This window comes from Sphaerisporangium sp. NPDC088356 (assembly GCF_040685555.1).
Classification (GTDB): domain Bacteria; phylum Actinomycetota; class Actinomycetes; order Streptosporangiales; family Streptosporangiaceae; genus Sphaerisporangium.
This window is the reverse complement of record NZ_JBFBIK010000039.1, coordinates 1-56,747: the sequence shown is the minus strand read 5'-3', so window position 1 is coordinate 56,747 and position 56,747 is coordinate 1. Positions and strand designations below refer to the sequence as shown.

The 56,747-nt window shown below is 71.6% G+C and carries 51 protein-coding genes and 1 pseudogene (1 of these 52 running past the window's edge); 19 read left to right on the top strand and 33 right to left on the bottom strand.

What is annotated here, in order from left to right; translation table 11 throughout:
• From AB0O34_RS17045 to prcB, 11 genes are all read right to left on the bottom strand, one after another.
• Nucleotides 1–2,074: the 5' portion of a hydantoinase/oxoprolinase family protein gene (locus AB0O34_RS17045; protein WP_363916354.1), read on the bottom strand. 89 nt of this gene lie to the left of the window's left edge; only the first 2,074 of its 2,163 coding nucleotides appear in the window; the start codon lies at nt 2,072–2,074; its stop codon lies off the left edge, out of view.
• 124 nt (nt 2,075–2,198) lie between these two features.
• The gene (locus AB0O34_RS17040) at nt 2,199–3,569 is read right to left on the bottom strand and encodes a helix-turn-helix domain-containing protein (protein ID WP_363916353.1); all 1,371 of its coding nucleotides are present in this window, start codon (nt 3,567–3,569) and stop codon (nt 2,199–2,201) included.
• Entirely contained in the window at nt 3,553–4,488 is a 936-nt protein-coding gene (locus AB0O34_RS17035; RefSeq protein ID WP_363916352.1) for an ABC transporter ATP-binding protein, read from the bottom strand. Before AB0O34_RS17035 ends, AB0O34_RS17040 begins: the two co-directional genes overlap by 17 nt.
• Nucleotides 4,485–5,255, bottom strand: a complete 771-nt coding sequence (locus AB0O34_RS17030) for an ABC transporter ATP-binding protein (RefSeq protein ID WP_363916351.1) — start codon at nt 5,253–5,255, stop codon at nt 4,485–4,487. The genes AB0O34_RS17035 and AB0O34_RS17030 overlap by 4 nt, the downstream gene beginning before the upstream one ends.
• A 91-nt stretch (nt 5,256–5,346) precedes the next feature.
• Complete coding sequence (locus AB0O34_RS17025; protein ID WP_363916350.1) at nt 5,347–6,219, bottom strand: ABC transporter permease; 873 nt, start codon at nt 6,217–6,219, stop codon at nt 5,347–5,349.
• A 73-nt stretch (nt 6,220–6,292) separates the two neighbouring features.
• On the bottom strand, nt 6,293–7,309 hold the full coding sequence (locus AB0O34_RS17020) for an ABC transporter permease (protein ID WP_363916349.1): 1,017 nt from the start codon (nt 7,307–7,309) through the stop codon (nt 6,293–6,295).
• 3 nt (nt 7,310–7,312) lie between these two features.
• Nucleotides 7,313–8,926 (bottom strand): ABC transporter substrate-binding protein, encoded by a 1,614-nt coding sequence (locus AB0O34_RS17015; RefSeq protein ID WP_363916348.1) that lies wholly within the window; start codon nt 8,924–8,926, stop codon nt 7,313–7,315.
• A 16-nt stretch (nt 8,927–8,942) separates the two neighbouring features.
• Nucleotides 8,943–10,472 carry a hydantoinase/oxoprolinase family protein gene (locus tag AB0O34_RS17010; protein WP_363916347.1) on the bottom strand — a complete coding sequence of 510 codons (1,530 nt, stop codon included), beginning with the start codon at nt 10,470–10,472 and terminating at the stop codon, nt 8,943–8,945.
• 28 nt (nt 10,473–10,500) lie between these two features.
• Nucleotides 10,501–11,571, bottom strand: coding sequence for a DUF917 domain-containing protein (locus tag AB0O34_RS17005; RefSeq protein WP_363916345.1), 1,071 nt, complete (start codon nt 11,569–11,571; stop codon nt 10,501–10,503).
• A gap of 183 nt (nt 11,572–11,754) precedes the next feature.
• Nucleotides 11,755–12,564, bottom strand: a complete 810-nt coding sequence (prcA, locus tag AB0O34_RS17000) for a proteasome subunit alpha (RefSeq protein WP_363916357.1) — start codon at nt 12,562–12,564, stop codon at nt 11,755–11,757.
• A 39-nt stretch (nt 12,565–12,603) separates the two neighbouring features.
• Nucleotides 12,604–13,440 (bottom strand): proteasome subunit beta, encoded by an 837-nt coding sequence (gene prcB, locus AB0O34_RS16995; protein WP_363916344.1) that lies wholly within the window; start codon nt 13,438–13,440, stop codon nt 12,604–12,606.
• Between the two features lie 56 nt (nt 13,441–13,496).
• On the opposite strand from prcB, the gene AB0O34_RS16990 reads away from it, so the two are divergent.
• From AB0O34_RS16990 to AB0O34_RS16965, 6 genes and pseudogenes are all read left to right on the top strand, one after another.
• Complete coding sequence (locus AB0O34_RS16990) at nt 13,497–13,727, top strand: hypothetical protein (RefSeq protein ID WP_363916343.1); 231 nt, start codon at nt 13,497–13,499, stop codon at nt 13,725–13,727.
• The gene (locus AB0O34_RS16985) at nt 13,724–13,852 is read left to right on the top strand and encodes a hypothetical protein (RefSeq protein WP_363916342.1); all 129 of its coding nucleotides are present in this window, start codon (nt 13,724–13,726) and stop codon (nt 13,850–13,852) included. Before AB0O34_RS16990 ends, AB0O34_RS16985 begins: the two co-directional genes overlap by 4 nt.
• A gap of 100 nt (nt 13,853–13,952) precedes the next feature.
• A pseudogene (locus tag AB0O34_RS16980) lies at nt 13,953–14,872 on the top strand (RNA-guided endonuclease TnpB family protein); the annotation flags it as partial.
• Nucleotides 14,873–15,058: 186 nt separating this feature from the next.
• A complete protein-coding gene (locus tag AB0O34_RS16975; protein ID WP_363916341.1) occupies nt 15,059–15,802 on the top strand; it encodes an ABC transporter ATP-binding protein in 744 nt (247 codons plus the stop codon).
• Nucleotides 15,799–17,049: a CehA/McbA family metallohydrolase gene (locus AB0O34_RS16970; protein WP_363916340.1), complete on the top strand. Its 1,251-nt coding sequence runs from the start codon at nt 15,799–15,801 to the stop codon at nt 17,047–17,049. Before AB0O34_RS16975 ends, AB0O34_RS16970 begins: the two co-directional genes overlap by 4 nt.
• A gap of 27 nt (nt 17,050–17,076) precedes the next feature.
• Nucleotides 17,077–19,923, top strand: coding sequence for an alpha-mannosidase (locus tag AB0O34_RS16965; protein ID WP_363916339.1), 2,847 nt, complete (start codon nt 17,077–17,079; stop codon nt 19,921–19,923).
• A 44-nt stretch (nt 19,924–19,967) separates the two neighbouring features.
• Here AB0O34_RS16965 and AB0O34_RS16960 read toward each other — a convergent pair whose 3' ends face one another.
• Nucleotides 19,968–20,177, bottom strand: a complete 210-nt coding sequence (locus AB0O34_RS16960) for a ubiquitin-like protein Pup (protein ID WP_363916338.1) — start codon at nt 20,175–20,177, stop codon at nt 19,968–19,970.
• A gap of 243 nt (nt 20,178–20,420) precedes the next feature.
• On the opposite strand from AB0O34_RS16960, the gene AB0O34_RS16955 reads away from it, so the two are divergent.
• Both AB0O34_RS16955 and AB0O34_RS16950 read left to right on the top strand, forming a co-directional pair.
• A complete protein-coding gene (locus AB0O34_RS16955; RefSeq protein ID WP_363916337.1) occupies nt 20,421–20,552 on the top strand; it encodes a hypothetical protein in 132 nt (43 codons plus the stop codon).
• Between the two features lie 120 nt (nt 20,553–20,672).
• A complete protein-coding gene (locus AB0O34_RS16950; protein WP_363916336.1) occupies nt 20,673–21,551 on the top strand; it encodes a serine/threonine-protein kinase in 879 nt (292 codons plus the stop codon).
• Nucleotides 21,552–21,660: 109 nt separating this feature from the next.
• Here AB0O34_RS16950 and dop read toward each other — a convergent pair whose 3' ends face one another.
• From dop to AB0O34_RS16935, 3 genes are all read right to left on the bottom strand, one after another.
• Nucleotides 21,661–23,178 (bottom strand): depupylase/deamidase Dop, encoded by a 1,518-nt coding sequence (dop, locus tag AB0O34_RS16945; protein WP_363916335.1) that lies wholly within the window; start codon nt 23,176–23,178, stop codon nt 21,661–21,663.
• 178 nt (nt 23,179–23,356) lie between these two features.
• On the bottom strand, nt 23,357–25,120 hold the full coding sequence (gene arc, locus AB0O34_RS16940; protein WP_363916334.1) for a proteasome ATPase: 1,764 nt from the start codon (nt 25,118–25,120) through the stop codon (nt 23,357–23,359).
• 221 nt (nt 25,121–25,341) lie between these two features.
• Nucleotides 25,342–26,202, bottom strand: a complete 861-nt coding sequence (locus AB0O34_RS16935) for a tRNA (adenine-N1)-methyltransferase (RefSeq protein ID WP_363916333.1) — start codon at nt 26,200–26,202, stop codon at nt 25,342–25,344.
• 118 nt (nt 26,203–26,320) lie between these two features.
• Between AB0O34_RS16935 and AB0O34_RS16930 the strand changes: the two genes are divergently transcribed.
• Nucleotides 26,321–27,421, top strand: coding sequence for a GNAT family N-acetyltransferase (locus AB0O34_RS16930; protein WP_363916332.1), 1,101 nt, complete (start codon nt 26,321–26,323; stop codon nt 27,419–27,421).
• 9 nt (nt 27,422–27,430) lie between these two features.
• On the opposite strand, the gene AB0O34_RS16925 is transcribed toward AB0O34_RS16930, so the two are convergent.
• Nucleotides 27,431–28,432 (bottom strand): DUF4145 domain-containing protein, encoded by a 1,002-nt coding sequence (locus tag AB0O34_RS16925; RefSeq protein WP_363916331.1) that lies wholly within the window; start codon nt 28,430–28,432, stop codon nt 27,431–27,433.
• Between the two features lie 199 nt (nt 28,433–28,631).
• Here AB0O34_RS16925 and AB0O34_RS16920 point away from each other — a divergent pair, with 199 nt between their 5' ends.
• A complete protein-coding gene (locus AB0O34_RS16920; RefSeq protein ID WP_363916330.1) occupies nt 28,632–31,367 on the top strand; it encodes an AAA family ATPase in 2,736 nt (911 codons plus the stop codon).
• 160 nt (nt 31,368–31,527) lie between these two features.
• Here the strand turns inward: AB0O34_RS16920 and AB0O34_RS16915 are convergent, their stop codons facing one another.
• The 3 genes from AB0O34_RS16915 to AB0O34_RS16905 all read right to left on the bottom strand — a co-directional run bounded on the left by AB0O34_RS16915 (nt 31,528) and on the right by AB0O34_RS16905 (nt 34,086).
• The gene (locus AB0O34_RS16915; RefSeq protein WP_363916329.1) at nt 31,528–31,812 is read right to left on the bottom strand and encodes a hypothetical protein; all 285 of its coding nucleotides are present in this window, start codon (nt 31,810–31,812) and stop codon (nt 31,528–31,530) included.
• Nucleotides 31,813–31,922: 110 nt separating this feature from the next.
• The gene (locus AB0O34_RS16910; RefSeq protein WP_363916328.1) at nt 31,923–33,143 is read right to left on the bottom strand and encodes an aminotransferase class III-fold pyridoxal phosphate-dependent enzyme; all 1,221 of its coding nucleotides are present in this window, start codon (nt 33,141–33,143) and stop codon (nt 31,923–31,925) included.
• A 4-nt stretch (nt 33,144–33,147) separates the two neighbouring features.
• Nucleotides 33,148–34,086 carry a sugar kinase gene (locus AB0O34_RS16905; RefSeq protein WP_363916327.1) on the bottom strand — a complete coding sequence of 313 codons (939 nt, stop codon included), beginning with the start codon at nt 34,084–34,086 and terminating at the stop codon, nt 33,148–33,150.
• A gap of 83 nt (nt 34,087–34,169) precedes the next feature.
• Here AB0O34_RS16905 and AB0O34_RS16900 point away from each other — a divergent pair, with 83 nt between their 5' ends.
• Together AB0O34_RS16900 and AB0O34_RS16895 are read left to right on the top strand one after the other, a co-directional pair.
• On the top strand, nt 34,170–34,760 hold the full coding sequence (locus AB0O34_RS16900) for a TetR/AcrR family transcriptional regulator (RefSeq protein WP_363916326.1): 591 nt from the start codon (nt 34,170–34,172) through the stop codon (nt 34,758–34,760).
• A gap of 61 nt (nt 34,761–34,821) precedes the next feature.
• Nucleotides 34,822–35,445, top strand: a complete 624-nt coding sequence (locus tag AB0O34_RS16895) for a class II aldolase/adducin family protein (RefSeq protein ID WP_363916325.1) — start codon at nt 34,822–34,824, stop codon at nt 35,443–35,445.
• Nucleotides 35,446–35,472: 27 nt separating this feature from the next.
• Here the strand turns inward: AB0O34_RS16895 and AB0O34_RS16890 are convergent, their stop codons facing one another.
• Nucleotides 35,473–36,261, bottom strand: a complete 789-nt coding sequence (locus AB0O34_RS16890; protein ID WP_363916323.1) for a serine/threonine-protein kinase — start codon at nt 36,259–36,261, stop codon at nt 35,473–35,475.
• 144 nt (nt 36,262–36,405) lie between these two features.
• Between AB0O34_RS16890 and AB0O34_RS16885 the strand changes: the two genes are divergently transcribed.
• Entirely contained in the window at nt 36,406–38,415 is a 2,010-nt protein-coding gene (locus AB0O34_RS16885; protein WP_363916322.1) for a cation:proton antiporter, read from the top strand.
• Nucleotides 38,416–38,556: 141 nt separating this feature from the next.
• Here the strand turns inward: AB0O34_RS16885 and AB0O34_RS16880 are convergent, their stop codons facing one another.
• From AB0O34_RS16880 to AB0O34_RS16865, 4 genes are all read right to left on the bottom strand, one after another.
• Entirely contained in the window at nt 38,557–40,011 is a 1,455-nt protein-coding gene (locus AB0O34_RS16880; RefSeq protein ID WP_363916321.1) for an FHA domain-containing protein, read from the bottom strand.
• The gene (locus AB0O34_RS16875; RefSeq protein WP_363916320.1) at nt 40,008–40,451 is read right to left on the bottom strand and encodes a hypothetical protein; all 444 of its coding nucleotides are present in this window, start codon (nt 40,449–40,451) and stop codon (nt 40,008–40,010) included. Before AB0O34_RS16875 ends, AB0O34_RS16880 begins: the two co-directional genes overlap by 4 nt.
• A gap of 14 nt (nt 40,452–40,465) precedes the next feature.
• Entirely contained in the window at nt 40,466–42,001 is a 1,536-nt protein-coding gene (locus AB0O34_RS16870; RefSeq protein WP_363916319.1) for a hypothetical protein, read from the bottom strand.
• A gap of 265 nt (nt 42,002–42,266) precedes the next feature.
• Nucleotides 42,267–43,415, bottom strand: a complete 1,149-nt coding sequence (locus AB0O34_RS16865) for a site-2 protease family protein (protein ID WP_363916318.1) — start codon at nt 43,413–43,415, stop codon at nt 42,267–42,269.
• Nucleotides 43,416–43,516: 101 nt separating this feature from the next.
• On the opposite strand from AB0O34_RS16865, the gene AB0O34_RS16860 reads away from it, so the two are divergent.
• Nucleotides 43,517–44,377, top strand: a complete 861-nt coding sequence (locus tag AB0O34_RS16860) for a PD-(D/E)XK nuclease family protein (protein WP_363916317.1) — start codon at nt 43,517–43,519, stop codon at nt 44,375–44,377.
• A 124-nt stretch (nt 44,378–44,501) separates the two neighbouring features.
• Here the strand turns inward: AB0O34_RS16860 and AB0O34_RS16855 are convergent, their stop codons facing one another.
• A complete protein-coding gene (locus AB0O34_RS16855) occupies nt 44,502–44,747 on the bottom strand; it encodes a hypothetical protein (protein ID WP_363916315.1) in 246 nt (81 codons plus the stop codon).
• Between the two features lie 287 nt (nt 44,748–45,034).
• Between AB0O34_RS16855 and AB0O34_RS16850 the strand changes: the two genes are divergently transcribed.
• From AB0O34_RS16850 to AB0O34_RS16835, 4 genes are all read left to right on the top strand, one after another.
• Entirely contained in the window at nt 45,035–45,874 is an 840-nt protein-coding gene (locus AB0O34_RS16850) for a helix-turn-helix transcriptional regulator (RefSeq protein WP_363916314.1), read from the top strand.
• Entirely contained in the window at nt 45,862–46,077 is a 216-nt protein-coding gene (locus tag AB0O34_RS16845; protein ID WP_363916312.1) for a DUF397 domain-containing protein, read from the top strand. The genes AB0O34_RS16850 and AB0O34_RS16845 overlap by 13 nt, the downstream gene beginning before the upstream one ends.
• Before the next feature lie 299 nt (nt 46,078–46,376).
• Nucleotides 46,377–47,582 carry a sensor histidine kinase gene (locus AB0O34_RS16840; RefSeq protein WP_363916311.1) on the top strand — a complete coding sequence of 402 codons (1,206 nt, stop codon included), beginning with the start codon at nt 46,377–46,379 and terminating at the stop codon, nt 47,580–47,582.
• Between the two features lie 3 nt (nt 47,583–47,585).
• On the top strand, nt 47,586–48,269 hold the full coding sequence (locus AB0O34_RS16835; protein WP_363916310.1) for a response regulator transcription factor: 684 nt from the start codon (nt 47,586–47,588) through the stop codon (nt 48,267–48,269).
• A 55-nt stretch (nt 48,270–48,324) separates the two neighbouring features.
• On the opposite strand, the gene AB0O34_RS16830 is transcribed toward AB0O34_RS16835, so the two are convergent.
• The 5 genes from AB0O34_RS16830 to AB0O34_RS16810 form a co-directional block, all read right to left on the bottom strand.
• A complete protein-coding gene (locus AB0O34_RS16830; RefSeq protein WP_363916309.1) occupies nt 48,325–49,359 on the bottom strand; it encodes a dipeptide ABC transporter ATP-binding protein in 1,035 nt (344 codons plus the stop codon).
• The gene (locus AB0O34_RS16825) at nt 49,356–50,411 is read right to left on the bottom strand and encodes an ABC transporter ATP-binding protein (RefSeq protein ID WP_363916308.1); all 1,056 of its coding nucleotides are present in this window, start codon (nt 50,409–50,411) and stop codon (nt 49,356–49,358) included. Before AB0O34_RS16825 ends, AB0O34_RS16830 begins: the two co-directional genes overlap by 4 nt.
• Nucleotides 50,408–51,427, bottom strand: coding sequence for an ABC transporter permease (locus AB0O34_RS16820; RefSeq protein WP_363916307.1), 1,020 nt, complete (start codon nt 51,425–51,427; stop codon nt 50,408–50,410). Before AB0O34_RS16820 ends, AB0O34_RS16825 begins: the two co-directional genes overlap by 4 nt.
• Nucleotides 51,428–51,513: 86 nt before the next feature.
• On the bottom strand, nt 51,514–53,292 hold the full coding sequence (locus AB0O34_RS16815) for an ABC transporter substrate-binding protein (RefSeq protein WP_363916306.1): 1,779 nt from the start codon (nt 53,290–53,292) through the stop codon (nt 51,514–51,516).
• 54 nt (nt 53,293–53,346) lie between these two features.
• Entirely contained in the window at nt 53,347–54,339 is a 993-nt protein-coding gene (locus AB0O34_RS16810; protein WP_363916305.1) for an ABC transporter permease, read from the bottom strand.
• A gap of 481 nt (nt 54,340–54,820) precedes the next feature.
• On the opposite strand from AB0O34_RS16810, the gene AB0O34_RS16805 reads away from it, so the two are divergent.
• Nucleotides 54,821–55,243 (top strand): ATP-binding protein, encoded by a 423-nt coding sequence (locus AB0O34_RS16805; RefSeq protein ID WP_363916304.1) that lies wholly within the window; start codon nt 54,821–54,823, stop codon nt 55,241–55,243.
• Here the strand turns inward: AB0O34_RS16805 and AB0O34_RS16800 are convergent.
• The 3 genes from AB0O34_RS16800 to AB0O34_RS16790 form a co-directional block, all read right to left on the bottom strand.
• Nucleotides 55,236–55,727, bottom strand: a complete 492-nt coding sequence (locus tag AB0O34_RS16800) for a cellulose synthase (protein ID WP_363916303.1) — start codon at nt 55,725–55,727, stop codon at nt 55,236–55,238. The genes AB0O34_RS16805 and AB0O34_RS16800 overlap by 8 nt on opposite strands.
• Nucleotides 55,728–55,857: 130 nt before the next feature.
• A complete protein-coding gene (locus AB0O34_RS16795) occupies nt 55,858–56,517 on the bottom strand; it encodes an HAD family phosphatase (RefSeq protein WP_363916302.1) in 660 nt (219 codons plus the stop codon).
• A gap of 58 nt (nt 56,518–56,575) precedes the next feature.
• Nucleotides 56,576–56,747, bottom strand: a 172-nt coding sequence (locus tag AB0O34_RS16790; protein ID WP_363916356.1) for a vitamin B12 dependent-methionine synthase activation domain-containing protein, incomplete at its 5' end; no start/stop codon positions are given.

Below are 56,747 nucleotides of genomic sequence, written 5' to 3'. Positions count from 1 at the left end.
CGCTGGGGTGGGCCTCGATGGTGAACCCCTCGTCCACGTAGGTGGTCGCGGTGGGCTCGACGACCACGAGCGGACCCTCGGCCGGCTCGCCCAGCGCCGCACGCGGCACAGCCCGGGTGGCGGCGAACGCGCGGCGCCGGAACGACCACAGCCGGATCTCGCGGCCCGGCTCCTCCTCGGAGGGCGGCGCGGGGACCAGCTCGTGCTCGGCCCGCATCGGGACGCGGAGGGTCGAGCGGACCGTCACGACCTCCAGCGGGTCGGTCAGCTCGTGACCGTAGGAACGGTGGTAGGCGGTGGCGAACCGCTCCCGGATCGCCGCCGCGTCGTCGCCGGGCTCGGCCCGGACGGTCAGCGTGTGCTCCTGGCCCCGATAGCGCAGGTCCAGGTCCAGCTCCCGCAGCGCCACGGCCTGCTCCGCGTCTTCCCGTACGACCGCGGCGTCCTCCGCGTCAGGGTGCACGGCCGCGGCGTGCTCGGCGTCTTCCCGTACGCCGCCCGCCGCCTCGCCGGCCGCGTCCCGCTCGGCCAGCCGGGCGAACAGCGTGGAGGCCGTCCCGGCGATCTCCTCCAGGGTGGCGTCGTCGAGGGTGCGCACGAGAGTCCTGGCGGCGCTGCGGACGATGTCGGCCTGCATGAGCCCCACCGCCGAGAAGTTTCCGGCGTTGGGCGGCACGACGACCTGGTCCACGCCGAGCTCGTCGGCGAGCAGGCATCCGAACAGCGGCCCGGCTCCGCCGAAGGCGACGATCGCCGAGCTCCGGGGGTCGGCGCCGCGCTCGACGCTGACCCCGCGCACCGCCTGCGCCATGTGCGCGGCGGCGATCCTGACGACTCCTTCGGCCACGGCGTCGGTGCCCGGCAGCCCCGAGGGACCGGCGAGCGGCTTCAGCGCCTCGGACGCCCGCTCCGACGACAGCACGACGCCTCCGGACATCGGCCCGGGGATGATCATGCCGAGGTGGAGCGCGGCGTCGGTGACGGTCGGCTCGGTGCCCCCGCGCTGGTAGCAGGCCGGTCCCGGCACCGCGCCCGCGCTGCGCGGCCCCACGCGCAGGAGCCCTCCGGCGTCGACGTAGGCGACCGATCCGCCGCCCGCGCCGACCGACCGCACGTCCGCCCAGGGGCTCTGCAGCGGAAGGCCCTGCACCTCGCCCTGGAAGAGCAGCGGGAGCCGAGCGTCCTCGATCAGGGCGGTGTCGAAGCTGGTGCCGCCCACGTCGGCGACGACGGCGGAGCGGATGCCGAGCACCCGGGCGACGCGGGCGGTGGCGGCCGCCCCCGCGACCGGCCCGGACAGGATGGTCTCGAACGGCCGCGCGGCGGCCTCGGCCAGGGTGAACGCCCCGCCGCCCGAGCGCGTGACCAGCAGTCGGCCGGAGAACCCCCTGCGGTGCAGCTCGCGGTCGAGGTTGTGCAGGTAGGGGCCCATCCGGCGCCGGACGAACGCGTCGACCACGGTGGTGGTGGTGCGCTCGTACTCGCGGTACTCCCCCGACACCTCGTGGGACATCGACACCTCGCCGGTGAACCCGGCCTCGCGCAGCAGGTCGCGCGCCCGCAGCTCGTGCCGCGGGTTGGCGTAGGCGTTGATCAGCACGATGGCGACGGCGTCCACTCCCTCGGCGCGGAAGGCCTCGGCGGCGCTGAGGACGTCCGCGGGCTCCAGGTCCCGCACCGTCGTGCCGTCGTACGCGACGCGCTCGCGCGCCTGCCTGCGAAGCCTGCGCGGCACGAGCGGAGGCGGCGGGGTCCAGAACAGGTCGTACGGATCGTCCCGGTCGCCCCGCCGGATCTCGAGGACGTCCCTGAACCCCTCGGTGGTGATCAGGCCGACCGTCGCCCCGCGCCGCTCCAGCAGCGCGTTGAGCCCGACGGTGGTGCCGTGGACGAGGTAGGAGCAGCGCTCGAGCAGGCCGGCGCCGGCCGCGGCGTCGAGGGCGGCGAGCACCCCGATCTCCGGGGCCTCCGGCGTCGTCGGCTGCTTGGCCACCGTGATCTCGCCGGTCTCGGCGTCGTACGAGACCAGGTCGGTGAAGGTACCGCCGACGTCGATCCCTATGACTGTGGACATGTCACGGAAGGTAGGGCCGTGTCAGGCCGGTGTCGATGTGTCCTCACAACGATCCCCCTTGGGTTGTTGTCTCCCCGGCACACCCCGGCACACCCCGGCACGCGCGGCCTCGGCGACGTCCCGGTCATGTGCCGGCCTCGGTGACGACGTGGCAGGCGAGCTGGAGTGCGAAGCGCGTCTCGGTGTCCGACAGGTCGAGGTCGAGGACCTCGGCGATGCGGCGCACGCGGTGGGCGACGGCGTTCGGGTGCAGGTTGAGCAGGGCTGCCGCCTTGGTGCGTGAGCCCCACGTGTCGAGATAGGCCTTGAGCGTGGGCACGGCGTGCGGCGCGAGCGCGCCCAGCCGGTCGAGGGGGGCGAGCATGTCCCGGGCGGCCATGAGCGCGCTGTCGCTGCCGGCCAGCTCGGCGAGGACCGCGTGGACGCCGAGCCGGTCGAAGGCCGCGGTTTCGCCGGGGCGCGCGTGCGCGGCGGCCGTCCTGGCCTGCGCGGCCGTACGCCGGAGTCCTTCGGCGCCCTGCTGGCAGGTGCCGATCCCGGCCACGACGTCGGCGGGCGGCGACTTGGCGGCCCGCGCCGCGTCGAGGAGGTCCTCCGCCCGCGCCGGACGCTCCTCCGAGGTGCGTACGAGCAGCAGGCCGTCCTGCCAGGGGGTCGAGAGCAGCGTGCCGCCCAGGTCCTCGTCCGCCCAGGGCGCCGGGGGCACGCCGGACTCGGCGCGGACGAACACCGCGACGTGCCAGCCGTCCACCGGCACGCCGGCGTGCCTGGCCCGCCGTAGCGCGGCGGGCAGTTCCTTGGCGGGGGCGCGCACCAGCGCGAGCAGCGCCACGGCGCGCGCGGCCTCGGCGGCCCGGGCGGCGGCGCGCACCCGGCCGAGCATGGCGGCGACCACTCCTGCCACGATCGCCGCGGCCGGGTCGTCGTCCGCCCAGCGGATGTAGCCGTCGGCCCGGCCGTCCACGCGGATCACGGCCGAGGTGGCCGCCGAATCGGCCACTCCCCCCACCCCGTAGGCCACGCCGACCGCCTCGGAGGCGGCCCGCAGGATGACGTCCTCCCCCGCGCCGTCGACCGCGCCGAGCCGCTCCACCGCCTCCCGGGTACGGCTCAGCAGGAGCCCCGGGTCGGACCGCACGACCTCTCTCAGGCCGAAGACCGTGTCGGACAGCGACTGGTCGAAGGAGCCCGCCAGCACGGCCACGCGCACCTTGCGGGCCAGTTCCACGATTGCGGGAGAGGTGCCGGAGTGGCCGGGCAGCACCAGCGCTGCCAGGCCCCGGTCACCGGCGGTCCCCAGCATCGCGGCCACCCCCGAACCGGCCTGCGTGGCGTTGCGCGACAGCACCGCGACGGCGCCCGCCGGGGCGCGCTCCAGCTCGCCGGGCTCGTCGACGAGCACGACGCTCTCGACCCCGCGCGCGTCCCAGGGCCCGGCGACCAGCGTCAGCCGCCGCCCGGCCGGGGCCCGCAGCAGATCATTGACGTGGAGCAAGCGTGAGGACCTCCTCCGCCCGGTGGCACGCCACGCGGCGCCCGTCGAGCGCTCGCGCCGCCGGGGCCTCGGTCACACATCTGTCCACGGCCAGCGGGCAGCGCAGCCGGAAGGCGCACCCCTCCTCGGCCGGCGCGGCCTCGGTACGCCCGGTCGCCTTCGGTGGCGGGCCGCCGATGCGGGGCACGGCGTCGCGCAGGGCGAGCGTGTACGGGTGGGCGGGGCGCGTGAGCAGGTCCCTCGTCGGCCCAGACTCCACCACGCGGCCGGCGAACAGCACGTGCGAGGTGCGGCAGAGCCGGTCGACCACCGCCAGGTTGTGGGTGATCAGCAGGTAGGTGAGGCCCCGGCCGGTGCGCAGGGCCCGCAGCAGGTCGAGGACGCGGGCCTGCACGGTCACGTCCAGCGCGCTGGTCGGCTCGTCGAGCACCAGGAGCCGGGGCTCCACCGCGAGGGCGCGGGCGATGGCGGCGCGCTGCCGCTGCCCTCCGGAGATCTCGTGCGGCCTGCGCGCGGCCAGGCCGGGTTCCAGCCCGACGTCTTCGAGCAGCGCGGCCACCCTCAGACGGCGGGCGTCCCGATCGAGCCGGTGGTGGGTGGTCAGCGCCTCGGCGATCGAGGAGCCGACGCGCATCCGGGGGTTGAGCGCCTCGCTGCCGTCCTGGAACACCGGCTGCACCGCGCCGCGGAACTCCGCCAGCTCGCCACGCCTCATCGCGGCCAGTTCGCGCGAGCCGTACAGGATCCTGCCCGAGCGCGGCGGGAGCAGGCCGAGCAGCGCACGGGCCAGGGTGGTCTTGCCCGAGCCGCTCTCGCCGACCAGCCCGACACCGCCCTCCTCGACGGCCAGGCTGACCTCGTGCACCACGCGCGTCCGCCCGTAGGCGAGCGTGACCTCTTCGGCGCTCAGCAGGCTCATCGCCCCACCTCCGGCAGCTCGGGGACCGCGGCGATCAGCTCGCGGGTGTAGGGGGCGCGGGGGCGGGCGAACACCTCGGCGGCGGGACCGCTCTCGACCACCGCGCCCTCGCGCATGACAAGGACGTGGTCGGCGATGGTCGACACCAGGGCCAGGTCGTGCGAGACCAGCAGCACGGCGAGGCCGCGCTCGTCGCGCAGGCGGCGCAGCACCCCGACCACCTCGGCCTGGACGGTGACGTCCAGCGCGCTGGTCGGCTCGTCGGCCACGATGACGTCGGCCCCGAGGGCGATGGCCAGCGCGATGGCGAACCGCTGGGCCTGCCCGCCGGAGACCTCGTGCGGGTAGCGGCGCAGGATCACCCGGTCCAGCAGGACGGCGGCGACGGCGTCCTGCGCCCGCCGCGCGGCCTGCTCTCCCTTGACCCCGTGCCGGGCGAGGGCGCGGCGCATGAGGGTGCCGAGGCGCATCGTCGGGGTGAGCGCGGCGCGGGGGGACTGCATGACCAGGGCCGCCCGCGCCCCCCGGATCTCCCGCAGCCGCCTCTCGGGGGCGCCGATCACGCCGGTGCCGCACACGTCGATCTCGCCGGTGACCTCCGCGCCGTCCAGCAGGCCGAGGGTGGCCATCAGTGCGGTCGTCTTGCCGGAACCGCTCTCGCCGACGATCGCGACGCACTGGCCGGGCGCGACGTCCAGGGCGGGGACGCTGGAGATCACCCGGTCGCCGATGCGCACGACCAGGTCGCGCACCCTGATGAGCGTCATAGGGGCCACCTGCGGGGGTTCGGGAGAAGGGGGACCGGGGGCGCTCATCGTGGCCACCCGCCGGGCCGGGGGAAGATCGGGACGGAAGCGGTCACCGGGGCCGCCTGTGGGGGTCGAGTGCGGCGCGCAGGCCCTCGCCGAGCACGTTGAAGGCGAACGCGGTCACCAGGATCGCCAGGCCGGGGAAGGTGACCACCCACCAGTCGGTGGTGAACAGGGTCTGCCCCTGCTCGACCATCAGCCCCCACTCGGCGGTGGGCTCGTGGGCGCCGAGCCCGAGGTAGGACAGGGCGGCGGCGGTGAGGATCACCCCGCCCCCGTCCAGGGAGAGCTGCACCAGCACGGGGGTGAGCGAGTTGGGCAGCACGTGCCGGAACACGATCACCGGGGCGGGCACGCCGAGGCAGCGGGCGGAGTCCACGAAGCCGCGGTTGGCCACCGAGGCGGCGACCGAGGAGGTGAGCCGCGCGTACCAGGGCCACCAGGTGACCGCGATGGCCACGATCACGGTGGTCACCGAGGGCTGGAGCACCACCGCCAGGGCCAGCGACAGCAGCAGCGCGGGGAAGGCGAGGAACACGTCGGTGACCCGCATGATCACGTCGCGCGCCCAGCCGCCCGCGTACCCGGCGACGACGCCGAGCGCGACCCCGGCGACGGCGGAGACGACGAGCACGGCTGCCGCGATGAACAGCGAGGTCCTGGCGCCGTAGAGCACCCGGCTCAGCACGTCTCGCCCGACCTGGTCGGTGCCGAACCAGTGGCCGGCGCCCGGTGGGAGCAGCGCCTCGGCGGGATGCGTCGCCGCTCCGCCGTCGTCGGGAAAGGGCGCGAGCCAGGGCGCCAGCAGCGCGGCGAGCACGATCAGGACCAGGATCACCAGCCCGGCCGCCGCGAGGACGTCGGCCCTGGCGAGGTCCCCCAGCCTGCGGAGAGGGGTACGGCGAAGCACGACCGCGGTCATCGGGTCCTCCCTCTCGGGCCGGCCGGACCCCGGAGCGGCGCGGTGATGGTCGTCGCGCGCGGGGGTGGCGCGGTCATCGGGTTCTCGCTCTCGGGTCGATGACGCCGTGGAGGAGGTCGACCACGAGGTTGGCCAGCACGTAGAGCAGGGCCACGAGCAGGGTGACGCCCGCGATCGCGGGGGTGTCCAGCGACCTGATCGAGTCGGCGGCGTACCGTCCGAGGCCCGGCCAGTTGAACACCGCCTCTACCAGGAAGCCGTTGACGACGGCGTAGGCGAACACCAGCGCGATCAGGGACAGCACCGGGTTGAGCGCGGGCCGCAGCGCGAAGCGGGTCAGCACGGACGTCTCGCCGAAGCCGAGGGCGCGTGCCAGGCGGGTGTGGTCCTGGCCCGCCTCCTCGATGAGCGCGGCGCGGGTCATCTGGGCGATCAGCCCGGCGGGGTAGGCGGCCACCACCAGAGCCGGAAGCACCAGGTGGCCGAGCGTGCTGGCCAGGATCGGCCAGTTGCCGGTGATGGCGGCGTCCACGACCGTGATGTTGGTGTACACGTGGAGCGGGCTGGTGGTGTCGAGCGCGTTGTCGTACTCCCCGGCGACGGGGAACCACGCGAGGTTGCTGGCGAAGACGGTCTGCACCGCGAGGGCCAGCCAGAAGACCGGCACCGACACCGCAAGCACCGAGGACACCCGCACCGTCAGGTCCGGCCCCCTGCCCCGGTACCGCGCGGCCAGCCCGCCGAGCGGGATGCCCACCACGACCGCCATGATCAGGGCGGTGCCCACGAGCTCGAGCGAGGCGGGGAAGGCCGTGGCCAGGTCATGGGCGACCGGCTGCCGGGTGTGCAGGCTGGTGCCCCAGTCGCCGGAGAACAGGTCGCGGACGTAGTTCAGCAGCTGGACCGGGGGCGCGTCGTCCAGGCCGAACCGCGCGCGGGCCGCGGCGAGCTCGGCGGCGCTCGCCTTGGGCCCGGCGTAGGCCACCGCCGGGTCACCGGGCACCAGCCGGGTGACGACGAAGGTGAGCGCGATCACCCCGGCCACGACGAGCGCGGCCTGGCCGAGGCGGTGGGCGAGGTAGCGGATCACCCGCTACGCGCCGGCCGTCAGGTCGTGGACGAAGACGACGTTCGGGTAGGCCGGGTTGTCGGTGTACCCCTGTACCCCCTTGGCGTACGCGCGCTGGTAGTTCTGCGTGAACAGCACGGCGACGGCGGCCCGCTCGTCGATGATCCTGTTCTGCAGGTCGGCGTAGGCCTTCTCCGCGGCGCCCGTGTCGGTGGCGGTCAGCGAGGGCAGGCTGTCGATCTCGCTGTCCACCTCGGCGTCCTTGAGGTACGACAGGTTGAACGAGGGCTTGTCCGAGCCGCGGAACACGTTGACGAACCAGGAGTAGGCGTCGGCGTAGTCCGGGTACCAGTACATGACGAAGATGTCCTGGCGCTTGGACGCGTCGGGCGACTTGCCCTGGTCCCACTGGGTGTTCCACTGCAGCGGCTTGGCCTCCAGCTTGACGTTCAGCTTGTCGAGGGCCGAGCCGAGCAGGGTGGCGAGCAACTGCTGGTCGCCGTCGCCCTGGGCGTAGGTCATCGTGAGCGTCAGCCGCTTGCCGCCCGGGCCGTACCCGGCCTCCTTCAGCAGCGACTCGGCCCCCGCGAGGTCCTGTACGGGATCGCGCCCCGGCGTGTGCCCGAGCAGTCCCTCGGGCACCAGGCCGCTCGCCTTGACCCCCGAGCCCTTGAGCGCGGCGACCAGGCCGTCGTAGTCGATGGCCTTCTGCACCGCCTTGCGAAGCCGCACGTCCTTCAGCGGGCCGCTCTCGGTGTTGAACAGCGCGAGCAGGTTCTGGAACGAGGGCGTCTGCGAGGTCTGCGCGCCCTGGCCGCCGGCCTGTGCGAACAGCTGCGGGTTCAGCCGCTGGACGAAGTTGACCTCGCCGCGCTGCAGGAGCTGCCAGGCGGTGGTCAGCTCGGGTGTGACGCGGAACTCCACCCGCTTGTAGCGCGAGCCCGACCAGCCGCCCCAGTAGCCGTCGAAGGCCTTGAGGGTCAGCTCGGTCTCCCGGCCCTTCTGCCAGGTGTCGACCGTGTAGGGCCCCGATCCGGCGTCGTGTCCCTCGCCGAACCACTTCTTCAGGTCGGCGGCGGCGGTGGTGTCGTAGACGTAGGCCCCGTAGTCGGAGGAGGCGACCAGGTCGAGCGGGGTGGCGTACTTCAGCTTGAACTCGACCGTCGTGGGGTTCACGGCCTTGACGGACTGGACGGAGTCCCAGATGTAGGCGGGGCCGCCCGCCTCCTTCTTGGTGCGCTCGACCGACGCCTTCACGGCTGCGGCGTCGACGGGCTTGCCGGTGTGGAAGGTCGCACCGGGCCGCAGGGTGAAGGTCCAGGTCTTGCCGTCGCCGGAGGAGGTCCACGAGGTGGCGAGCCTCGGTTCGGCCTTCTTCGCCTGGGGGTCGTAGCGGGTCAGCGACTCGTAGATGTTCTCCATCGCGATGATCTCGTTGGAGTACGAGGTCGCGGGGTCCCAGTCGGTCACCACGTCCAGGTTGGGGACGTAGACGAAGGTCGCGTTCGCCGCTCCGCCCGCCGAGCCCGCCTGCGGGGTGCTCTGCGTACCCCGTACCTGCCCGCCTCCGCAGGCCGCGGCGGTGAGTGCCACCGAGCCCGCGGCCGTGAGGGCGGCCAGGCCCTTGTGCCAGCGCATCATGGGGTCCTTTCGTTCAGATCAGGGGTCCGGCGGCCTTGACGTGGACGCGCACGGCCGGCTCGGGCAGGTAGCTGAGGGGGACCTCGGTGAGCTCGACGATCTCGACCCGTCCCGAGTCGGCTCCGGCCGCCACCGCCCGCGCGGCGACCTCCTCCTTGGCCCGCTCGACGGCGGCGGCCCGTCCGGCGCCCGCCGGGGCGATGGTCTCGAACCGGCCGCTGGCCAGGGCGATGGCCGCGCCGACGGCGTTGGCGACCGCGGCGTCGGCGGGGCGGATGACCTCGCTGACGCCGGGGACGGAGGCGGGCAGGATGAACGATCCGCCGCCCACGGCGATGAGCGGCCGGTCGGCCTTGCCCAGGGCGATCCGGTCCACCGCGTCGAACACCATCTCGTCGGCGAGCCGTACGGCGCGGCTCAGCCGCTCGGAGGCCGCCACCGAGTGCGTGCCGACCGTGCCGCGACCGGCGGCGATGGCGGCGTCGGTCATGGTCGGGGTCGGCCCGCCGAAGGCGAGCGCCTCCTCGGTGATGCGGTAGCCCACCGAGCGGGGGCCGAGACCCTCGCCGACCACGGTGCCGCCGCCGAGGGCGACGGACAGGATGTCGGGCATCCGGAAGTTGGTGGTGACCCCGCCGATCTCCACGGCCGCCGCCGACTCGCGGGGGAAGCCGCCGGCCAGCACGCCGAGGTCGGTGGAGGTGCCGCCGACGTCGGCGACGATCGCGTCGCTCACGCCCGACAGGAACGCGGCGCCGCGCAGCGAGTTGGCGGGACCCGAGCCGATGGTGAGCACCGGGTAGCGGGCGGCGTAGTCGACGGCCATGAGCGTGCCGTCGTTCTGGGCGAAGAACGTCTCCACGGCCAGGCCCCGCTCGTCCAGGGCCTGCCGCAGTCCTCCGGTGACGTCGCGGGCGACGCCGTACAGGGCGGCGTTGAGCACGGTGGCGTTCTCGCGCTCCAGCAGGCCGAGCGAGCCGATCTCGTGGCTGAGGCTGATCGCGATGTCCTGGCCGAGCTCGGCGAGGACGATCTCGGCGACCCGCTTCTCCTGGTCGGCGCTCGCCGGGCTGAAGACGCCCGTGACGGCCACCGCCTCGACCGGGACGCCGTCGCGGGGCTCGTTCAGGAAGCGCCTGACGGCGTCGGTGTCGAGCGGGGCGATGGGACGGCCGTCCACGAAGTAGCCGCCCCGCACGATGACGGCGCCCGCCGCGACGGCCCGGCGCAGGTCGGCCGGCCAGTCGGACAGCGGCGGGATGGAGGTGGTGGCGGGGGCGCCGAGGCGGATGACCGCGACCCTGCCGAGGGAGCGCCGCTCCAGGATGGCGTTGGTGGCGTGGGTGGTGCCGAGCATCACCCGGGAGACCTCGCCCGAGCGGTCGCCCAGCTCGTCGAGGACGGCGGCCAGGGCGGCGCGCAGGCCGCCGGTGATGTCGGCGCTGGTGGGCCGCTTGGCCCTGGCGACGATCCGGTCGGCCTCGTCCAGGACGGCGGCGTCGGTGTTGGTCCCGCCGACGTCGATTCCGATGCGGAGGGTCATCGGGCGGCCCTGCCGCCGGTGCCGGTGGTCATACGGCTGTCTCCTCCACGGGGACGTAGTCCAGGTCGTAACCGAAGGCCCTCGGGCCGGCGGTGCGCAGGCCCATCGGGGTGCGCCACAGCGGGTCGCAGGCCCAGGCGAGGACGCTGACGCGCTGGCCGTACCGCAGGGCCTCGGTCTGCACGGCGGTGGCGGTCTGGCTGTCGACCACGCTGATCAGGTCGGGGACCATGGCGAGCGCCCTGCCGTCCTCGAAGGCGACGAGGTTCTCGTTCTGGATCTCCAGGGTGAGCGTGCGGCCACGGTCGTCGCCGACGCCCTCGACGGTGACCGTGCCGCGCACGAACCCGCCCGAGGTGTGCCGGGCGACGTCGGTGACCTTGCCGCCGATCAGCCTCCTGGCGTCCAGCGCCTCGCGGAGGGCGGCGAGGGGGTCGGCGGCGTTCTCGGTGGCGCGCCCCACCGCGATGGCGTGGGTCACGGTGTTCTCGATGACCGCTCCGCGCGCCTCCCGCGCCGTGAGCACGTAGTCGGCCATGAGCGCGCTGGATCCGGCGGCGACGCAGACGGCGCGGGCGATCTGCTCGGCCCACAGCCCGTCGACCGGTCTGATGGTGACCACGTTCCCGACGACGTCCGTCATGATCACCACGTTGGCGGGCAGCCCCGCGACGTACATCGAGACCATCTGGACCTCCGGGAAGGCCCGGCCCATGCCGTCGGCGTCCAGCAGCGGCACCCCGAGGCGGGCGGCCCAGGCGACGGGGGCGACGCCGTTGCCTCCCCCGATCTCCGAGGACATCACGGCGGCGGGCGGGCGGCCGAAGATGCGCTCGATCTCGTCGCGGATGCGGTCGGGCTCGGCTTCGGCGTGGATCATCTCGTGGCTCACCGTGGGCGCGCCGATGCCGGACAGGGGGACCACGAGGTCATTATCGGCGAGGTCCGCGAGCGTGACCAGGGGCACCTCTCCGTGCTCCTGGATCGCCCTGCGGGCGGCGAGCGCCCCAGCACGGACGTCACCGCCGCCTCCGGTACCGAGGACGGCACAGCCCCGCGCGAGCGGTGCGACGTCGTCCGGCGTTATGGCTGCCTGCATGGCGAGAGCATGGAGCAATTAGGACATTCCCCTCAATGGTGCCGCATAATATGACAGAAGACTTTGTTGTCACCAGACGACAACGAGGGGCCGCCCACTCGGCAGGAAAAGGCTCGTCCCGGCCCCCTGACTGACGTGGGGACCGGGACGGAACCGGTGGGACTCGATGGGGACCTCGGCGGCTCAGCCGCCGGAACCGTCGTCGATGTCGCCTTCGGGGGCGGTGGCCGCCGAGTCGCCGGGTGACCCGTTCAGCGCGCCGCTGACGTCGGGCGGAGACGTGGAGCCCTCCGGCGGCGTCTCGGCCGGCGAACCGGTGGCGATCAGCCGCTCCAGCCGGGGGCCGGTGAGCCGCTGGAACTTGCGGTGCTCCCTGGTGCGGTCGAGCACCGCGACCTCGAGCTGGGAGACGGGCGGGCGCTCGCCGCCGGGCTCGGTCAGGGCCCCGAGCGCGGCGTCCAGGGCCTCGGTCAGCGTCATACCCTCGGAGAAACGCTCCTTCAGGCGGCCCGCGACCGCGTCGGCCACACCGCCCATGGCCACGAAACCGTGCTCGTCGGCGACCGAGCCGTCGAAGGTGAGCCGGTAGATCTGGTCGTCCTCGGGCGCGTCGCCGACCTCCGCGACGACGATCTCCACCTCGTACGGCTTGCGCGACTCGGTGAAGACCATGCCGAGCGACTGCGCGTACAGGTTGGCCAGCCCGCGGGCGGTGACGTCGCTGCGGTCGTAGGTGTAGCCGTTGATGTCGGCGTAGCGGATGCCGCCCAGCCGCAGCGCCTCGAACTCGTTGTACTTGCCGACGGCGGCGAAGCCGATGCGGTCGTAGATCTCACTGATCTTGTGCAACGCCCGCGAGGCGTTGGGGGCGACGAACAGAATGCCGTTCTCGTACTGCAGCACCACGACGCTGCGGCCGCGCGCGATGCCCTTCCGCGCGAAATCGGCCTTGTCCCGCATCTCCTGTTCGGGGGACACATATCCAAAGGGCATGGACACCGGTGGTGATCCTCTCGTGGCCGTGGGTGGTGACTAGCGCAGCGGGGCGGTGGGCCCGTCGGGGTTGGTCATGCGGGCATCGAGCACCTGCCGCACATACCCCTCGACCTCCTCGTCGGGCAGGCGGCGGAAGCCCTCGTCGGTGATCACCGTCACCAGCGGCCAGATCTTGCGGGTGACGTCGGGGCCGCCGGTCGCCGAGTCGTCGTCCGCGGCGTCGTAGAGCGACTGGATGCACGCGAGCACGGTCTCCTCGGCGGTGGCGCCCTCGCGGTAAAGCTTCTTCAGCGCACCGCGCGCGAACAGCGAGCCCGAGCCGATCGAGGCGTATTTGCTCTGCTCGTACGGACCGCCGCCGACGTCGTAGGAGAAGATGCGGCCGGCGTCGCGGGTCTCGTCGTAGGCGGCGAACAGCGGCACCACGACCATGCCCTGCATCGCCATCGGCAGGTTGCCCCGGACCATGGTGGCGAGCCGGTTGGCCTTGCCCTCGACCGAGAGCTCGCGGCCCTCGCGCTTCTCGTAGTGCTCCAGCTCGACCTGGTAGAGCCGCGCCATCTCGATGCCCGTGCTGGCCGTTCCCGCGATGCCCATGCAGGAATAGTCGTCGGTGCGGAAGACCTTCTCCATGTCCTTCTGGGAGATGTAGTTGCCCGAGGTGGCCCGCCGGTCGCCGGCCATGACCACCCCGCCGGCGAAGGTCACGGCGACGATGGTGGTCGCGTGCGGGATCAGGTCACCGACGGAGGCCGCCAACGAGTCGAATCTCCCCGGGAGGAGCCCTGGAGCGTAGGACCCCACGAACTCGGTGAACGACGTCGATCCGGTGTCCAGGAACAGGTTGTTCGTCCAGCCCCGCTCTGCTGTCACGCGACTCCCTCCCAAGTGCTTTCGGCTTCTACGCCGACCCTACTCGTGGTGCCGTCGTGGTTAGCACTTCCCACGATCAGCTCAGCGCGAACCGCTTTCGCCCATCCAGCCTCATCTTCCACAAAAATAATCTTTACGGATCAGACCAGGCATTCCAGGAGGCGACCGCCGACGTCGTGTCCGGCAAGAGCGTCGAGGAGGCCGCCGCCTACGAGAAGAGGCTCGAAGCGCTCGTCGGCGGCCCCCTCCAACGTCGCCCGATGACCCCGGCGAACGGGCGGCCATGAGCACGGACGCGGCCGGGCTCGGCAGGTCGAGGGCGGTCGGGTTCGTGCTGCCCGCCCTGGTCCTGGTCGTGCTCACGCGGTCCGGAGGGCTGCTCCCGGCCGCGATCTTCATCAAATCTCCTTGAGCGTGAATACCCCCGCCTTCAGGCGGGGCAGGAAGCGCGGGACAGCTCCGCGCCGTGGATACGAACATACGAGCGATTTTTGGGCTGATCATTCGGTACGATGTGCGGCGTGGCGCAGATGGTGAAGCGGGCCTACAAGTACCGCTTCTATCCGACCCCGGGGCAGGCTGAGGAGCTTGCACGGACGTTTGGTTGCGTGCGCCTGGTCTACAACCGGGCCCTGGAGGAGCGGACCCGCGCCTACACGCTGGAGGGCCGAAGCGTCTCCTACGCGCAGTCGTCGGCCGCGCTGACCGGGTGGAAACGCGCTGGACATCGTGTGGTCGTGGCCTTTGCCGGAGGGGGCGCGGCCGTCGACTGTGACCGTGTCGCGTGACGCGGCGGGGCGCTGGTTCGTGTCGATCCTGGTCCAGGAGAGCATCCGCCCGCTTGCCCCGGCGCTGGGGCGGGTCGGGATCGACGCGGGGGTCACGACCTTGCTCACCCTGTCGCGCCCGATCCGGGGTGTGAGCGACGAGCAGGGCAAGGTGGCCAATCCCAGGCATGAGCGGGCTGATCGGCGCGCTGGCCAAGGCGCAGCGTGGGCTGGCGCGCAAGGTCAAGGGCAGCGCGAACCGGGCCAAGGCCCGGCTTGGGGTGGCTCGCATCTACGCGCGGATCGCCGATCGGCGGCGTGATCATCTGCACAAGCTGACCACCTCGATCGTCTGTGAGAACCAAACGGTCGTGATCGAGGACCTCACCGTGCGCAACATGGTGAAAAACCACTCGCTGGCCCGCGCCATCTCCGATGCGTCCTGGCGGCAGATGCGCTCGATGCTGGAGTACAAGGCGGCCTGGTACGGGCGGGAGCTAGTCGTGATCGACCGCTGGTTCCCCTCCTCCAAGCTGTGCTCGGCGTGCGGCACCCTGCGAGAGGCGATACCGCTGAACGTCCGGGAATGGGTGTGCCCCTGCGGCGCTGACCATGACCGGGACGTGAACGCGGCGAAGAACATCCTCGCGGCCGGGCTGGCCGAGAGGTAAAACGCCTGTGGAGCTGGTGTAAGACCTCAAGGAGACTCTCCTCTCTGGCAGGCGACCGGCAGCGAAGCAGGAACCCTCACGGGCGACCGCGGGAATCCCCTCCCTTCAGGGAGGGGAGGAGGTCAAGTACGTCTTCGTCAGCCGCAGGTACGGCTTCCGCTTCCACGGGGGGATCAAACGGTGATCTCGCTGCACGGCCTGACCAAGGAGTTCCCCGGCGGGGTCCGGGCGGTCGACGCCCTCGACCTGGAGATCGCCGACGGCGAGTTCTTCGCGCTGCTCGGCCCGTCTGGGTGCGGCAAGACGACCCTGCTGCGGACGATCGCCGGCCTGGAGACCCCGACGTCGGGGAACATCGTGATCGGCGGGACGGACGTGACCGCGCTGCCCCCGGGGAGACGCGACGTGGCCATGGTCTTCCAGGACTACGCCCTGTCCCCGCACATGGACGTCATGGCCGACCGGATCGCGGTCATGTCCGCCGGGCGGATCACGCAGGTCGGCACCCCCTCCCAGGTGTTCCAGCGGCCGGCCAACACCTTCGTGGCCTCCTTCATCGGCTCCACGCCGATGAACCTGCTGCCGGGCGTGGCCAAGGACGGCGCGCTGCGCGTGGCCGGGGCCGTGCTGCCCATGGCACCGGGCGTCGCCGAGGGCGAGGAGATCGTGTACGGGCTGCGCCCCGAGTACATGGACCTGTCGGCGTCCCCCCGGCAGGACGCCTTCGCCGGGCACGTCTCGGTCGTGGAGAACCTGGGAACCTCCTATCTCGTGACCCTCGAAGTGGCATCGGACGCAGGTGACCTGCTGGTCCAGGCCGTCGTCCCCGAGGACGCCGAGCCCACGCGGGGCGGCCCCGCCTGGGCCGTCCCGCGCCACGACCGCGCCCTGGTCTACCGCGACGGCGAGCTGGTGGTCCCGTGAGCCCCGTTCCCGGACCGATCAGGATGAGCGGGCACTGGACCCTCGACGACCGGCTCGCCGCGCAGGTCCACCCGGTGCCCGTCGAGCTCCCACCGGGCACCCGCGCGTTCACCGTGGAGCTGTCGTACGACCGCTCCTCGGGCGTGCTGGACCTCGGGTGCGAGGGCCCGGGAGGCTTCCGCGGCTGGTCGGGCGGCGCCCGCTCCCGCTACACGGTCGCGCCCGCGTGGGCCACGCCCGGCTACCTGCCCGGAGAGCCCGAGCCTGGCGTGTGGCGGGTGCTGCTGGGGCTCTACCGGATCCCGCTTGACGGCCTGCCCTACGAGCTCACCGTGACGCCCCACACCACTCCCCCGCCCGCCCCCGGCTCCCCTGACCTGCCCGGCCCCCGCCCGTCCCCCGCCGCGCCCGCCTCGGAACGGCGCGGCCTTCCTGAGCTCGACGGCCTGCGCTGGCGGGCCGGGGAGCTGCACGCCCACACCGTGCACTCCGACGGCTCCCTGACCGTGACCGAGCTGGCCCTGCTGGCCCGTTCCGAGGGCCTGGACTTCCTGGCCGTCACCGACCACAACACCGTCAGCCACCACGCCGAGCTGCCCGGGGTGGCCTCGGCCGCCGGGATCACGCTGATCCCCGGCCAGGAGGTCACCACCGACCTCGGCCACGCGAACGCGTTCGGCGACGTCGGCTGGATCGACTTCCGCGAGCCCCCGGACGCCTGGGCGCGAGCCGTACAGGATGGGGGCGGGCTGCTGTCGGTCAACCATCCCCTGGCCGCCGACTGCGCGTGGCGCCATCCGTTCACCGAGCGCCCCCGCACGGCCGAGGTGTGGCACTCCGGGTGGTGGGACCGCACCTGGGGGGCGCCGCTGTCCTGGGCCCAGGCCTGGCGCGACGACCTGGTCTTCGTCGGCGGGGGCGACTTCCACCGGCCGGAAGAGAACCACCCGCCCGGCGTCCCCTGCACCTGGGTGCTCGCGGACGGCCACGGCGATCCGGACGGCGACGGGGGCCCGGCGATCGTGGAGGGCATCCGCGCCGGGCGCACCGCCGTCTCGGCCGGCCCCTCCGGGCCGCTGCTGCTGCGGCACGGAGACGAGTTCCTGGTGCTCGGCGGCGACGGGCTCATCCTGTGGGGCCCCGAGCACCGGTCGGTGATCCGCGGTGACCGCCTGACCCTGCCCGCCCGCCCCGGCCCGCACCGGCTGGAGACCACACGCAACGAAATCATGGCCCTGTGCACCTGACCAGGGTCGTCTCCTGGAGGAAGCGCGTTGAGTGAGATCGTCGTCGTCCCCCACACCCACTGGGACCGCGAGTGGTACCTGCCCTTCCAGCGCTTCCGCATGGGACTGGTGCGGATGCTCGACGAGGTGCTCGACACCATGGCGGCCGACCCCGCCTACCGGTTCACCATGGACGGCCAGCTCGCCGCCGTCGAGGACTACCTGGAGATCCGGCCCGAGCGCCGCGCCGACCTGACCCGGTTCGTCACCGAGGGGCGCTTCGCCGCCGGGCCGTGGACCATCCTGGCAGATGAGTTCCTGTGCTCTGGCGAGACCCTCATCCGCAACCTGGAGTACGGCCTGCGGGGGGCGCGGGAGCTGGGCGGGGCCATGGAGGTGGGATACCTGCCCGACCAGTTCGGGCACTGCGCCCAGATGCCGCAGATCCTCGCCCTGGCCGGGCTGCCGGTCGCCTGCCTGTGGCGCGGGGTGCCCATGTCGGTCGAGCGCGACGCGTTCGCCTGGAAGGGGGCGGACGGCACGGTGATCCACACCCAGTACCTGCCCGGGGGTTACGGCAACGCGGTCGCCCTGTTCACCGGCCCGCCGGAGGGGCTTCCCGACCGGCTGGACGCGTTCACCTCCACCATGCGGCCCTGGCGTCCCGACGGGCCTCTGCTGGCGATGTACGGGGCGGATCACTCCGCGCCGTCGGGGGACATCACCGCCGCGGGTCTGCGCCTGGCCACGCTCGGCGAGTACCTCGGCTCGGTGGCCGGCCACGCGGAGACGGGCGGCCTCCCGGTGGTGGAGGGCGAGCTGCGCTCCCACGCCCGGGCCAACATCCTGCCGGGCGTCATCTCGGCCCGGATCCGGCTCAAGCAGGTCATGGGACGGGCCGAGCGCATCGTCGTCCGGTACGCCGAGCCCCTGTCGGCGCTGTGGCTCGGCGACGGCGCCCCCGGCGAGCGCACCGCGAGCGAGCGGCTGATCGAGCTGGCCTGGCGGGGCCTCGTCGCGTGCAGCGGCCACGACTCCATCACCGGGTGCGGCGCGGACGAGACGGCCCAGCAGGTCGAGGCGCGCATAGCCGAGGCCGAGCAGATCGGGCAGGCCGTCGTCGACCTGGTGAGCGCCTCGCTCGCCGCGAGGGCCGGGCGTGACCAGCTCGTCGTCGTCAACCCCTCGCCGTTCGCGCGCACCGCGCTCGTACTGGCCGACCTGCCTGAGGACCGGTCGCGCCTGACCGCGCCCGACGGGTCGGCGGTGCGGGTGCAGCGGCTCGGCCGGGGGCCGCACCTGCTGGACGAGTCGTCCATGGAGGACCTCGCCCAGCTCCTCGGTCGCGTCCACGAGCGCGAGCTGTTCGGCCACGAGATCGTGTCCTGGTCGGCCGAGCGGTCGGGCGAGGCGCCGGCGGACAGGTCGGGCGGGGGGTCGGCGGACAGGTCGGGCGGGGGGTCGGCGGACAGGTCGGGCGGGGGGAACGTCTTCACGGTGGTCGTGAGCCGCCACGCGACCACGGGGTACCAGTACGCCGACCTGAAGGCCGCCATCCTTTCGGCCTCGGCGTCCGCCCCCGGCCCGTGGCGGGTGCGCACGGTCGCCGAGCCGGTGGTCACCGTCGCGGCGCGGGTGGAGGTGCCCGCGCTCGGGCGCACGGTCCTGACGTCCGTGCCCGCCCGCGCCGGCGAGGAGCCCTCCCCGGACGCCCAGAGGCACCCTGGGAGGCTCCAGGACGGCGCTGGGGAGCCCGCGGGCAGCGCCTCGGAGATCATCACCGAGGGGGTCCTGGACAACGGCCTGCTGAGGGTGTCCGCCGCGGCCGACGGCACGCTGTCGCTGCTGACCGCCTCGGGCCTGCGCGCCGGCGGCGTGGGCCGGATCGTCGACGGCGGCGACGCCGGCGACACCTACAACCACGCGCCGCCCGAGGCCGACCGGCTGGTCGGCGCCCCCGCCTGGGTGAAGGTCGCGGCGATCTGCTCCGGGCCGCTCGTCTCGGTCATGGAGGTGTCCCGGGGATACCGCTGGCCGCACCACACCACGCCCGAGGCGCGCTCGGAGGAGGACGCCGAGGTCACCGTCACCACGCGCGTGGAGCTGAGGGCGGGTGAGCCCTACGTCCGTCTGGCGACCACGTTCCACAACCCGTGCCGCGACCACCGGGTGCGGTGGCACGCGTCCTTGCCCAGGGAGACCGGGGAGTCGTACGCCGGCGGCCAGTACGCGGTCGTGCGGCGGGGGCTGACCGGCGAGGGCGGCTGCGGCGAGGTGCCGCTGCCGACCTTCCCCGCCTCCGGCTTCGCCGCCGCGGGCGGCCTCGCCGTGCTGCTCGACCACGTCAGCGAGTACGAGCTGGTGTGCCCGCCCGGCGGCGGGACGAGCGGGGAACTGGCCGTGACGCTGCTCCGGGCCGTCGGCCACCTGTCGCGCAACCACAACGCCTACCGGGACGAGCCCGCCGGGCCGCAGATCGCCACGCCGGACGCCCAGTGCCCGGGAACCGTGACGACGCGGTTCGCGGTGCACCTGTACGACGGGACGTGGGACGAGGCGGGGCTCGTGCGCCTCGCCGAGGAGTACCACCATGACCTGCTGGCCGTGCCCGGGTCGGGGAGCGGCGGGCCTGCGCCCGCCACCGTGGCGGGCTCGCCCCTGGAGGTGAGCGGCGACGGCGTGACGCTGGGCGCCCTGCGCAGGCGGGACGGATGGCTGGAAGTGCGCTTGGTGGCCCAGCGTCCGTCGGCCACCGAGGCGGTCGTACGGGGCCCGTTCACCGCCGCCCGGCTCGCGGACACGCTGGGCCGCCCGATCCGCCCGCTCGACGCCGCGGGCGGGGTCGTGCGACTACCGCTCCGCCCCTTCGAGATCGCGACGCTTCACGTCACCTGACCGGCGCATGTAAGCGGGGGCGGAGCGGGCTGACCCTCCGGCCCTTACTGGCCGCCCTTCTGGACGTAGCTGCGGACGAACTCCTCCGCGTTCTCCTCAAGAACCTCGTCGATCTCGTCGAGGATCGCGTCGACGTCGTCGGTCAGCTTCTCCTGACGCTCCTGGACGTCCGGAGACGCCTGTGCCTCGGTCTCTTGGACCTCGGTCTCCTGCCGACTGGTCTGCTTCTGTCCGCCGGTGTCCTTCGTCGCCATGTGGTACCTCCGCTTGGGGGACGCATCTGATTCATATCTTCCCCGAACCGGACGACATTTCGCGCGGATCGTTCGGTGATCTACGCGAGACCGTCTGGAGGAGGGCCGTCCTGTCAGACAACCTCCCCGCAAGGGACTATGGCAAATCAGGCGAATTGATGTGATTTATCCAACTGGACAGTGCCCCTATCCAATGATTGGATAGGGGCACTGTCCAACTATGGAGGTCCGGCGCCGATCCTCATGCCCCTGGGGTTCTTCCTGTCGGTCGTGCGGCCCGGCGACACGCGGCCCAGCAAGCTCATCTGGCTGACCGGCCTCGGCGGCGCCTGCCTGGCCGCGGGCACTCTCATCCTGGGGATCGGGCTGGTGTAAATCAGATCGTTATCCCATACGTATGGCATTCTGTGGTGATCCACCCATTGGCATCCCGCTCCAGACGGAAAATGGAACGGCCGTGGGGGCAGGGCACGATGCCAACTGTGAACGGGTGAAATGAGAGCGGATCACGCACAGCTGCTAGGAGATCGGTACCGGCTGATCTCGCCGCTGGGCCAAGGGGGCATGGGCATCGTCTGGCGCGCGCACGACAGGCGCCTGGCACGCGACGTCGCGATCAAGGAGCTGCGGCCGACGCGCGACGACGAGCTGGACGTGCACACGGCCAGGCGCCACGCGCTGCGCGAGGCGCGGTCGGCCGCCAGGCTCAGCCACCCGGCCATCGTCACCGTGCACGACCTGCTTGAGGAGGACGGCCGGCTCTGGATCGTCATGGAGCTGGTGGAGGCCCTCACCCTGCAGGCGACGGCGTGGCACCTCGGGCGCCTTCCCGTCCACTGGACCGCGTGGATCGGCTTCCACCTGCTCAGCGGCCTGCGGCACGCCCACGCGGCCGGGGTCCTGCACCGGGACATCAAGCCGGGCAACGTACTGCTGACCGGGGAACGGGTCGTGCTGAGCGACTTCGGGATCGCGGTGCTCCAGGGCGAGTCCTCGCACACGAACACCATGCCCATCGTGGGCTCCCCCGGCTACATCGCGCCGGAGCGGCTGCGCGGGCATCCGGCGACCCAGGCGGCCGACCTGTGGTCGTTCGGCGCCACGCTGTACTTCTCGGTGGAGGGCAGGCCCCCGGACTCCGGGGGCGGGGACATCCTCGCGGCCCGGTCCCCCGAAGAGCCCCGCCGGTCCAAGAGGACGGGAGCGCTAGGGGTGCTCCTTCAGGGGCTGCTCGAACCCGATCCGGCTGAGCGGCTCACCAGCGAGCAGGCCGCGCTGCTGCTGTCGGACATCCTGCGCAAGGAGGGCATCGCGGTGCCTCCGATGCGGCTGACGGGGAGCGGGCTGTTCCCGCCTGGCGCCTTTACAATGTAGATCAGCGCCCGCGTCACGGCCGTACGATCGCCCGCTCGGCTGATGGCCGGGCTCGGCGAGTACCAGTGAGCGCCGGTCGCTCGGCGCTCACTGGTGAAGGTCGGCCCGCTCAGCGCTCCCCGGTGAGGGCGCTGACGAGGTCGGCGGCGGTGCGGCAGCGGTCGAGCAGCTCCCCCACGTGGGCCTTGGTTCCGCGCAGCGGCTCCAAGGTCGGCACGCGCTGCAGCGACTCGCGGCCCGGGATGTCGAAGATGACCGAGTCCCACGAGGCGGCGGCGACCGACTCGCTGTACTGCCGCAGGCACCGGCCGCGGAAGTAGGCCCGGGTGTCGTTCGGCGGCAGCTCGATCGCCCGCTGCACGTCCTCCTCGGTCACCAGGCGCTGCATGCGGTCGCGCGCCACGAGGCGGTTGTACAGGCCCCGGTCGGGGCGGATGTCGGAGTACTGAAGGTCGACGAGCTGGAGCCGGGGATGCGACCAGTCGAGACCGTCACGCGAACGGTAGCCCTCCAGGATCTCCAGCTTGGCCACCCAGTCGAGCTCCCTGGACAGCTGCATGGGATCCTCGGCGAGGCGCGTGAGCACCGACTCCCAGCGGTTGAGCACGTCCTTGGTGAGATCGTCCACGGCGGAGCCGAAGCGGTCCTCGACGTACTTGCGCGCCTGCTCCAGATACTCCATCTGGAGCTGGACGGCGGTCATCCTGCGGCCGTCCCGCAGGGTGATCTCGTACTTGCACGTCGGGTCGTGGGAGACCGCCCGCAGCGAGGCCACGGGGCTCTCCACCGACAGGTCGCCGGTGAGGAACCCGTCCTCGATCATGGCGAGGACCAGCGCCGTGGAGCCCAGCTTGAGGTAGGTGGAGATCTCGGACATGTTGGCGTCGCCGATGATGACGTGCAGGCGGCGGTACTTCTCGGGGTCGGCGTGCGGCTCGTCACGGGTGTTGATGATCGGACGTTTGAGCGTGGTCTCGAGCCCGACCTCCACCTCGAAGAAGTCGGCACGCTGGCTGATCTGGAAGCCCTCGCCGCGCGAGTCCTGCCCGATGCCGACACGGCCGGCCCCGCAGACGACCTGGCGGGAGACGAAGAACGGCGTCAGGTGCCTCACGATGTCGGCGAAGGGCGTCGCCCGGCGCATGAGGTAGTTCTCGTGGCAGCCGTACGACGCGCCCTTGTTGTCGGTGTTGTTCTTGTAGAGCTGGATGGGAGCGTTCCCCGGCATGGCGGAGGCGCGGACCGCAGCGTCGTGCATCACCCGCTCGCCGGCCTTGTCCCAGATCACGGCGGCCCGGGGGTTGGTGCACTCGGGCGTGGAGTACTCCGGATGGGCGTGGTCGACGTACAACCTCGCGCCGTTGGTCAGGATGACGTTGGCCAGCCCGAGATCCTCGTCGGTGAGCTGCGTGGGGTCGGCGATCTCGCGGGCCAGGTCGAAGCCGCGGGCGTCGCGAAGTGGATTCTCCTCCTCGAAGTCCCATCTGGCGCGCCGCGCCCGGGCGGCTGAGGCCGCCAAGTAGGCGTTGACCACCTGTGAGGAGGTCACCATCGCGTTGGCGCCCGGCTGCCCGGGTACGGAAATGCCGTACTCGGTCTCGATGCCCATCACCCGCCGTACCGTCACGCTCTCAGCCCTTCATCTGTGCTTCGCACCCGGACCATCGCCGTCGCGTCGCCCGTCACCACGAGCCTAGACCGTCGCACGGCCACCGAGACCGTCCGGTCCGCTGCCCGGAGACCGGGCTCGGAAACAGCGACGGCGCGGCTCCGGGAGGAACCACGCCGTCGCATGCCGGTTTCAATCAGAGGTACTGGCCGGTGTTGGCGACCGTGTCGATGGACCGCCCGGCCTCTGTGCCCTGCTTGCCGGACACAAGGGTGCGGATGTAGACGATCCGCTCGCCCTTCTTTCCGGAGATGCGGGCCCAGTCGTCGGGGTTGGTGGTGTTGGGCAGATCCTCGTTCTCGCTGAACTCGTCCACGCAGGCGGCTAGCAGATGCGAGATCCGCAGGCCCTTCTGCTTGGTCTCGAGGAACGCCTTGATGGCCATCTTCTTGCCCCGGTCCACGATGTTCTGGATCATGGCTCCGGAGTTGAAGTCCTTGAAGTACAGAACTTCCTTGTCGCCGTTGGCGTAGGTCACCTCGAGGAAGCGGTTCTCCTCGCTCTCGGTGTACATGCGCTCGACGACTCGCTGGATCATGCCGGCGACGGTGGCCTCGCGAGAGTCGCTGTGCTCGCCGAGGTCCTCCTCGTGCAGCGGTAGTTCGGTGGTGATGTACTTCGAGAAGATGTCCTTCGCCGCTTCGGCGTCCGGCCGCTCGATCTTGATCTTGACGTCCAGGCGGCCGGGCCGCAGGATCGCCGGGTCGATCATGTCCTCGCGGTTGGAGGCGCCGATGACGATGACGTTCTCCAGGCCCTCGACACCGTCGATCTCCGAAAGGAGCTGGGGAACGATGGTGTTCTCGACGTCGGAGGAGACGCCCGAGCCGCGGGTGCGGAAGATCGAGTCCATCTCGTCGAAGAACACGATCACCGGTGTGCCCTCGGAGGCCTTCTCGCGGGCCCTCTGGAACACCAGGCGGATGTGCCGCTCGGTCTCGCCGACGTACTTGTTCAGGAGCTCAGGGCCCTTGATGTTGAGGAAGAAACTCTTGCCGGACTGACCGGTCTTCTCCGCGACCTGCTTGGCCAGGGAGTTGGCGACGGCCTTGGCGATGAGCGTCTTGCCGCAACCGGGCGGGCCGTACAGCAGCACGCCCTTGGGCGGGCGCAGCTTGTGCTCGCGGAACAGGTCGGCGTGCAGGTAGGGAAGCTCGATCGCGTCCCTGATCTGCTCGATCTGCCGCATGAGCCCGCCGATCTCCTCGTAGGAGATGTCGGGGACCTCCTCGAGCACGAGCTCCTCGACCTCGGACTTCGGGATGCGCTCGTAGACGTAGCCGGAGCGCGGCTCGAGAAGCAGCGAGTCGCCCGCGCGGATCGGCTGGTCGAACAGCGACTCCGCGAGACGGACCACGCGCTCCTCGTCGGCGTGGGAGATGACCAGCGCGCGCTGGCCGTCCTCCAGGAGCTCCTTGAGCATCACGATCTCGCCGACGGTCTCGTAGCCGAGTGCCTCGACCACGTTGAGCGCCTCGTTGAGCATGACTTCCTGGCCGCGCCTGAGCGAGTCGACGTCGACCGCGGGGCTGACGTTCACCCGGAGCTTGCGCCCGCCGGTGAACACCTCCACGGTGCCGTCGTCACGGGTTTCGAGGAACACGCCGAAACCGGATGGCGGCTGGGCCAGCCGGTCGACCTCCTCCTTGAGCGCGACGATCTGATCTCTCGCCTCCTTGAGGGTGGCCACCAGTCGTTCGTTCTGACCGGTGACGGCGGCCAAACTGGCCTGCACCTCATGGAGACGTTCCTCCAGGACTCTGGCTTGCCGGGGAGACTCGGCCAGCTTCCGACGCAACGCGGTGATCTCCTCCTGGAGGAAGGAGACCTGAGTTGTGAGGTCGGCGACCTCTCGTTCGCGCTGGGCGGCTCTAGCCTCAGCGTCTTCGCGAGCTGCCACAGTCACCTCCTTCCCAGTCGAGGGCGACTACTCAAGACCCTACCTATCTCGGGGGCATCCGTAACCTGGCCAGGGAGTGTTCGTGTCATTACATCCAGTGTTCAGTGTTTAATGCCTTATTGGTGGCTCAATGCTTGTAAGCAGCTACGCACGCGTTTCTGTTCCCCAGGTGCGCACGAAAGCATGATTGTTTACCGGAAGGCCATACCAGGCTTCGGAGCTCATGTGCCCGACTCCTCCCCATAGGCGCCCTTGGCAGGGCGTCGCCGCCTGGGCGGGGGCGTGACGCCGTCCGCCATGCGACGGGACACGACGAGGAAACCCGTGTGCCCGATCATCCGGTGACCCGGACGGACGGCGAGCCCTTCGACATGCCAGTCGCGGACCAAGGTTTCCCACGAATGCGGCTCCGTGAAACTTCCGTGATCGCGCAGGGTTTCCACCGTACGGGACAACTGTGTTGTTGTCGCTACATAACAACAGATAACACCCCCCGGCGTAAGGGCCTTGGCCACCGCGTCCACGCATTCCCACGGGGCGAGCATGTCGAGGATCACCCGGTCGACGTCCGGCTCGTCGAGGGAGGCGACGAGGTCGCCCACCACCAGCCGCCACTGCTCCATGGGCCCGCCGTAGAACTTCTCGACGTTCTTGCGCGCCACGTCGGCGAACTCCTGGCGGCGCTCATAGGAGATGACACGGCCGCTCTCGCCCACCGCCCGCAGCAGGAAGCAGGTGAGCGCGCCGGAGCCGACCCCCGCCTCGACGACCCGCGCCCCGGGGAAGATGTCGGCCATCGCGACGATCTGGGCGGCGTCCTTGGGGTAGATGACCGCCGCGCCTCGCGGCATCGACACCGCGTAGTCCTCCAGCAGGTGGCGGAAGGCCAGGTAGGACGTGCCGCCCGATGAGCGCACGACCGAGCCCTCGGGCTGTCCGATCAGGTCGTCATGGGGGATGGAGCCCTTGTGCGTATGGAAGACCGCGCCCTCACGCAACGTCACGGTGTGACGCTTGTCCTTGGGGTCGGTGAGCTGAACCTGATCACCGGGCTGGAAAGGCCCGTGCCTGCGAAAACCCATGCGCGCAAGGCTATATGCGAGCGCCGCCCACTCGTGGCGGACCGCATGGCCTGTGGGGGCCATGAGACGGGTGCGAAAAACGTTCGCCCTCAGCGTCCGTACCTGGTAGCTATTGGGCATGTTCCCCCGTGACGTGATCCCCGCGGGCCCGATCGTCCTGCGCGAGCATCTGAAGACGGACGCCGAGGCGATCGCCCGCGGGTGCGCCGATCCAGAAATCGTCAAGTTCATCCCGACCGTGCCCGTGCCCTACACCCTCGACGACGCGCTCACCTTCCTCACCGAGGTGGCCCCCGCCGACTGGGGCCAGGGCGGGGCCTCCTTCGCCGTCGCCGACGCGGCCACCGGCGAGTGGCTGGGCAACATCGGGCTGAAGCCGCTCAACGTGCGCGGCGCGGGCGAGATCGGCTACCTGATGGCCCCGTGGGCGCGCGGCCGTGGCCTCGCGTCCATGGCCGCCAGGGCGCTGGCCGAGTGGGCGTTCGCCCAGGGGGTGCACCGCGTCGAGCTCGTCGCCGACGTGAGCAACGTGCCCAGCCAGCGCGTGGCGATGGCCGCCGGGTTCCGTCGCGAGGGCATCCAGCGCGGCGCCGTCCCGGTGCGGGAGGGCGGCCACGGCGACGCGGTCGGCTTCGCCCGTCTCGCCCACGACTCCGGGGAACCCCAGCGCTCCTTCCTGCCCGACCTGCCCGGCGGGTCGCTGTCCGACGGCGTCGTGCGGCTCGCACCGCTCACGCCCGCCGACGCGGACCCCTACCAGGAGATGATGAGCGACCCCGAGGTCCTGATGTACAGCGTGCCGCCCGAGGTCCCCGACCCGGAGGAGACCCTGCGGCGCTGCCGGTACACCGGGATGTGGTGGTCGTCCGGGGAGCGCGCCGAGCTCAGCGTCACGGACGCCGCGACGGGCGAGTTCGCGGGCCACATCCAGCTCATGAACATCGTGCCGCCGCTCGGCCAGGCCATGGTGGGCTACAGCCTGCTGCACAGGTTCCGTGGCCGGGGGTTCATGACCAGGGCGGTGAACCTCCTGGCGCAGTGGGCGTTCGCGAACACGCCCCTGCACCGGCTGGTGGCCGGCACCGATCCGGCCAACACCCTGTCGCACCGCGTGCTGGAGCGCGCGGGGTTCGCGCGGGAGGCGCTGATCAAGTCGCTGCTTCCCGGCGCCGGGGGCACCCGCAGCGACGACCTGCAGTGGGTCCGCTTCCGCGGCTGAGGGCCGCGCTCAGACGAGGGGCACGGCGGGCGGGGTCGTGATCGGGGCCACCTGGGCGCCGAGCACCCTGACGAGATCGGCCGGGGCCAGCTCCAGCTCAAGGCCGTGCCGGCCGCTCGCGACGTACACGGTGGGGTGGCGCAGCGCGCCCGGGTCGACGACCGCGGGCACCTTCAGCGGCACACCGAGAGGGCTGACCACGTCGGTGCCGAGCATGCTGACCTCCGGCGCCGGCGCGACCCGCGCGTGGAGGCCGCCGGCGGCCAGCGCCAGGCCCACCAGGTCCACCGCCAGGCCGACCGGCGCGACCGCGAGCACGACGTGCCCGTCGACGTAGGTGACGACGCCCTTGAGCAGCCGGTCGTGGCTCACTCCGAGCTCCGCGGCGATCGACTTGCGGGATCTCGCCTTGGCCGGATCGTGCGAATAGGAATGGGCCGAGAAGCTCACCCGTGACCGCCGCAGCCTCCTGACCGCCAGCGTGTCGGGAAGGCGCTCGCGTGCCGGAGCGGGAAAGCGCGCCCCCGCCGCCTCACGCCTCTTTCTAAAGTCACGATATTTCGGAGTAAATACGTACAAATAATCAAGTAGCGCCTCGGCGAGCACCACCGCGTCCCTGGCGTCCTCGGCGGGGATCCGCCCGGCGCGGATGTGGGCCGCCTCGTTGCCGATGAGCCGCAGATCCTCCGCCCACACCAGGAGCCTGCCCTCGATCAGACCCCGCCTGCGCAGCTCCCTCAGCGCCTGCGAGAGCGGGGAGACCCTCACCCCGTGATCTGCGCAGACGCCCTCCAGGAGCCGCCGCACCATCACGACGGCGGACGAGTGGGCTCCCGCCCGCAGGCACGCCTTCGCCTCGGCCAGCTCCACCCGCAGGTGCTCGGGAAGCTCCTCCCCCTCCGGCCGCCCCGCCCCCGGCCACAGCACGCGCGCCGGGCGCGGGGGCCGTTCGGCCCAGTCTTCATCGATTTGGCCGCCGGATTCCTCCGGTGCCAGTAAAAGGACGTGCATGCACACCTGGCATACCGATAATGAATAAGGGGCGAGCAAAGGAGACAGAAAGGACCGGTGCGGGCCGTCGGGCTCACGCGCCAGGGTGCCCCGTTCACACCTCGGGCACTCGACCAGATATTTGGCTCCCCAGCGCTCCACAAGCGGACGATAGACGATCAGAAACAGGCCGGACAAGAACATGGGCGGGAGGCGGCCGATGGCGATGTGGCCGTTCGCGGGCCGCCGGGACGACCTCGCCCGGCTCGTACGGCTGGCGCACGACGGCACGGCGCACGGTGTCGTCATCGCCGGTCCCGCCGGGGTGGGCAAGAGCAGGCTGGCCACCGAGGTGCTGCGCACGTTCGGCTCCTCGGCCTACGCCGTCATCCCGATCAGGGCCACCAGGGCGGCCGGCGGCATCCCCTACGGCGCGCTGGCCAGGCTGCTGCCGCCCGAGGCACCTCCTGGACTGGTCAACCCGCTGCGGTGGGCGGCCGAGGCCGTGCGGGCGCACGCGGGGGGCCGCAGGCCCGTGCTGGCCGTCGACGACGCCCACCTGCTCGACGGCCCCTCGGCCGCCGCGGTGCACCATCTCGTGACGGTGGAACGTGCCCTGATCGTCGCGACCCTGCGCACGGGCGAGCCCGCGCCCGACAGCGTCACCGCCCTCTGGCGCGACGGGCTGGCCACCCGGGCGGACATCGGGCCGCTCACCCTCGGCGACAGCGCGGCCATCCTCACCGCCGCCCTGGGCGGCCGGCCCGACGACGCCACCGTGCGGCGGCTCGGCACGGCGACGGAAGGCAACGCCCTGCTCCTGCACGAGCTCGTCGGCGCCGCGCGCGACGCGGGCACGCTGCGGCAGGTCAGGGGCATGTGGCAGCTCACCGGCGAGCCTCCGCTTGCCCCGCGGCTCACCGAGCTCGTCGGCGAGCGCATCGGGGCACTGTCCCCCGAGGCCGGAGCCGTGCTGGAGCTGACCGCCTTCGCCGAGCCGATCAGCCTGGCCACGCTGCTGGAGCTGACCTCCGCCGAGGCCGTCGAGCAGGCCGAGGGGCGCGGCCTGATCCGCATGACCGGCGACGGGCGCCGCGTGGTGGTCCGCCTCGGGCACCCGCTCTACGGTGAGGTCGCCCGTGCCGGGTGCCCTCCGCTGCGGCGCCGCAACCGGTACGCCACGCTGGCCGGCGCGCTGGAGCGCAGCGGCGCCCGGCGGCGGGACGACCTGCTGCGACTCACCGTGTGGCAGCTCGAGAGCGGCAGGCAGGCGCCGGCCGGCCCCCTGCTGTCGGCGTGCCGGCTCGCCTGGGCGACCCACGACTACACCCTCGCCATCCGGCTGGGCCGGGCGGCGCTGGCGGCGGGCGGCGGAGTGGAGGCGGCCATCCTGCTGGCCACGGTCCTCGACTACGCCCAGTTCCCCGACGAGGCGTACGCCGTCCTGACCTCCCCGCAGACCTGGGTCCGCGCCGGCTCCCCGTACGAGGCCCGGGTCGAGGGCCCCGCCTCGTACGCCGCGGGCCCGGCCGGGGCGGGGGACGGGGGCTCCGCCGGCGTCGCGGAAGCGACCGGGGCGGGAGGCGGGGACCGGCTCGACGAGGTGACCGGCACCCGCCTGGCGCTGGCGCGAGCGAGCAACCTGGCCTGGGGGATGAACCGCCTGGACGAGGCGCTCGACCTGCTCGACCGTACCGAGGCCTCCCTCACCGACCCCGCGTCGCGCCAGCAGGTCGCGATGCGCCGCCTGGACCTGGCCTCCAGCGCGGCCAAGCCGCGCACCGCCCTCGACCTCGGCGCCGCGCTGCTCCGCGCGCTGCCCGCCGGGCCCGAGCGCATCCAGACGCTCAAGGCGCAGGCCCTCGCCCTGTGCTACGCGGGGCGGACGGGCGAGGCCGTCGCCGTCGCCCGCCAGGCGCTGACCGACGCGGGATCCTGGCAGGACGCGATCCCGGCCATGGTGTCGCCGCTGCACTCGGCGTGGTCCATGGCGGCGCTGTTCGCCGGCGACCTTACGGCGATGGAGGAGGCGGTCGGCTCGATGGAGGCGGCCGTCGCCGCCCAGCGCGGCTGGTCGCTGGGCGAGGGCAGCCTCGCGCTGGCCAAGGGGCACCTCGCCACGGCGCGGGGGCAGGTCGAGACGGCACTCGGCGTGCTGCACGACGCCGCCCACCATCCGACGGCCCTCACCGTCGGCGGCTGCATGGGAGCCTACGCCGCCGCCCAGGCGTTCCTCGGGGACGCCGAGGGCGCCCAGAGCACGCTGAACGAGGCGCTCGCCCGCAACCGGGCCACCTGGACCGGGTTCACGCGCTGGGTGTCGCTGACCCGCGTGTGGGTCGCCGCCGCGTACGGCGACACCGGCGCGGCCGTCGAACTCGCGCTCGTGTTCGCCGAGGAGTGCCGTGCCGCCGAGCTGCCGGGGTTCGAGTTCGTCGCCCTGCACGACGCCGTGCGGCTCGGCGGGGCCGCCCACGCGCTCGCCCGGCTGGAGGAGCTCCCCGCGCTCCACGACGGGCGCCGGGTGCTGCTGGCCCGCGACCACGCGCGCGCGGCCGTGGCGGGCGACGGCGCGGCCCTGCTCGCGGTGGCCGACGGCTTCGAGGAGCTGGGCCTGATCCTGCACGCGGCCGAGGCGGCGGCGCAGGCGGCGGCCCGCCTGCGCAGGGTCGGCAACGAGAGGGCCGGGCTCGCGGCCACGACCCGCGCGTGGACCCTTGCCCGGAGGTGCGAGGGCGCCCGCACCCCGGCGCTCCGCGGCCTGGCCGCGCCGGAGCTGACCGCGCGCCAGCTGGAGGTGGCCCAGCTCGCCGTGCACGGGCTGAGCAACCGTGACATCGCCGACCGGCTCGTGCTGTCGATCCGCACGGTCGGCAACCACCTCCGGGCGGTCTACGAGCGCACGGGCCTCAGCGACCGCGTCGAGCTACGCCGCCTCTTCGACGGCAGCGATTGACCCCCGAGGCTGACCGGCTCCACCCCCGTCTCCGGGACGCCCCAAGGGTGGCAGGTACCGCCCCCCGTCTCCGCGACGCCCCAAGGATGGCCGGTTCCACCCCCTCGCACCGTGCCGCCCCTCCCCCGGAGGGCGGCCGCCCCGGCCCCGTCGCGGCCTTCTAGCCGCCGGCCGCGCGCCAGGCGTCGGCCAGCATGGCGACGACGTCCACGTCGCCCGTGCCGTTGCGCTCGGTCACCCGCCCACCGATGCGTACCATCGCGGTGACCTCGTCACCCCGGCCGCGCAACCACATCTCCCATGACGCCGCTCCCGTCCCGCCGGCCCGCCCCCGGCCCATCGGCCCGAGCCTGGACACCGCGCCGCACCCGGGGCAGGCGAACTCCCCCGATGCCGCCGGCCTGTCCACGCGCGTGTACGGTCGCGTCTCCGCCTGCACATCCATGGCTCCCGCTCTCCGAGACGCCGCCCCGGCCACGGTGCCGCTGGGCCGTCTCGCGTATCAAGAGGGGGAAGGCGCCGCCCTGATACCTCTCCTCGGGAGGGGCCGCGGGATCAGTCGGAGCCGAACTTGGCCCTCAGCTCGCCGAACGCGACGTCGGTGCCCGCGAGCGCCCTGTCGATGTCCGCGTCGGTGTGCGCGGCCGACAGGAACCAGTTGTGCCACGGGTGGAGGTAGACCCCCTGCGCCAGGCAGGCGCTCGACCAGAACATGCCCTTCTCCAGGGTCTCGTCCCCCTCGAAGGACAGCCACGGGATCTGCACGGGCCCGGTCTGGTTGATCACGAACCCGTGGGAGGCCGCCTGGGCCGCGAGGCCCTCGCGCAGCCGGTAGCCGGCCCGCTCCATCAGCGCCACGCCGCCGGTGTCGCGCAGCGTCTCGATGGTCGCCTTGGCCGCGGCCATCGCGATCGCCGAGAACCAGAACGACCCGGTGGAGTACAGCGTCTGGGCGGGGCCGCGAAGGGCGTCGGTGCCGGTGACGGCGGCGATCGCGTACCCGTTGGCCATGGCCTTGCTCCACGCCGTCAGGTCAGGACGCACACCGAGCGGCTCCCAGGAGCCGCGCAGGTCGAGCCGGAAGCCGGCGCGGACGTCGTCGATGACCAGCGCCGCGCCGATGCGGTCGGCGAGCGCGCGCAGGCCGCGGGCGAACACGGCGTGAACCAGCTCCTGGTCCTCGAACGAGTCGTGCTTGAACGGGGTGACGATGATCGCGGCCACGTCCCCCTCGGCCTGGGCGGCGGCGGCCTCGGCGCCCGCCAGGTCGTTGTAGGGGTACTCGATCAGGTCGGCGCGCTCGCTGGGCGTCGTGCCGGCGAGGCTCGGGGTGCACCACGGGTCGGCGCCGTGGTAGGCGCCGTGGGCCACCAGCACCTTCTTGCGCCCGGTGGCGGCGCGCGCCACCATCAGGGCCTGTGTCGTGGCGTCGGTGCCGTTCTTGGAGAACATCACCCAGTCGGCCGAGGGGATGGTGTCGACCATCAGCTCGGCCAGCTCCACCATGACCGGGCCCGGCCCGTTCAGGCAGTCTCCGGCTGCCTGCTGCACGGCCACCGCCTCCTCGACGGCCGGGTGCCGGTGGCCGAGGATGACCGGCCCCCAGCTGCACATGAGGTCGACGTACTCGCGCCCGTCTGCGTCCCACTGGCGGCAGCCCTCGCCCCGGACGAAGAACTGCGGGAAGCCGGGGGCGAAGATGGCCGCGTTGAGATGGCCGTACATGCCCCCCGGGATGACCTTGGCCGCCCTGTCTCGGAGATGTGCGTCGGACATGTGCTCAGATCCCTTCGGTGCCTTCGAAGTCCGCTTCGATGAGTGCGACGGACAGGCCGTCGAGTCCCGCGTCGGAGCCCAGCCCTCCGGCGACCCTGGCCGCCACGGCCGTGCCGAGCCTGGCCGCCGCGACGACGTCACGGCCGTCGAGCAGCCCCGCGATGAACCCGGCGCAGTAGGCGTCGCCGCATCCCGTGGTGTCCACGACCGGCGCCCGCAGGGCGGGCACGCGGGCGAGGCCGGACGCCGTGGCGACCAGGCTTCCCTCGCCGCCGAGGGTGACGAGCACCCCGGACGGGCCCTCGGCCAGGAGCTTGGCCGCGGCCTCCTCCACGTCGGAGGCGCCCGTGATCATCAGGGCCTGCTCCTCGTTGGGCAGGAAGTAGTCGACGTGGGGCAGGAAGGCGCGGGCCCCGGGCATGAGGTCGGGCATGTTGGACAACAGGTCCATGGTGATCCGCGTCCCGCCGTGCCGCGCGGTCCCGAGCAGCTCGAAGAAGGCCGGGTCGCGCAGGCCCCAGGTCACGTCCATACCGCCGAGGTGGACGATCTCGGCCCCGGTGAGCAGGCCAGGGTCCAGGTCGGCGAGCGAGAACCCGAGGTTGGCACCGGGCACGTGGAACGAGGGACGGCCGCCGTCGGGGCGGATGGGCAGGATCGACGCGGCCGTCTGCTCGCCCGCCTTGCGCACGACGCCGCGGACGTCCACCCCGTGCCGTCCCATGATCATGACGAGGAAGTCGCCGAGCTCGTCGTCGCCGACGGCCCCGGCCGAGGCGACCGGCACTCCGAGCTTGGCGAGGTCGACTGCGGTTCCGGCGGCGGCGCCCGCGGCCGTGATGCGGATCTGCTCGAGCAGGTGGGTGTCCTGGCCCTCCGGGATGAACTCCACCGGCCTGGCCAGCACGTCGACGATGTGCACCCCGAGCGTGACGACGGTCATGTCTGGTCCTTTTGAACGTATGGGATTGCCGGATAATAGACGGGCGCCCGACTAAAATGTCAAGGCCTCGGGAAGGGACACGGATGCCGAAGATCGTCAACCACCAGGAGCGCCGCGAGGAAGTCGTGGACGCCGCGCGCAGGGTCATCTTGCGCGAGGGCATCGACGCGGCGACGACCAGGGCGATCGCCAAGGAGGCCGGCTACTCCAACGGCGTCCTCACCCACTACTTCGCCGACAAGGACGACATCCTGCTGTCGGCCCTCAGGTCGTCCCACCGCCGCATCGTGCACCGGCTGAAGGGCAAGCTCGCCGGTCACACCGGGCTGTCGGCGCTGCGCGAGGTGCTCGCCGACAACCTCCCCCTGGACGAGGAGCGCGCCCAGGAGACCGCACTGGAGGTGGGGTTCTGGGGCAGGAGCCTCGCGGGCGGCACGCTGCTGGAGGTGCAGCGCGAGGAGGCCGCCGAGCTGCGCTACCTCGTGCGCACCCTTCTCGACGCCGCCACGGAGGCCGGCGAGATCACCACCGGCGACGATCTGGACGATGTCACCGAGCGCCTCCTGGCGCTGGTGGACGGGCTCAGCGTGCACCGGCTGCTGTATCCCGACCGGCTCTCCCCCGAGGTACTCCACCGCCTCATGACGGCCGAGCTGGAGCGCCTGACCACATGAGCGCGTCCGCCACTGCGCCACCAACGACAAGACCCGGGACCGCGAGAACGATGAGGACGACATGAAGCTGGCCGAGGAGCGGGAGCGGCTGTGCGAGACCGGCCGCCGCATGGTGCACACCGGGCTCGTGCTCGGGACCTCCGGCAACATCAGCATCCGCCGGGGCGACCTGGTGGCGGTGTCACCCGGAGGGGTGGCGCTCGACCGCCTCACCCCCGCCGACTGCCCCGTTCTCGACATGTCGGGAAACGTGGTGGAGGGCGACCGCAAGCCGTCCTCCGAGGTGCCCATGCACCTCGCGATCTACGAGAGCACCGGCACCTCCGCGGTCGTGCACACCCATTCGACGTACGCCGTGGTCGTCTCCGCCACCATGACCGAGCTGCCGCCCATCCACTACAACACGCTGCTGCTCGGCGGCGTCATCCGCGTGGCGCCCTACGCGACCTACGGCACCCCTGAGCTGGCCGGGCACGTCCGTGCGGCCATGGAGGGCAAGCAGGCCGCCCTGATGCAGAGCCACGGGGCCGTGGCCGTCGGCGGCGACCTCGACCAGGCCTTCGAAGGCGCGCGGCTGCTGGAGTGGCTGTGCTCGGTCTACGTGAAGGCCAAGATGATCGGCGAGCCGCGCGTGCTCACCGAGCGGGAGCTCACCGCCGTCGTCGAGCGGGCCGCGAGAGGCTAGCGCGGCACCCCGCCGGCCCGTCCGGGCTCAGGAGGACAGCTGGTACAGCCGATCGGCGAGGCCGAAGGCGGTGGGGCGCTTGGCCACGTCGCCGATGCACGAGCCGACCAGCTCGGCGAGCTCCGGCTCCAGCTCGGGCCTGATGGACGGCGGAGTGCTGTACACCTTCCTGAGCGTCATGAGCGGGTCGTGGGTCGGCAGCTCACCGTACAGGCCGTGGCCGGTGGTCGCCCAGTGCAGGGTCGCGCCGAGCGCCCACACGTCGCCGCCCGGCGACGGCTGCTCCCCCTGGAGCAGCGCGGGGTCGGTGAACTCCACCGAGTTGAGCCCGCCCATGCCGGTGATCGTCGCGCCCGGCATCAGCACCTGGGACAGGCCGAGATCGGACAGCTTGCCGCCGTCGGGGGTCAGTAGAACGTTCCCGGGGTTGATGTCCCTGTGCACGATGCCCTCCTCGTGCAGGGCCTGCGCGGCCCGCGCCGCGCACGCGACCGCGCGCAGCGTCCCCTCGCGTGACGGCCGCTCGGCCGGACCGGCGAGCGACCCCCCGGCTATGTACTCCATGGAGTAGTAGAACACCCCGCCCTGCTGCCCGGCGTCGTACAGCGTCACCAGGAAGGGCGAGCGCACGGCGGCGAACGCCTTCAGCTCGCGCGCGGCCCGCCTGAACGCGTCCTGGCCCGTGCCCCCCACGACCTTGACCGTGACGTACTCCGTGTCGACGGGCAGCCGCCGCGGCTTCCTCGCCAGATAGAACTCGCCATGGTTGCCCGCTCCGAGGGGCCGGACGAACTCGTAGTCGGCGATGCCCTCCACCTTGCGTTCCTCTCGTCAGCACGCACAGATCGGCCCGGCCCGCGACGCCGGGCCTCGCGGCGCCCGCCCTACTCACGGTAACGTCGCGTTGACCATTATCGGGGGCTTTGATCAGAGTGTCTTTACTCGCGGGGACGATGTTCCATGCTGCACGTGGATGTGCTGCTCCTTGACCTTGTGATCGTGCTCGCCGCCGCACGGCTCCTCGGCTGGCTGGCGAGACGCCTCGGCCAGCCCCCGGTGATCGGCGAGATCGTGGCCGGCATCCTGCTGGGTCCGACGCTGCTCGGCCCGTGGATCGGCGATGACCTGTTCGGGCCCGACATACGCCCCGCGCTGACCGCCCTCGCCGACGTCGGGCTGATCCTTTTCATGTTCGTGGTCGGGCTGGAGCTCGACCAGAAGCTGGTGCGGGGCAAGGGGAAGGTGACGGCGAGCATCGCCCTCGGCTCCACCGCCGTGCCGTTCGTGCTCGGGTCGCTGCTCGCGCTCGCCCTGGCCGGGGGGCACGCCCATGGCAACACGCCGGCGTTCGTGCTGTTCCTCGGGGCGGCGATGTCGGCGACCGCGTTCCCCGTGCTCGCGCGCATCCTGACCGACCGCGAGATGCACCGCACCACGATCGGAGGGCTCGCTCTCGCCTCCGCGGCGGTCATCGACGTCCTCGCCTGGACCGTCCTCGCCATCGTGGTCGGCATCGCGAGCGCCGAGGCGGCGAGCGGCCAGTGGCAGGTGCTGCTGGCCGTGCCGTACGCCGCGGTGATGTTCTTCGTGGTACGGCCCCTGCTGGCGCGGCTCGTGCCCGCCTTCGAGCGGGCGGGACGGCTGACGCCGGGCCTGCTCTCGGTCGTGCTGATCGGCCTCGTCGCCTCGGCCTGGGCGACCGAGTGGATGCAGGTCCACTTCATCTTCGGCGCGTTCCTGTTCGGCGTGGTGATGCCACGCGAGGGCGCCGAGCGCCTCAACCACCAGATCCTGGAGCGCCTGGAGCAGCTCACCGTGCTCCTGCTGCTGCCGATGTTCTTCGTGGTGTCCGGGCTCAACGTGAACCTGCGGACCCTGACGTTCTCCAGCCTGGGCGTGCTCGCCGCGATCCTGGTGGTGGCGGTCGGCGGCAAGATGGGCGGCTCCTACCTCGGCGCGCGGCTGCGACGGGTGCCGGTGCGCCAGGCGTCCGCGCTGGCCACCCTGCTGAACACCCGGGGCCTCACCGAGATCGTCATCCTGACGGTCGGCCTGCAGAAGGGCGTGCTCGACGGGGAGCTGTACTCCCTCATGGTGCTCATGGCGCTGCTCACCACCGCGATGACCGGCCCGCTGCTGCGGCGCGTCTACCCCGACCGCCGCATCGCCAGGGACATCGCCGAGGCCGAGCGCGCCGCGCTCGGCGTGACCGCCTCCTACCGCGTGCTCGCCGTGGTCCCCGGGCGTCCCGTGGACGCCGAGCCGCTCGCCGGGCTGGCCGCGACCCTGGCGACGGCACGCACGCCCTCGGAAGTGGTCCTCGGCCACCTGGAGCCATACCCCCACGGCCGCCTGGAGGTCGGCACCGGGCTGTCGTCGGAGCTGGCGGAGATGGCCGAGACGCTGGGCGCCCTCGAAGGCCTTGCCGCCACAGTGCGCGAGCGCGGCCCGGAGGCGCGCGTGGTGACCCGCTTCTCGGCCGACCCGGCCGCCGACCTGCCCGGGCTCGTCGCAGGCGCTCGGCCCGACCTGGTAGTGGTCCCGCACGACGCCCCCGGGTACGAGCGGATCCTCGCCGAGTCGGCCGGCAGGACCGTCACCGTCCTGCCGGGGGCCTACGACGCCGCCGGGCCGGTGGCGGTGCGCCATGTCTCCGGGGGCTCCGGGGGCTCTGGGGGCTTCGCGGGCTCCGGGGACGCCGCCGCGCACGTCGCGCTCCAGCTCGCCCTCGCCACCGGCCGCCCGCTGGTCGTGCTCTGCCATGGCCGCGGCGCCTCCCTGGCCCAGCGCCTCGCCGGGCTCGGCGTGGACGCGACCTCGGCGGCCGAGGCGCCCGCCGACGCGCTGGTGGTGGCCCCGCAGGGCGCGGCCCCGGCGTCCGGCGCGCACCTGCTCGTACGCGCCGAGCAGGACGCCGACCCCGTCGAGTGGGAGGCCGTCACACCGGCGGGCGCCCGCGGCCGGCGATAACGCGCGAGGGCTGAGCACCCCCGCTGATCGGGGACCGCCGAGCCCTCGCGTGGCCCAGCGGCTCTCACCGTCGGGCCACGGCCTGCCAGCTCGGCTACCGGGTTGCCGGCCGATGCTCCGGCCTTCATTCCGGGGAGCGCGTCAAGCCTTGCGGTGCGACTCGTACCGCATCGTGCGCGACACCCCGATGCGCACGGTCGTGCCGGGCAGCACGGGCACCGGCTCGTTCGGGGGGATGTCGTAGAAGTTCGGGTCGCCGGGCGGCTGAACCTGGGTGCCGTTGACCGAGCCCAGGTCGATCAGGTTGACGTCCCACCCCTCGAGCCGGACCCGCAGGTGGCGGCGGGAGACCGACCCGTCGGGGCTGGTGACCCTGGCCGGCCGCGCCTCCCCCGAGGTGACCTCGGGCGCGCGCTCAGGGTCACGCCCGAGCAGGTAGTCGCTGTCGAGGCGCAACGTCAGGCCGTCGTCGAGCAGCAGCACCCCGAGCGGCGGCCTCTCCCCCTTGTACGGCACGAGCGTTCGCTGCACCAGGGCGATGCCGCAGACCGCGCAGTAGGGGACGCGGGGATCGTTGAAGTGGTCGTTCTTGCAGTCGACGCCGTAGACCATCGGGCGGCTCAGCGGCTCGGGGGCCGGACCGGACTCGGTGGGCTCCAGCACAGAACCGGGCGTCTCCTGCTGCCCCTCGGGCCCGTTGACCAGCAGGAACGACTCGAAGTCGGGCGCCTCCTCCTGCGGGGGCGGCCCGCCGGCCGACCCGTTGGCACCCAAGGCGGCCATCTCGGGGTCGGTCGCGAGGGCGGGTGACCGCTCGAAGTCGCGCCCGGGCGGCGGGGAAAGGTCCGGGCGCGGCGGGGCCTCGACGTGGGGCGGCGCGGTCATGGCGGGCCCCTGGTCCATCGCGAGGGCGGAGGAGACGGCTCCCGCCGCGAGATGGGGGGACTCGGGCGCGACCGGCTCCGGCACGCGGAACGGCTCGGATGCCACCGGCTCGGGCGCGCGGAACGGCTCGGGCGCCACCGGCTCCGGCGCGGGGCGGGGCGGGTCGGGCACCAGGCGGGGCGGCTCGTACTCCGCCGAGCCCGCCGGCCGCGAGGCCATGGGCGCGCCCGGGTCGCCGGCCTCGCCGAAGTCACAGGTGACGCCGCCGCCGGAGATGACGCCCGCGTCCAGGCGTGCCCGGCCGATCGGGCGCCCGGCGCCGGGCAGCCGCAGCTCCACCGTGCTCACCGGGCCGGGAACCAGGCGGTCGGTCCAGGTCAGGGCGTCCTTGCCGTCGAGCCGCACGTCGGCGCCCGATCCGGTCACAAGGGCCTGCGCCTCACCGCTGACCAGCACCGCGATGCCACCGCCCGCGCGGCCGGCGACGGCGCAGGTGATCGGCTCGGCCGTCATCGACCGTGCGAGCACCTGGGCGGCGCGCCGGGCGAGCACCCTGCCGTCCCCGCCACCGGCGGCGGTCTCCTGGACCGCCGTCAGCAACTCGTCCGCGACGGCGTCGGCCGCGTCGCACACCAGCAGCAGGCCGCCCACATGGGCGATCAACCCGTTGCCGGGAAGCGGACGCACCACCCCCACGCCTTGCTCCGTCACAGAACTCTCCCTCCCCGAAAACGCCACCTGACGAACGGCACCCGCATCGGACCGTTGGCCACCAGCCAAACACAGCTCCAGACGATCACGAACTGGGTCCAGAAGGCTGCGGCGGGCGGAACCGGGTCAATGACGGTGCCGATGGCACCGGACCGTAGCAAAAAGAACAGCAGAAGTCCCTCCGGCACGAGTGTGAGCAAACCGAACAGAGTGGGCCAGTCCTTCTCCCAGCGGAACTGCATGAGGAAGTGATAGACCAGCTCCCACGCCACCCCGAGCACGGCGACCGCCGCGAGGACCAAAAATGCCGTGCCGTAGTCCTGGGAGAGCGGGCCGGACAGGCCGGGCAGCACGGGCACGATCAGTGCCGTGATCACCACGCCCACGGTGGCAAGAAGGAACAGCCGCGTCTGGATGCGGCCGATCAGAGTTGGAACCACGGGGGGATTCTCCTTTAGACGGGCTTGTTGAAAGCCCACTTGAACCACTGCGAGGTCGAGCGCACCGGGCCCATCTTGCGGCAGAAGCCGCGCCTCGCCAGGTCGTCCGCGATCTCCTGGGCCGCGATCTGCAGGCCGAGGAAGGTGTCGACGCCCGGGAAGTAGCCGCCGAGGGTGGCGGAGCCGGAGGCGTAGAGCGCCCCGTCGCCGCTGGCGGTGCCCTTGACCTCGAAGTGCCGCTCAACCTCTAGGCGGCCGACCGGGTTGCGGTAGGCGCCGCCGTGCTGGAGGAGGTCGGCGAAGACGCGGTGCTCCGCGATGTCGGCTTCCAGGCCCGTGCAGTCGATGATGTAGTCGGAGACGGGCTCGCGGACGGTGCCGTCCTTGCTGCGTACGTAGCTCAGCATGCGCCCGTCGTGCGCCGGCTCGACCCGCTCGACCGTGCCCTGGACCGCGTGGTAGTAGCCGCCCTCGCGGCCCTTGCGCATCTGCTCCTGCCAGCGCCTGCGCTTGGGGGTGTTGGTGCCGCCCATCTCCTTGTACTTCTGGGCGCGCGCGGGGCCCTCCAGCTTGCGCATCTCGGCCTTGAGCTGGCCGCCCCACACCGACTTCGGATAGTTGAAGCCCTGGTAGGCCCAGCCGTCGCCGCCCTTGCGCCGGCTCCACAGGTTGGGGCCGTGGGCGCCGGTCACGAACGTGCGGAAGATGTGGATGATCTGCGTCTGCAGGTGGAACTTCTCGCGGTCGTCGAACAGGCGCTGCAGCACGCGGGAGGCGACGATGCCGCCACCGCGGATCACGACCGAGCCCGGGCGCGTCTTCAGGAACTCGTACACCTGCTCGTGGGGCTCGTAGGCGTTCACCACGTGCTGGTAGTCGCCGTTCTTCTGCCGGAACTCCTGCAGGTCGGGCAGGAACTTCAGGCCGGGATAGCCGATGGCGACGTGCACGAACCGCGAGCGGAAGACTATGCGCTTGGTCGGCGCCGTGCCCTCGGGCGGGGTGACCACCGTGAAGTAGCCTCCGCCGGCCCTGCGCCGCACCATGCGGACCTGGCCCTTGACCAGCATGTCCCAGTAGTTGATGCGCTTGGCCTCGCGCTCCAGGTTGCGGAAGACCGTGCCGGCCCGCGGGGTCCAGTAGTCGTTCAGGATCGGCTCGGTCGCGATCTGGAACAGGTGGGCGGGGTTCTTGTCGCGCCAGGCCTCCTCCAGGGCGTACGACGGGAAACCCCACAGGTTGTCGGGCCTGGAGGAGGAGTCGGAGCGGATGCGCTCCTGCCGGGGGATCTGGGAGCACCTGGTCAGGAACTCGTACGTCTGCCACGGGTGGTCGATGTTGGACACCACGCGCATCTGCGAGGTAGGCACGCCGTAGACCCGCAGGTAGTCGAGGGTGACGAACGATCCGATGCCGCCGCCCACGGTGAGGAAGGGAATGTCGTACATGGGGATGCCCGCCGAGGCGACCAACTGGTCGCTCCACTCGGACGCGCCCAGCAGCTCCGGCGTGAGATCACCGGCGGCGGGGGGTGTGTGAGGCGTAGCCAATGCGAACGTTCCTAATCTGCTTGGCCGACCGGATCGGCTGATCAGAACAGTAGTCTGGGCGCGCACGGAAAACGAGTGGGACAAAGCGGGCGATCGTCCCCCCGGTATCCCCGCCCCGCCCCCGTCGCGTGGGCCCTTGATCAGACGCCTGACCGGCGCCGGAGGTTCGCGCCTTCACCGAGCCGAGACCTTACGTGCCTGTGACCCCCCCACGATCACCCCGCCCTGGGCGGGGAACGGCCGCCGTACGGCGGTTCGCGGAGCCTCAGACTCCGGAGAAGACGCGGTTCACATCGGCCGTGACGAGCACGCCGAAGACGTCGCCTCCGCGCTCCACCAGCAGGTACTCACCTGAGGGGGCGCCGCGCATGGCGTCGAGAAGCGACTCTCCCGCGAGATCGGCCGGGAGCACCAGCGACGGCTCCAGGCTTCGCGCCAGTGAGCCGACGGTCACCCACGGCCTGCGCTGCTCGGGCGTCGCGGTGACGGCCGCCTCGTTGACGATCGCGATCGGGTGCCCGTCGTGGTCGACGATCACCATCGCCCCCGCCTGCGCCTCCCTGGCGCGGCGCATGCCCTCGGCCAGGGGCACCTCGGCGGTCACCGGGATGGCCCTGCGGGCGAGCGAGCGGGCCTGGACCTGCGGCATGCGGGCGCGCACCCTGGCCACCCGCAGCGACTGGGTCGCCCCGACCCAGATGAAGGAGGACAGCAGCACCGCCCACAGCAGCGTGCCCCAGCTCGGCTCCTGGCCGGCCATGAACGGCAGCCCCACCGACAGGACGACCAGGGCGACGGCCAGCCCGCGGCCGAACCAGGCCGCGGCGATCGTGCCGGAGCCCGCGTTGCGGGTGAGCTTCCACACCCCCGCCCGCAGCATGCGGCCACCGTCGAGCGGCAGCCCGGGAAGCAGGTTGAACACGCCCACGATGAGGTTGGAGACCCAAAGCTGCAGGACCAGGACGTGCGGGATGGTGCCCTCGGGGATGAACCCGCTGGCCACGAAGCCGGCGCCGGCGAGCCCGAGTGACAGCAGCGGCCCCGCGAAGGCCACCAGGAACTCCCTGGCCGGCGTCTCGGGCTCCCGCTCGATCTCGGAGACCCCTCCGAGCAGGTAGAGCGTGATGCGGCGCACCGGAAGCCCGAAGTAGCGGGCCACCACGCAGTGCGCCAGCTCGTGGAGCAGCACGGAGACGTAGAGGAAGACGGCGAACACGAAGGCCACGAGGTAGGTGGTGACCGTGTCCCTGCCGGGAAGGTTCCTCGCCACCTCGGGCTGGAAGGTGTAGGTGATGAACGCCGCGACGATCAACCAGGTCGGCGAGACGTAGACGGGGATGCCGAAAGGCCGTCCCATGCGCAGCCCCGGAGACTCAGGCCGTTGCGGGGTCTGGGTGCTCATGATTGTCGTCATCCCTCCTCGTGCCTAGATGCTACGCGCCTCCAGGCGGGGATCGGCCGATCACGTGCACGCCTCCGGCTTAAAGTGTCGGCCGACTGACCTACAGTTCCGGCATGAGCATTTCGGAGCCACCCGCGGTTGTCGGCACTCTCTCCCCCTCCCGCGCGGGTGACTTCATGACATGTCCGCTGCTCTACCGCTTCCGCGTGATCGACCAGCTGCCCGAGCGGCCCTCCCCCGCGGCCGTGCGCGGCACGCTCGTCCACGCGGTGCTGGAGCGGCTGTACGACCTGCCGGCCGCCGAGCGCACCATCGCGGCGGCGCAGGCCCTGCTCGATCCCCAGTGGGCGCGCCTGCTGGAGAGCACCCCCGAGTTCTCCACGCTGTTCGACGACGAGACCGAGCACGACCGGTGGCTCGGCCAGGCGCGGCAGATGATCGAGCGCTACTTCGCCCTGGAGGATCCGAGCCTCCTGGAGCCCGCGCAGCGCGAGCTCTACGTCGAGTCCGTGCTCGACAGCGGGCTGATGCTCCGCGGCTACATCGACCGGCTCGACGTGGCGCCCACCGGCGACCTGCGCGTGGTCGACTACAAGACCGGCAGCGCCCCGGGCCCCGACTTCGAGGCCAAGGCGCTGTTCCAGATGAAGTTCTACGCCCTGGTGCTGTGGCGCCTGCACGGCACGGTCCCCCGGCTGCTCCAGCTCATGTATCTCGGCAACGGCGAGGTTCTGCGCTACGCCCCCGACGAGGCCGACCTGCGGGCGACCGAGCGCAAGGTGCAGGCGCTCTGGGAGGCCATCGAGCGGTCGCTCACCACCCGCGAGTGGCGGGCCCGGCGCAGCCGGCTGTGCGGCTGGTGCGACTACCAGGCCATCTGCCCCGAGTGGGGCGGCACTCCCCCGCCCGTTCCCGACCGCCGCCCCGGCGACACCACCCGCGGCTCCCGCCGCGCCGCCACCGACGAGCTCTGACCCTCCGGCCTCACCGACCCTGCCCGAAGCCTGGGCGAAGCTTCCCGAAGCTTGCGCGAGGCCGGGTGTCCCACGTGGCCCGTGACCCCGTCACGCCGGCCGCGTCGTCGCGGGCGCTCGCGGCTCATCCGAAGCCGCGGATGGCCTCCCACTCCTCGTCGCGCAAGGGCGGGATGCCGAGGGCGGCCGCCGCCTCGTCGAGCTCGTCGCGGTCGAGGTCCCAGGAGACGATGACCCCCTCTGCCCGCCGCCTGCGGCGCTCGGTCTCGACGAGGCCGGCGACCACCTTCCTCACGCGCCTCACCGTTTCGAGGTTGGCGTGCCGCTGGTCCTCGGGAACGCCGGAACGTTCGTACACAGGGAAGATCATCGGCTCTCCTCACGGTGGCCGGGGCCGCGGCCGCCGGGCGCGCTCCCGGCCCGCATGCCGGTGGGCGCGGGCGAATCGGCCGGCGTTCGCTCTGGACGCCGAGATTCCACACGTTCACGATGATGCAGTGGCATGTTCGCCGTCGCCTCCGTCGTTCACCCGGCCGCCGACCGTTCGTCCTTCCCAGACTGCCGCCTGCGACTACCGTCGGTACCCGTTCGCCTCCATTTCGTATTTGACACATCGTGTGAAACCAGGTGTGGGAGCCCCGGAAGCAGCCGGACCAGTTGAACGGAGCGATGATGCCCGCCCCCCGCGAGCTTGACCCGAGTGCCTCGCCCCAAGCGCTCTTCGGCTACGAGCTGCGACGACACCGCACAGCCGCAGGCTGGACGATGGAGCAGCTCGCCCAGAAGATCTGCTTCTCGCTGGCCCTGGTCGGCATGGTCGAGACCGCGAGGCGCACCCCCTCCCGCGACTTCGCCGAGCGCTGCGACGAGGCCCTGAAGCTCGACGGGGCCCTGCTCAGGCTCTGGCCCTTCATCAACCGCGCGTCGACCCCCGCCTGGTTCCGCCCCTGGCTGGACATCGAGCGCGAGGCCGGCACGCTGCACACGTGGCAGCCGCTCATAGTTCCCGGGCTCCTGCAGACCGAGGAGTACGCGCGGGCGATCCTCCTCGGGGAGCCCCGGGTGTCACCCGAACAGGTCGAGGATCACGTGGCCGCGCGCATCGAGCGGCAGCGCATCTTCGAGCGCCTGGAGCCGCCGATGTTCTGGGCGGTGCTGGACGAGGGGGTGCTCCGCCGGCCCGTGGGCAGCGCCCAGGTGATGGCCGACCAGCTCACCCGCCTGCTGGAGGCGGGGACTCTTCCGTACATCACCGTCCAGATCCTGCCGCTCAGCACGTACTCCACCACAGGCCTCGAAGGAGGATTCATCATCGCCCAGACCCGAGGTGTCCCCGATACGGTGTACCTGGAGTCAGCGGGTCATGGCCAGGTCGTCGACCGGGCGGAAGCGGTCGAGGATCTCACGACCAGATACGAAGTGATCCGCGCTGAGGCGCTCCCCCAGCGCGCGTCGCTCGACTTGATCAGGGAGACGATAGAGCGATGGACCACCTGAACGACGAACTGCGCGACGCCGCATGGTTCAAATCGTCCTACTCCGGCAGCAGCGGCGGCGACTGCGTCGAGGTCGCCGCCCTGCCGGGCGCGCGGGTCGGCGTCCGTGACAGCAAGGATCCGGCAGGCCCGGCACTGATCTTCACCGGTTGCGAGTGGGACCTCTTCCGCCGGGGCCTCGGAGACGGCCGGCTGGCCGTCTGATCCGGCGTCGTCGCGGGCGGCTCGCATGACGCGTGCCCGAGCCGGTCGAGCACGCGTCAGGGTCACGCCGTACGGCGGGCGGGCCGGCACCCGCGGGCGCGTCTCATCGGAGGTCCCGCGCCGGCGGAACGTCGTCGGTCCCGATCCACTTGCCCGGGAGTCGGAGGGCGGCGGCGGTCGGGGAGCCGGCTTCGGCGGCGATCGCGCAGGTGACGGGGATCACCCCTCATTCCGTAGGAGGAGGGGGATATCCATCCGCAGCAGGGTGGCGAACAGCAAAGACGTCCTAAATTGAGAGGGTGCGCACCACCCCCGGCAGTCCGCGAGCATGGCTGAGAACCCATCCCCTGTTCGGCGACTCGGTCCTCGCGGTGGTGGTGACGGGGCTTTCCCTCGTGACGGCCGAGCTCTTCGGCACCGAGGTGTCCTCCTCAGGGCACGGCCCGGTCAGGGCCCCCGACGCGCTGAGCGTCGCGCTCATCGCGCTGGCGTGCCTTCCGCTGGTGCTCCGCAGGCGCTGGCCCTTCGTGCTGCTCTGCCTGGCCGAGCTTCCGCAGATCACGCTGACCGCGCTGAACTACGACGGCGGGCTCACAGGGCTGGCCTCGCTCGTCCTGCTGTACACCGTGGCCGCGTACCGCGGCCTGGCGCTCAGCCTGGTGGCCGCCGCGGTGAGCTCGCTGGCGTACGCCGTGGCCGTCATCGTGGCCGACGGCCAGGGCGACTGGACCCAGCACACGTTCGCCGCCGTGGTGGCCATGGCCGTGTGGGTGGTCGGCCGCTCGATACGGCTGCGCCGCGCGTACCTCGCCGAGCTGGTCGACCGGGCCGAGCGGCTGGAGCGGGCCAGGGACGCCGACACCCGCGCCGCCCGCGCCGAGGAGAGGTCGCGTATCGCCCGCGAGCTGCACGACGTGGTGGCCCACCACGTGAGCGTGATGACCGTCCAGGCGGCCGCCGCCCGCAAGGTGCTGGACGCGCGGCCCGAGGCCGCCAAGGACGCGCTGATGGCCATCGAGGAGATGGGCAGGACCGCGATGCGCGAGATGCGGGGCATCGTCGGGGTCCTGCGCACCGACGGGGAGACCGGCGAGCTCGCGCCGCAGCCCGGCATGGGGGACCTCCCCGGGCTGGTCGACCAGATGCGCGAGGCGGGGCTGCGCGCCCAGCTCTGGATCGAGGGCGAGCGGCGGCTGCTCCCGCCGGGCATCGACCTGGCCGCCTACCGCCTGGTCCAGGAGGCCCTCACCAACAGCCTGCGGCACGCGGGACCTTCGGCGCGGGCCTGGGTGACCGTGCGGCACGAGCCGAGCGAGCTGCTGGTGCAGGTGGAGGACGACGGGCGTGGCGGGACGGGCGCGTTCACCCGCGGCCCGGACGATCGGCCCGGGCACGGATTGGTGGGCATACACGAGCGGGTCGCCCTTTATGGTGGAATCCTGCGGATCGGCCCACGCCAGGGGGGCGGATTCGAAGTACGGGCTCGATTCCCCCTCAAGGACTGACAAATGACTATCCGCGTGCTGCTGGTCGACGACCAGCCCCTTCTGCGCACCGGCTTCCGGCTGATCCTTGAGGCCGAGCCCGACCTGACGGTGGTGGGAGAGGCGGGCAACGGGTCCACGGCGCAGGATCAGTCGAGGGTCCTGCTTCCGGACGTGGTCCTCATGGACATCCGCATGCCCGGCGTGGACGGCATCGACGCGACCCGGCGCATCGTGCGCGACGCCGCGCCCGGCGCCCACGTGCCCCGCGTGCTGGTGCTGACCACCTTCGACCTCGACGAGTACATCGTGGAGGCGCTGCGGGCCGGGGCCAGCGGTTTCCTCCTGAAGGATGTGCCCCCCGACGAGCTGGTGCAGGCGATCCGGGTCGTGGCGGCCGGAGACGCGATCGTGGCGCCGAGCGTGACCAGAAGACTGCTGGACAAGTTCGCCGCCCGGCTGCCCTCGGCACACCAGCAGGCCACCCCCGCCCGCGTCCACCGGCTGACCGAGCGCGAGCTGGAGGTGCTCCGCCTCATCGCCAGGGGGATGTCCAACGCCGAGATCGCCGCTGAGCTGGTGGTCAGCGAGACGACCGTGAAGACCCACGTGGGCAACGTGCTCACCAAGCTGGCGCTGCGCGACCGCGTGCAGGCCGTGGTGCTGGCCTACGAGACCGGCCTGATCACCCCGGGCGCCATCCCCTGACGGGAACCTCCGGGCGCGGCCGTGGCAGGCCGTGCCCGGAGGACCGCCGGACGGCTCAGGCGGGGACAGGCGCCCCGGCGTCGCCGGGCACCGCGTCGCTCGGAGCGTTCTCCGGGAAGTGGCAGGCGACCTGGTGACGCGTGGCGAGCTCCGCGAGGGGCGGCTCGACGGTCCTGCAGATCTCCTGCGCCTTCCAGCAGCGGGTGTGGAACCGGCAGGCCGGCGGCGGGTTGATCGGGCTCGGCACGTCGCCCTGCAGGCGGATGCGCTCGCGCTCGGTGCGCCGCTTGACGTCCGGCACGGGCACGGCCGACAGCAGCGCGGTGGTGTACGGGTGCATCGGCGACTCGTACAGGTCCTTGCGGTCGGCGATCTCGACGATCTTGCCGAGGTACATGACCGCCACCCGGTCGCTGATGTGCCGGACGACCGACAGGTCGTGCGCGATGACCACGTAGGTGAGGTCGAGCTCGTTCTGCAGGTCCTCCAGCAGGTTGACCACCTGGGCCTGGATGGACACGTCGAGCGCCGACACCGGCTCGTCCGCGATGATGAGCTTGGGCTTGAGCGCCAGCGTGCGGGCGATGCCGATGCGCTGCCGCTGGCCGCCGGAGAACTCGTGCGGGTAGCGGTTGTAGTGCTCGGGGTTGAGCCCGACCAGCTCCAGGATGTCCTGCACGGCCTTCTTGGTGCCGTGCTCGGACTTCACACCCTGGATCCGGAACGGCGCCCCCACGATGGCGCCCACGGTGTGGCGCGGGTTGAGCGAGCTGTAGGGGTCCTGGAAGATCATCTGCATGTCCCGGCGGAGCGGGCGCAGCGAGCCCTGGGACATGTGGCTGATGTCCCTGCCCTCGAAGACGATCTTCCCGCCGGTGGGCTCCAGCAGCCGGGTGATCAAGCGGCCGGTCGTGGTCTTGCCACAGCCGGACTCTCCCACCAGGCCGAGCGTCTCGCCCTTGAGGACGTCGAACGACAGCCCGTCGACGGCCTTGACGGCTCCGACCTGGCGCTTGATCAGGCCCTTGGTGATCGGGAAGTGCTTCTCCAGTCCGTTGACGGACAGCAGAGGCTCGGGCGACTCGCTCACGCGGACTCCAGGTTGGGCTTGATCTCGTTCTCCCAGATGCCGCGCCGTTCCTCCCGGGTCATGTGGCAGCGCACCAGGTGCCCGCCCTCGGTCTCCAGGAGCTCGGGCACCTGCGTCCTCGCGCGGCCCTCGGTGCGGCCCTCGAAGGCGCAGCGGGGGTGGAACGCGCAGCCGTCGGGCACGTTGATCAGGGACGGCGGGGTGCCCTTGATCGGCATCAGCCGCTCGGTGCGCTCGCGGTCGAGCCGCGGCATCGATCCGAGCAGGCCCCAGCTGTAGGGATGCTCGGGGCGTTCGAAGATGTCCTCGGCGCTGCCGTACTCGATGCACTTGCCGCCGTACATCACGAGGATGTCGTCGGCCAGCTCGGCGACCACGCCGAGGTCGTGGGTGATGATGATCAGCGCGGAGTTGAACTCCTCCTGCAGATCGCGCATCAGGTCGAGGATCTGGGCCTGCACGGTCACGTCGAGGGCCGTGGTCGGCTCGTCGGCGATCAGCAGCTCCGGGTCGCAGGAGAGCGCCATGGCGATCATCGCACGCTGGCGCATGCCGCCCGAGAACTCATGCGGGTAGCTGTCGACGCGCCTGTCGGGCTGCGGGATGCCCACCCGGCCGAGCATGTCGATCGCGTGCTTGCGCGCGACCGCCTTGGTGACCTTGTGGTGGATCCGGTACGCCTCGATGATCTGCGCGCCCACGGTGTAGTACGGGTGCATGGCCGACAGCGGATCCTGGAAGATCATCGCCATCTTCTTGCCCCGCAGCGCGCGGACGTGCTCAGGCGTCGCCGAGACGAGCTCCTCGCCGTCGAGCCAGATCTCACCGGAGATCTTGGCCCGGGTGCCCTTGTGCAGGCCGAGGACGCCGAGGCTCGTGACGCTCTTGCCCGACCCGGACTCCCCCACGATGCCGAGGGTCTTGCCCCGCTCGAGCCCGAAGGAGAGCCCGTCGACGGACTTGACCACGCCGTCGTCGGTCGGGAAGTGAATGCGAAGGTCCTTGAGCTCGAGAAAGCTTTGCCCGCCGGTCAGCTCGCTGCGCTCGCTCACGTGAGCCTCACTCTCGGGTCGACCACCGCGTACAGGAGGTCCACGACAAGGTTCGCCACGACGACGAAGAACGCGGCGACCAGCGTGACGCCCATGACTTTCGGCAGGTCCTGGTTGACGATCGCGTCGATGGCGTACTTCCCGATGCCCGGCAGCGAGAAGGTGCTCTCGGTGAGCACCGCGCCGCCCATCAGCAGGCCGAGGTCGAGGCCGAAGATGGTCAGGATCGGGGTGAGCGCGCCGCGCAGCCCGTGCTTGAAGACGACCACGCGCTCGGTGAGGCCCTTGGCCCGGGCCGTGCGTATGTAGTCCTCGTTCATCGTCTCAAGCATGCCCGATCGCGTGAGCCTCGCGTACCCGGCGGCGTACAGGAAGGCCAGCGTGATCCAGGGCAGGATCAGGCTGTACGCCCACATGGCGGGGTTGTCGAAGAACGGGGTGAAGCTGCCGCCCGGCGCCGCGAACGCCAGCGGCCGGCCGTAGCTGAAGACCACCAGCGAGACGATGCCGGTGAAGAAGATCGGCAGGGAGACCCCGGCCAGCGCGATGCTCATCGCCGCCCGGTCGAAGAAGCTGCCGCGTCTCAGCGCGGAGACCACTCCCGTGGCCACGCCCGCCACCAGCCAGATCACCGCCGCGCCGAGGGCCAGCGAGATCGTCACCGGCAGCCGGTTCAGCAGGTCGGGCCACACGGGTAGCCGGGTGAGAAAGGAGTAGCCGAAGCACGGCGCCGGGCAGCGCTCCACGCCGGGACCGTAGTCGTAGTCGGCGCCCGCGACGATGCCCTTGGCGAACCGGCCGTACTGCACGACGAGCGGATCGTTGAAGCCCAGCTTCTCGGCGGCGATCTTGACCTGCTCGGCGCTGGCCGTACGCCCGACGTAACGGGTGGCCAGGCTCTCAGAGGTGGCGCCCGCCAGGCGCGGCACCAGGAAGAAGATGGCAAAGGTGATCACGCTCACGATGGCGAGCATGAAGACACCCCAGATCAGGCGCCGGATGATGTATGTGACCACAGTCCCCCCGGCTCCGGGGGCCGGCCTGTCGGCCGGCCCCCTGCCGCGTTCACGTGTCTATCGGATCAATCGGATGGTGTGGGCGTTTACTGCAGGCCCATGTTGAGGTAGTCGTACATGCCGGTCGCGTCGCTGACGTACACGTTCGTCACGCCCTTGCCCCGGATGAGGAGGCTCTTGGCCCACAGGCCGGGCAGAACATAGGCGTCGTCCATGACCTTCTGGTCGATCTGCGCCCAGATCGGCTCGCGCTTGGCGGTGTCGGTCTCCAGCGAGGCCTGGTCGATCAGCTTGTCGACCTCGGGGTCCCGGACGCTGATGTTGGAGGAACCACCGGTGTCGCGGATCACCCGGCTGTCGACGATCTGCTGCAGGAAGCCGTATCCGTCCGGCCAGTCGGCGCCCCAGCCGTTGATGGCCAGGCCCAGCTTGTTGTCCTTGGCGTAGCCCGGCTTACCGGCGTAGAGCGCGAAGTAGTCGGCCTGCGGGAACGGCTTCAGCGTGAGCTTGATGCCGACCTTGCCCAGGGACTGCTGCAGCGCCTCGGCCGTGGCCTTCTCCTTCGGGCGCTCGGCCCGGTAGGCGATGTTGGTCTCGAAGCCGTTCGGCTGGCCACAGGCCGTCAGGGCCTCCTTGGCCTTGGTGACGTCACCGTGGTTGTCCGCGCCGGCCGGGTACGGGTTGATGTCCGCGTGGCCGGGGATGCCCGGGGGCAGCAGGCTCGTGGCGATCTGGCCGCCGGAGAACTCGCCTCCGTAAGCGGTCTGGTAGGCGACCTTGTCCGCGGCGTACTCCACGGCCTTACGGCATTCGAGGTTGTCCAGCGGCTTCACGTTGCCGTTGATCGACGTGTACCACAGGCGGGTGATCGTCGGGTTGTCGGTGTTGGCCTTCAGCGCCGGGTCCGTCAGCACGCGGCCGAGGGTGGCGGGCTGGGCACCGGTGCCGGCGATGTCGACGTGCAGGTCGCCGGAGAGCAGGCGGTTGTCGATGTCGTCGGCGTTGACGTTGGTCGAGACCTCGTAGCCGTCGGGCAGCGCCTTGCGGTTCGGGTCGGTCGCCTGGTCCCACTGGTCGTTGCGGACCAGGTTGAAGCCCTTGCCGATCTCGTTCTTGTCGAACTTGTACGGCCCGGAGGAGATGATGTGTTCCTTGTACTTCGCGCCCGTGTCCTTGGCCTCGGGGACCGGGATCGTCGCGGGAAGCTGCGCGAAGTAGTCGAAACCGCTGTAGGACTGCTTCAGGTGGAAGACGATCGTCTGGTCGTCGGGGGTCTCGATCGCCTTGTCGGTGTTGACGCCCTTGGACTTGTACGGACCCTTGTAGTCCTTCGGCAGGTCGAGCGTGTCGTTGAAGTAGGTGTACCCGTCGGGGAACACCTCCTTGTCGAGCGACCGCAGGACGCCGTACTTCACGTCCTTCGACGTGATCGGCGTGCCGTCCTCGAACTTGACGCCCGCCCGGAGCTTGTACGTCCAGGTCTTGGCGCTGTCGCTCGGGGTGCCCAGGTTCTCGGCGAGGTCGGGGACGAGCTCGCTGCTCTCCTTGCCCGGGGCGGGCTTGAACATCACCAGGGCACGGCCGTAGAGCCGGACGAAGTTCCAGGAGTAGCCGTAGTAGGTGTCGGCGGGGTCCAGGGAGTCCCAGTCACCGGCGTTGGCGAACTTCATGATCCCCCCCTTCTTGTCCGAAGGGTTGTACACCTGCGTGAGGGCGGCGTTGAACTCCGCCTTCGCGCCGTCACCGCCGGCGGGCGCCGCGCCGGACTGGCTCGGCGAGGCCGCTCCGCCTCCACCGCAGGCGGACAGCCCCAGGGCGAGAACCGCACCCAGGGCGGTCACCCCCAGTGTGGTCTTTCTCATCATGGACAAAACCCCTTGTTGTCGGAGCCGGGAACTTACGGGGGAAACAGATCGAGCTCAGCGCGCCCTCGGGTCGAGGGCGTCGCGAAGGCCGTCACCGAGGAGGTTGAAGGCCAGGACGGTGATGAAGATCGCCATACCCGGGAAGAACATGAAGTGCGGGATCGTGTAGAAACGCACCGCGTCTGAGAGCATGCCGCCCCAGGTGGCCGTGGGCGGGCGCACACCGACGCCGAGGAACGACAGCGCGGCCTCGAAGAGGATGTTCGTGGGGATCAGGAGCGTGGAGTACACCAGGATCGGCGCGACCAGGTTGGGCAGCAGCTCGCGGAAGATGATGTACGGCCCGCGCGCGCCCAGGCTCCGGGCCGCGTCGACGAACTCGCGCTCGCGCAGCGACAGCGTCTGCCCGCGCATGATGCGCCCGATGTAGGGCCAGTTGAAGAAGCCGATGATGAACACCAGGAGCGAGACGCGCAGCGCGTCGCCGGACAGGCCGAACGCGGAGTCGGGCACGATCCCCGCCAGGGCCATGGCGAAGACCAGCAGGGGGAAGGCCAGGAAGACGTCCATCGTCTTGCTGATGACCGAGTCGACCCAGCCCCCCAAGTACCCGGCCATGACGCCGAGCGTCGTGCCGAGGACCACTGACAGCAGCGTGGCGAGGAAGGCGATCAGCAGGGAGATGCGGGCGCCGTAGACGATGCGGCTGAAGATGTCGCGGCCGTTGACCGGCTCGACGCCGAACAGGTGGTCCCAGCCGATCCCGGTGCCGTCCTTCGGCGCCAGCGTCTCGGAGCTGATGAGGTCCTGGTTGAAGTCGTTCGGGGGATGCCCGAGCCAGCCGACGATCAGCGGGGCGAAGATGGCCACCAGGATCAGGAAGATCACCACGCCGCCGCCGGTCAGCGCCACCTTGTCGCGCTTCAGGCGCATCCAGGCGATCTGGCCGAGGGATCGGCCCTGAATCACCTTGGCCTGGGAGCCTCCAAGCACGGCTTCCGGCGCGGCCTCGAGCTCCGTGCCGGAGACGTCGAGCGGTGCGGTCATAGTGTCGGCCCCCTGGATCCCAGACGACGTTGTCCGTCTGACGCGTCGCCCGCCACCGGTGGCCGGCGAGCGTCGTCCATTTTCAGGCAGGCCGCGTGTACGGCCCCCGGACGCAGAATCTACGTGCTGAGCTGCACTGACCAGTACCTGAGCGCGCTATGTGGCTCAACTGTGATTCATGCGAAATTCATTCGTGTTGATCTTGGATGGTATGTCCGGGGCTTGTTCTGGTTGTGTACCGGAACCGTGACACGCCGCAGGAACCGTTGCGGCACAGGGCACGCGGCGCCGGACGGCGATCTCCAGGCCGCCCCTGGGGCCGCGGATCATGGCGGCGACCTCGCCGGGGCGATCATATCCAGGGGACCGGAGGCCCAATCGGCCGATCTTGAAGACCGAGAGGTCGTTATCCGAACGTAACCCGCCCCGACGCCGTATCTGCTCGTGATGGCGCACGCCGGACGGCAGGCAAGGAGCATCGATGATCGGCACTCCCAGGGGACACCGGACCATGTCATGTGAACTTCCGAGCGACCGGGCGATCGTCGCCAAGGCCCGGGACATGGTGCGGCGGACGCTCACGAGCTGGGGCCTGCCCGATCTCATGGACGACGCGGTCCTCATGGTGAGCGAACTGGTGAGCAACGCCATCGCCCACGGCGCTCCCCCGATACGGCTGTCGCTGCGCGCCGGGGATGGAGCGCTCCGGGGAGAGGTGAGCGACCACGGCGCGGGACGGCCGCGCCTGCTGAACCTCGGGCGGAACGTCGACCACGGCCGTGGGCTGATGATCGTGGAGGCCCTCGCCGACCAGTGGGGGGTCCTCCCCGGCCCGGAGCCGGCGGGCAAGAGCGTGTGGTTCGTCCGGCGCACCGAGGGTCAGGCGCGCGGAGACGCTAGCTGATGCCCCGGCGCTTGAGGATCTCCTCGATGTCGGAGAGGTCGTCGTCGGCGGGAGCGGCGGACTTCGGCGGCAAAGGCCGGCGGTTCGGCTTGGTGGGAGCGGCGGCACCCTGGGCGGCGGCACCCTGGGCCGTGCCGGGAGCGGCCTGCCCGGCCGGGGCCTGCGGCGCCGCGGCGCCCCCGCGCCTCCTGCGCAGCACGCCCGAGACCATGAACAGCACCACCGACAGGCCGGCCACGGCGACACCCGCCCAGACCGTCGGCGAGAAGACCAGGCCCGTGAAGAAGCCCACCACGGCCGTGCCGACCTTCCAGGCGGCCGGCAGCGCGCCGGTGAGGTAGGCCGCGATCGGGATCAGCGACCAGGCGGCGACCCGCAGGCCCGCGGCCGCGCCCCTCCTTCGGAACGCCAGGAAGCCGAGCACCAGCCCGATCGCTGTCAGCCCGGCGCACAGTGGGAACCAGGCGATCTGGTCGAAGGACATAACGGCTCGCCCCCTTTGTCATGGCTTACCGTTCCATCCTGGCACGCGATGGAGCCGGGGCCCCTCCTCCCCAAGGATGGCCCGTCCCCTACCTGGAGGAGGGGCGACCCCCTAGGGGATGACGATCACGTCAGGTGACGGGGCCCTCGGACAGCACGAGGCTCCGGAGCGCCGCCACGTCGACCTGCTTGAGCGACTCGACGACCAGGCGCCGGGGCGCCGGCGGGATGGCCAGCACGCTCGGGACCGCCACGACCGCGCACCCCGCCGCGGTGCCCGCCGCGACGCCGTTCGGCGAGTCCTCAAGGACGGCGCAGCGTGCCGGGTCGACGCCGAGCAGGCGCGCGGCCAGCAGGTAGGGCTCCGGGTCGGGCTTGAAGTGCCGGACGTCGTCGCCGGTGACCACGATGTCGAAGTTGTCACGCCCGATGCCGCCGAGCACGGCGTCGGCCATCAGCCGGGTGGAGGAGGTGACGAGGCCCACGGGCACATCGCAGGCGCGCACCTCGGCCAGCAGCTCGGCCGCTCCCGGCATGACCTCGAAACCGTCGGCGAGCAGGCCGAGAATGCCGTCGAGCATCCAGCTCTCGATCTCGGCGGGATCACGGCCGGATCCGCTCGCCTGGAGCATGTAGGCGACGGTCGCCGGCATGGAGCCGCCGACCAGGTTCTCCTGGTCGGCGGTGGTCCACCCCGCGCCAAGTCGCCGCATGACCTGTGACTCCGCCTGGAACCAGAGCTTCTCGGTGTCGACGAGAGTCCCGTCCATGTCGAAGAAAACCGCGTCCACGCAACCCCCTGATAACGCGTGCAATACCCCCAAAACCGTACCGTCTTGGCGCGCGAGGTCAGACGTTGAAGTAGCTGGCCTCGGGGTGATGCACGATCAGGGCCGAGGTCGCCTGCTCGGGATGCAACTGGAACTCCTCCGACAACGACACCCCGATCCGCTCAGGACCCAGCAACTCGAACAACTGAACCTGATCCTCCAGATTCGGGCACGCCGGATACCCGAAGGAG

What these genes read in the sequence shown, in the direction of transcription:
- AB0O34_RS16910 (WP_363916328.1), bottom strand. Translation starts at nt 33,143, where the DNA reads ATGTCCGACGCACATCTCCGAGACAGGGCGGCCAAGGTCATCCCGGGG.
- prcA (WP_363916357.1), bottom strand. Translation starts at nt 12,564, where the DNA reads ATGCCCTTTGGATATGTGTCCCCCGAACAGGAGATGCGGGACAAGGCC.
- AB0O34_RS17030 (WP_363916351.1), bottom strand. Translation starts at nt 5,255, where the DNA reads ATGACGCTCATCAGGGTGCGCGACCTGGTCGTGCGCATCGGCGACCGG.
- AB0O34_RS16925 (WP_363916331.1), bottom strand. Translation starts at nt 28,432, where the DNA reads ATGCACGTCCTTTTACTGGCACCGGAGGAATCCGGCGGCCAAATCGAT.
- AB0O34_RS16920 (WP_363916330.1), top strand. Translation starts at nt 28,632, where the DNA reads ATGGCGATGTGGCCGTTCGCGGGCCGCCGGGACGACCTCGCCCGGCTC.
- AB0O34_RS17025 (WP_363916350.1), bottom strand. Translation starts at nt 6,219, where the DNA reads ATGACCGCGGTCGTGCTTCGCCGTACCCCTCTCCGCAGGCTGGGGGAC.
- AB0O34_RS16935 (WP_363916333.1), bottom strand. Translation starts at nt 26,202, where the DNA reads ATGGGTTTTCGCAGGCACGGGCCTTTCCAGCCCGGTGATCAGGTTCAG.
- AB0O34_RS16885 (WP_363916322.1), top strand. Translation starts at nt 36,406, where the DNA reads ATGCTGCACGTGGATGTGCTGCTCCTTGACCTTGTGATCGTGCTCGCC.
- AB0O34_RS16960 (WP_363916338.1), bottom strand. Translation starts at nt 20,177, where the DNA reads ATGGCGACGAAGGACACCGGCGGACAGAAGCAGACCAGTCGGCAGGAG.
- AB0O34_RS16865 (WP_363916318.1), bottom strand. Translation starts at nt 43,415, where the DNA reads ATGACGACAATCATGAGCACCCAGACCCCGCAACGGCCTGAGTCTCCG.
- AB0O34_RS16955 (WP_363916337.1), top strand. Translation starts at nt 20,421, where the DNA reads ATGCCCCTGGGGTTCTTCCTGTCGGTCGTGCGGCCCGGCGACACGCGG.
- AB0O34_RS17005 (WP_363916345.1), bottom strand. Translation starts at nt 11,571, where the DNA reads ATGCAGGCAGCCATAACGCCGGACGACGTCGCACCGCTCGCGCGGGGC.
- AB0O34_RS16845 (WP_363916312.1), top strand. Translation starts at nt 45,862, where the DNA reads ATGGACCACCTGAACGACGAACTGCGCGACGCCGCATGGTTCAAATCG.
- AB0O34_RS16860 (WP_363916317.1), top strand. Translation starts at nt 43,517, where the DNA reads ATGAGCATTTCGGAGCCACCCGCGGTTGTCGGCACTCTCTCCCCCTCC.
- AB0O34_RS16905 (WP_363916327.1), bottom strand. Translation starts at nt 34,086, where the DNA reads ATGACCGTCGTCACGCTCGGGGTGCACATCGTCGACGTGCTGGCCAGG.
- AB0O34_RS17035 (WP_363916352.1), bottom strand. Translation starts at nt 4,488, where the DNA reads ATGAGCCTGCTGAGCGCCGAAGAGGTCACGCTCGCCTACGGGCGGACG.
- AB0O34_RS16895 (WP_363916325.1), top strand. Translation starts at nt 34,822, where the DNA reads ATGAAGCTGGCCGAGGAGCGGGAGCGGCTGTGCGAGACCGGCCGCCGC.
- AB0O34_RS16900 (WP_363916326.1), top strand. Translation starts at nt 34,170, where the DNA reads ATGCCGAAGATCGTCAACCACCAGGAGCGCCGCGAGGAAGTCGTGGAC.
- AB0O34_RS16805 (WP_363916304.1), top strand. Translation starts at nt 54,821, where the DNA reads ATGATCGGCACTCCCAGGGGACACCGGACCATGTCATGTGAACTTCCG.
- AB0O34_RS16950 (WP_363916336.1), top strand. Translation starts at nt 20,673, where the DNA reads ATGAGAGCGGATCACGCACAGCTGCTAGGAGATCGGTACCGGCTGATC.
- AB0O34_RS16835 (WP_363916310.1), top strand. Translation starts at nt 47,586, where the DNA reads ATGACTATCCGCGTGCTGCTGGTCGACGACCAGCCCCTTCTGCGCACC.
- AB0O34_RS16985 (WP_363916342.1), top strand. Translation starts at nt 13,724, where the DNA reads ATGAGCACGGACGCGGCCGGGCTCGGCAGGTCGAGGGCGGTCGGGTTC.
- AB0O34_RS17010 (WP_363916347.1), bottom strand. Translation starts at nt 10,472, where the DNA reads ATGACCCTCCGCATCGGAATCGACGTCGGCGGGACCAACACCGACGCC.
- AB0O34_RS16930 (WP_363916332.1), top strand. Translation starts at nt 26,321, where the DNA reads ATGTTCCCCCGTGACGTGATCCCCGCGGGCCCGATCGTCCTGCGCGAG.
- AB0O34_RS17015 (WP_363916348.1), bottom strand. Translation starts at nt 8,926, where the DNA reads ATGCGCTGGCACAAGGGCCTGGCCGCCCTCACGGCCGCGGGCTCGGTG.
- AB0O34_RS16855 (WP_363916315.1), bottom strand. Translation starts at nt 44,747, where the DNA reads ATGATCTTCCCTGTGTACGAACGTTCCGGCGTTCCCGAGGACCAGCGG.
- AB0O34_RS16815 (WP_363916306.1), bottom strand. Translation starts at nt 53,292, where the DNA reads ATGATGAGAAAGACCACACTGGGGGTGACCGCCCTGGGTGCGGTTCTC.
- AB0O34_RS16915 (WP_363916329.1), bottom strand. Translation starts at nt 31,812, where the DNA reads ATGGATGTGCAGGCGGAGACGCGACCGTACACGCGCGTGGACAGGCCG.
- AB0O34_RS16800 (WP_363916303.1), bottom strand. Translation starts at nt 55,727, where the DNA reads ATGTCCTTCGACCAGATCGCCTGGTTCCCACTGTGCGCCGGGCTGACA.
- AB0O34_RS16810 (WP_363916305.1), bottom strand. Translation starts at nt 54,339, where the DNA reads ATGACCGCACCGCTCGACGTCTCCGGCACGGAGCTCGAGGCCGCGCCG.